This window comes from Rhizobium sp. 32-5/1 (genome assembly GCF_029537235.1).
Taxonomy (GTDB): domain Bacteria; phylum Pseudomonadota; class Alphaproteobacteria; order Rhizobiales; family Rhizobiaceae; genus Pararhizobium.
Genome location: NZ_CP120638.1, coordinates 1605823 through 1663493 on the forward strand (window position 1 = coordinate 1605823; position 57671 = coordinate 1663493).

The window sequence follows — 57671 nt, forward strand, 5'->3', positions numbered from 1 at the left end:
GCGCGGCCGTTCTGGCCGGCGCGGACGCGTTCGAGGATCTTCTTGACATCAGGCACGCCGGAACCTGGCTCCAGCAACTGATTGGCCATATCCGGTGCCATAGCATCGACCGGGTCGATGGACGGCGTGGGCTCGACCGCCTGGCGCGGAGCGGTGGCAGCAACCTTGCTGCCCTTGCCCGAAAAGCGCTTGGCAAGGCCTGCGATCAGGCCGGTCTTGACAGCTGGGGCCGTTGAGCGGCTTTCCGGTTGATATGGTTCGACAATATCCGCCGTGGCCGCCACTGCTTCGGCGACGTCGGCGCGCGAAGGCGCAGCGCGGTCTGCATCGCTTGACGGCGACCGCATCTCGCGTTTCGTCTCTTCGTAATGGCTATCGAAATCGGCTCCGGCGAAAGGATCATCTTCAGCCTCGAAGACCGGCTGCGCAGCTTTCGGCATCGCGGGACGGTTGTCGCGGAACTCGCGCTTGCCGAAAGCCGGCTCAGGCTCCAGTTGCGCATAGGCCTGCGAGACAGGTTCGCGCTCTTCGAGACGTTCCAGTTTTTCAGCGATATGGACAAGCGTTTCATGCAGGGCTTCGAAGGTGCGCGCGGTGCGCTCCTCGCTCGAACGGCTGAGGTTTTCGAGAACCTTGAGGTCTTCGGACAGGGCCGACATGGCTGCCATATCGGCACCGCCGGCAGCCGAATGCCCGGCGCCATTCTTCGAATAGGCATCCATCACGGCTTCGGCAGCCTGGCGAGCAGCCTCGATGATGTATTCGTCGCTGGTTGCCAGATAGTCTTCGAGCGCGCTCATGCGGCCTTCGAATTCGGCCGGAACGGCAGCTCCCGCATAGTCGCGTGGTTGACTGACAAGGCTTGATAGATTGGCTATCTGCGCTTCGAGACTGCGCAAGACCTCGCCGTCGTCATAGGGCGCGGCCTGCGTTTCCTCGAGGCGAAGCGCGATGTCGGCGAGCCGGCCTTCCAGCCGGGCGAACTGCTGCTCGCCGATCTGCGACGTGGCCGGCGTCATGTCCAGTTGATCGATCCGGCGTGCGAGATCGTCGAGACGCTCGGCCAGCGCGTCGTTGACGCTCCCTGGTCGAGGGCGTCGATCTTGGCGGAAATGTCGGCGAGATAGTCCGTGAGATCAGGCTGTGGGGCACTCTTCTGCGAACGCTCCAGCATTGCCGAAAGCTGATCGAGACGCTCCTCAAGACGAACGGCCGCTTCCTCGCTGGCCAGTTCCTCGACGCGGGCGGTCAGCGCCTCGATACGGGCAGCAAGACCGCCATCGACGGGACGCGACAAGGTATCGATCTGGCGCGACAGGTCGGCAAGCCGGCCTTCGACGCGGGCATTGCCGGCTGCGTCAACCGGTGTTGCCGTGCGGCCGCTGGCAACGATGGCGCGGCTGATTTCGTCGAGACGGGCGTCCAGATCCGAAAACTGCGAGGCAAGGCGGCGATCGTCCGGCTGCATATGGCGGCCGAGCATTTCGATCGCCTGGGCGACGGAGATCAGCTTGTCTTCCAGCGCATGAATGGCCGGCGCACTGTCGATGCCACCGATCTGGGATTTGAGTTCATCGAGCCGATAGGCCAGCGCCACGAGTTCGTCGTCGCGGCTCGAATCGAAAATGTTCAGGCGATCCTCGACGCCGGTCCAGCGCTCTTCCATGCGGCGCACGCTGTCTTCGCGGGCAAGGCCGTCAATCATGGCGCGCAGTTCGTCGAATTCGACGCGCAGGGCATCGGCCTGTGCCGGCGAGGCCTGACGGCCGAGCTGGTTGATGCTGTCGGCAAGCTTCTGCAGGTCGCCGCGCATGTCTTCAGCCAGCGTGTGGTCCTGTGCGGCATCCACCGTGATGCCGCGGATTTCGGCCCGCAGGGCGTTCATTTCGCGGGACAGGCCATCGGCTATGTCCTTCTTCAGTTCCTGCCGCAGACCGAGGAGCGCATTGGCGATTTCCGCCATGGCAGGGTCCGGACGGTTGGCCTCCGCCCTGACGGATGCCGGCTGCGACTGGCCCCGCATTGGCTCAGGCGCAAACCGCTTTTCCTCATAGGCCCGCGCGTCCTGATAGGAACGTGCATCGCGCCGTGGCAGCGGTTCCTGGCGGACAGGGCTCTCCTGGCGGTAGACCGGCTCCTGACGGGGAATTGTTTCCTGGCGCGGTGAGACGCGCTCGCGAATGGCGATGCGGTCGCGGCCGGCGCTGAGCGAGCGCTGGCGCTGCATGATCTCTGAAATCGGATCCGGACGCTGCGCCACTTCACGCTCCATCGGATGCTGTCGCGGGTCCCTTGTCGCAACGCCGCCCATCAGCCCTTCGATACGCGCCTCGAGCCCCTCGATCGTGCGATTCAACGCATCGAGCGACGACCGGTCCCCGTAGGACGGGACGCCGAGGCGTGGAGGATTTGATCGCGATCCGTTCATCGTATTCTTCGCCTCGTTTAACGGCCTGGATCGGAGGTGTTGCAAACGAGGGGAAATCTGGTCCAGCTCGTCGCTTCCGCTACCGACTCGGACAAAACTGCAAAAAACGCGAAGACAGGACTGGTTGCAGCATTGACCATCTCAACGCCTACCTTTCACGAAACGTGGTAAATAAGCCGTTAACCAGACTGAAAATTTTTTAACGATTTGCGCGCATGCTGTGTTTCGGGAGAAATCATGCGGCATTTTTGCGCAGACGGCAGATCAAGCGGCAAAGTTTGCCGATCTGCAAACTTTGACGTTTACGCAAACGTCAAAGTTTTGTAGCATGTTGAAAATGACGTGGTGAATCCAAAAACGGTTTGCAGGCGAGGACACGACACATGCCAATCTACAAGGCTCCGGTAGACGATACGCTTTTCATCCTGAACGACGTGCTCGGCATCGAGCGCTACAACAACCTGCCCGGCTTTGCCGATGCGACGCCCGACATGATCGAGGCGATCGTCGGTGAGGCCGCCAAGCTTGCCGAAGAGGTTCTGTTCCCGGTCAATCTTTCCGGCGACCAGGAAGGCTGCAAGCGCAATGACGATGCGACCGTGACGACGCCGAAGGGCTACAAGCAAGCCTTCGACCAGTATCGTGAGGGCGGTTGGCTCGGGCTTTCGGTGCCGGAAGAATTCGGCGGCCAGGGCCTGCCCTATACGCTTCACACCGCGATCGGCGAATATATGTCGTCCGCCAATATGGCGCTGACCATGTATCCGGGCCTGACCCAGGGCGCCATTGCCGCGATCCTGGTGCACGGCACCGACGAGCAGAAGGCGACCTACCTGCCGAAGATGGTCTCCGGCGAGTGGACCGGCACGATGAACCTGACGGAACCGCATTGCGGCACCGACCTCGGCCTGCTGCGGACCAAGGCCGTGCCGCAGGGCGACGGCTCCTACAAGCTGTCCGGCCAGAAGATCTTCATTTCCGCCGGCGAACACGACATGTCGGACAATATCATCCATCTGGTCATCGCCCGCATCGAGGGCGCACCGGAAGGCACCAAAGGCATCTCGCTGTTTATCGTGCCGAAGTTCCACGTCGAGGCCGACGGCTCCGTTGGGGCGCGCAATCCGGTGTCCTGTGGTGCGATCGAGCACAAGATGGGCATTCACGGCAATTCGACCTGCGTCATGAACTATGACGAGGCGATCGGCTATCTCATCGGTGCGGAGAACAAGGGCCTGAACGCCATGTTCGTGATGATGAACGAGGCCCGCCTCGGCGTCGGCCTGCAGGGTCTGTCGATTTCGGAAGTGGCCTACCAGAACGCCGCCAATTATGCCCGCGAGCGCATCCAGGGTCGCTCGCTGTCGGGTGCCAAGGCGCCGGACAAGAAGGCCGATCCGATCATCGTGCATCCGGACGTGCGCCGCACGCTGATGACCATCAAGGCCTTCAACGAGGCCGGCCGCGCCTTCACGCTTTGGACGGCGCTCAAATCCGACATCGCGCATCGCGGCGACAACGACAATGACCGCCAGACCGCAGATGACATTCTCGGCCTGATGACGCCGATCCTGAAAGGTGTCCTGACCGACAAGGGCTTCGACCACGCCGTCATGGCCCAGCAGATGTATGGCGGCCACGGCTATATCGAAGAGCATGGCATGAGCCAGTATGTCCGCGATGCCCGCATCGCGATGATCTACGAAGGTGCCAACGGTGTCCAGGCACTCGATCTCGTCGGCCGCAAGCTGGCGCTGAACGGCGGCCGGGCGATCACCGCGCTGTTCAAGGAAATCGGCGATTTCTGCGAGGAAAACCGCTCGGACGAGAAGCTCGTCGTCTACACCAAGGGCCTGAAGAAGGGCTTGAACGACCTGCAGGCGGCGACCATGTGGTTCATGGGCAATGCAATGGCCAAGCCCGACAATGCCGGTGCCGGCTCCACCGACTACATGCACCTCTTCGGCCTCGTCGTTCTCGGCTACATGTGGGCGAAGATCGCCAAGACCGCCGAAGAGAAGCTTGCCGAAGGCGACACGGCGCGCGAGGACTACCTGAAGAACAAGCTGATCACGGCAAAGTTCTATATGGAGCGCATCATGCCGGAAACGGCGCTGCGCCGCACGCGCATCGAAGCCGGCGCCGACACCACAATGGCACTGGATGCTGCGGCGTTCTGATTGAGCTTGCCTCTTCTCCCCAGCGGGGAGAAGGTGGCCCGAAGGGCCGGATGAGGGGGCGCCGGAGGCGCGCCTTTTGGCCCCGGCCCTGCCGGAGCCTCCTCATCGCCTCGCGTTGCTCGGCACTTCTCCCCACTGGGGAGAAGAGGAAACCAATAATTTCACGGCGCAAAGCCGACAGGGAGATGAAATATGACCGACGTCTTCATTTACGACCATGTGCGCACGCCGCGCGGCCGGGGCAAGAAGGATGGATCGCTGCACGAGGTGCCGACGCCACGCCTTGCCGCAAAGGTGCTGGAAGCGCTGCGCGACCGCAACGGGCTCGACACCTCCACGGTCGACGACATCATCATGGGCTGCGTCGATCCGGTCTATGAGGCCGGCGCCGTGATCCCCAAGGCTGCTGCCTTCGAGGCCGGCTATTCCAGCAAGGCGCCAGGCATGCAGATCTCGCGCTTCTGCGCGTCGGGTCTCGATGCGGTGAATTTCGCAGCAGGCAAGATCGCGCAAGGCTCTGACGACATCGTCATCGCCGGCGGCGTGGAATCGATGTCGCGGGTCGGCATGGGCATGTCGGGCGGCGCCTGGTACATGGACCCGTCCGTCAATTTCCCCGGCTATTTCATGCCGCAGGGCGTCTCGGCTGACCTGATCGCCACGAAATACGGCTTCTCCCGTGATGACGTCGATGCCTATGCCGTCGAAAGCCAGAAGCGCGCCGCCCATTCCTGGGACAATGGCTGGTTCGACAAGTCTGTCATTCCGGTGAAGGACCAGAACGGGATCACCATTCTTGCCCGGGACGAGCACATGCGTCCGACGACGACGATGCAGTCGCTCGCCTCACTCAACCCCTCCTTCCAGATGCCCGGCGAGATGGGCGGCTTCGAGGCCGTTGGCATCCAGGCGCATCCGGAAATCGAAAAGATTACCTACGTCCACCATGCCGGCAATTCGTCGGGTATCGTCGATGGTTCGGCCGCCGTGCTTGTCGGCTCCAAGGCCGGCGGCGAGGCGATGGGACTTAAACCCCGCGCCCGCATCCGGCATTTTGCCAACATCGGCTCCGATCCGGCCCTGATGCTGACCGGTCCGATCGATGTCACCGAGAAGATCCTGAAGCGCTCAGGCATGACGATCGCCGATATCGACCTGTTCGAACTCAACGAGGCGTTTGCCGCCGTCGTTCTGCGCTTCATGCAGGCTTTCGACGTTTCGCACGACAAGATGAACGTTGCAGGCGGCGCGATCGCCATGGGCCATCCACTCGGCGCCACCGGCGCGATGATCCTCGGCACCGTGCTCGACGAACTGGAACGCCGCGATCTGAACACGGCCCTGGTAACGCTCTGCATCGGCGCCGGCATGGGCACCGCAACGATCATCGAACGGGTGTGAGGTCTTCCCCTCCCCTTGTGGGGAGGGTGGCCCGCAAGGTCGGGAGGGGTGTCGCCGTCACGGCAAGAACGCCCCTCCCCAACCCCTCCCCACAAGGGGAGGGGCTTAACCGCCACAGAATTTCAGGGAGAGACCCCATCATGACCTATACCAACTTCACCATCGAAACGGATGCCGACGGTCTGGCGCTTGTTACCTGGGACATGCCGGACAAGTCGATGAATGTGTTCACCGCTGCCGTCCTTGAAGAGCTCAACGCGATCATCGACGCGGTCGTGGCCGATGCCGAAATCAAGGGCGTCGTCTTCACCTCCGGCAAGTCAACCTTCTCCGGCGGTGCCGATCTGTCGATGATCAAGGGCATGTTCACCTTCCAGGCCGAAGAGAAGAAGAAGAACCCGGACACCGCCACCGAGAAACTGTTCGAGCTTTGCGGCCAGATGAACGGCCTCTTCCGCAAGCTTGAAACCTGCGGCAAGCCCTGGGTTTCGGCGATCAACGGCACCTGCATGGGCGGCGCTTTCGAGCTGTCGCTGGCCTGCCACGGTCGCGTCGCCTCCAACGTCAAATCGGTCAAGATCGCGCTTCCGGAAGTCAAGGTCGGCATTTTCCCGGGCGCCGGCGGCACGCAGCGTGTACCGCGTCTGACGAATGCGCAGGACGCCCTGCAGATGATGACCACCGGCTCCTCGCTCACCCCGCAGCGTGCCAAGGCGATGGGCCTCGTGCATGAACTGGCCGATCCCGACAAGCTCATCGACGCCGCAAAAACCATGCTGAAGAACGGCCTCAAACCCGTCCAGCCCTGGGATGAAAAGGGCTTCAAGGTGCCCGGCGGCGGCATCTGGACGCCGGCTGCGGCCCAGCTCTGGCCGGCGGCCTCCGGCATCCTGCGCCGCGAAACCTATGGCAACTATCCCGGCGCGCTCGCCATTCTGAAATGCGTCTATGAAGGCCTGCAGGTGCCGTTCGACACCGGGCTGAAGATCGAGCAGCGTTACTTCACGCAGGTTCTGCAGACCACCGAGGCCTTCTCGATGATCCGCTCGCTGTTCGTCTCGATGCAGGAACTCGGCAAGGGCGCCCGTCGCCCAGCCGGTCCTCCAAAGTCCAAATTCGCCAAGATCGGCGTCGTCGGCGCCGGCTTCATGGGCGCCTCGATCGCCTATGTCACGGCCGCTGCCGGCATTCCCGTCACGCTTGTCGACCGCGACATGGAAGCTGCCAGCAAGGGCAAGGCTCATTCCGAGGGTCTCGTGAAGGACTCGATTGGCAAGGGCCGGATGACGCAGGAACAGGGTGAGGCGCTCTTGGCGCTGATCACCCCGTCCGCCGACTACAACGACCTGGCCGACGTCAAGCTCGTCGTCGAGGCCGTATTCGAGGACCGCCAGGTCAAGAAGGATGTGATCGAAAAGGTCGAGGCCGTTCTGGCCGAAGACGCAATCTTTGCCTCCAACACCTCGACTCTGCCGATCACCGGCCTTGCGAAGAATTCCAAGCGTCCGGCGCAGTTCATCGGCATCCACTTCTTCTCGCCGGTCGAAAAGATGATGCTGACGGAAGTCATCATGGGCAAGGAAACCGGCGACGAGGCTTTGGCCGCAGCGCTCGATTTCGTCGCGGCGATCAAGAAGACGCCGATCGTCGTAAACGACACGCGCGGCTTCTACGTCAACCGCTGCGTCTTCCGCTATATCCACGAAGCCTATGACATGCTGATCGAAGGCGTGCCGGCGGCGATGATCGAGAATGCCGCCAAGATGGCCGGCATGCCGGTCGGGCCGCTGTCGCTCAACGACGAGGTGGCGATCGATCTTTCGCAGAAGATTCTCAAAGCTTCGATTGCCGATCTCGGCGAAGCGGCCGTCGATCCGCAGCACATGACGCTGATCAACAAGCTGGTCGACGACCTCGACCGCCGCGGCCGCAAGAACGGCAAGGGCTTCTACGACTACCCGGCTAAGCCCGCCAAGAAATCGCTCTGGCCGGGCCTGAAGGACCTCTTCCCGCAGAAGTCGGCCGACGCCTTCGACGTCAACGTGCTGAAACAGCGCTTCCTCGCCACGATCGCGCTCGAAGCCGCCCGCACCATGGAAGAGGGCATCGTCACCGACCCCCGCGAAGCCGACGTCGGCTCCATCCTCGGCTTCGGCTTCGCCCCTATACCGGCGGCACGCTGAGCTATATCGACGGCATGGGCGTGAAGGCCTTCGTGGCACTGTGCGAGAAACTGGCCGAGACTTACGGCGAGCATTTCCGGCCGACGGCTCTGCTGCAGGACATGGCAGCGAAGGGCGAGACGTTTTACGGGCGGTTTGATCCGTATGCGAAGAGGGAGGCGGCTTAGGCCGCCTCTACCAGGATCCTCATCCTCATATTGTTTGGTTTTGTTTAGAAGTCATTCCTTGAAGGAGCAATGACCACCCCAGTTCTGTTGTTTATACGTTGACAGTGACATCGCGATTTCTCTAGATACGGCAATTTTAAGTTTAAGAAACATACCTGCCGAAATTAGTGGGTCCTATGAAGAGCCGAATATATCTAATTGTTTTGCTCGCAGCCGCCAGCGCTGCATTCATGCTCATCAACGGAGGCGTCGATAGGTTTGGACCATCAACTTATATAATTCCATCATGTCTAGCTGTAGCGGCCGTCGGTCTGATGTTCCGTTTTCGAAGGCTTTTTCTACCGGAACTTCATCTTGTTATCTGGACCGCCGTAGCACTTTGTCTTATGTTCACATACATTAACCGTGACCATCTTTTTCACCACGGTAACCGGCTCTTGGCCGCGATCCTTCCCGGAAAGGCTATCGCCGTAACAACGAACAACGGGCGATCTGAAGTGCTTGTGCATAAAGCAACCGGAGGTCATTTCGAGACATCAGCGAAGATCAACGGTCGCGAACTGACCATGTTGGTTGACACGGGAGCAAGCCAGATCGTTTTAAGTCATGCGGACGCCCGAAAAATTGGTATCGACATGCAGAAGTTGGAATTCAATGTTCCGGTTTCGACAGCTGGCGGCTTGAGATTGAATGCCCTGACCACCCTGCGCATCGTTTCAATCGGGTCTATTTCACGCCACACAGTTCCGGCATTGGTATCGCAGAAAAACGAGCTTGATCAGAGCTTGCTGGGGATGAGCTTCTTGTCGAGTCTCGCCTCATTCCAAATGAGTGCCGACGAATTGAGACTAACCGATTATTGACGTCTAACCTCCTGATCCGCCGCGACTGTTGCGTTTACCGTTCGCTGTTCGGCAACGTGGTCCAATCACATTCGCAAACTGCTCGAAATTTATTCAATGACACTGCAGCGCGAAGCCTCCGCGGGATCTCCCTACATTTCCTCCCCGGCCACGCCCTTATCCTCCCGTGCTGTCGGCGATGACAGCGCAAACAGGCCCGACGCAATGATAAGCCCAGCCCCGGCAACCGTCGTCAGATAGGGCACCTCGCCGAAGAACAAAAACCCCAGAGCGGGGCCCAGAGCATGCCGGTATATTCGAAGGAGGTGACGACGCTGGCTTTGGCGATGCGGTAGGCGTTGGTGAGGAGCGTCATGGCGACCGCGGCGATAACGCCGCAGGAGGCGATCAAAAGGAAATCATGCGGGTTGGGCCAGACCCAGGGGCGGATCAGGAATTCGATCGACTTGTGGCTTGCCTCGTGGATGCCGGTGGCATGGAAAAACCGGCAATGAGCAGCGCGCCGATGAGATAGACGCCGTTCTGGTAGAAGGACATGACCGAGGCGGAGACATCACTGCCCATCCTGCGCGCCATCAGCATGGCGAGCGCATAAGTTGCCGCCGAAAACAGCGAGAGCAGGGCCGCCGGCTCGAACAGGCCGGCGCCCGGGCGCAGCATCACCATGACGCCGATGAAGCCGACACAGACCGCCGCGATCCTCCGCCAGCCGATCGCCTCACCCAGCAAGGGTGCGGCGAGCGCCAGCATGAACAGCGGCACTGTGAAATAGAGCGCCACGGCATCGGCCAGCGGCAGCGCCGGAAAGGCCATATAATAACTGGTATAGGCGACGAGCAGCAGAAGAGCCCGGCCGGCAAGCGGCCAGACATTGCGGGCGAAGATCGAGCCAAGGCCGGATTCCACATGAACGAAGGCAAGCAGGAGCGGGATCGCGACAACGCCGCGCGTCGCCACCACCTGGGTCAGCGGATAGCTGCCGGACACCGCCTTGATGATCGCGTCCTGTAGCGAAAAGATCAGGATGCCGAGGCACAGATAGGCGATCCCCAAGGCCGCGCGATTCTGCAAGGTTAGCCTCCCCTTCCGAAAGGCCGATGCTGCCCTGCTTTCAAGCCCGGTGCGCTTCGTTTCGCGACATGACCGGCGTTTTCCTGCTTACAGGTCCGGCAGGGCACTTTCAGTGGTTATGCCGTCGTTCAAATCTTCTTTGGCGATGGCCGGGATTGTGCCGCGCGGATCGGAGCCAGAAAATCCAAGGCGGGCCTCTGCGGCAACCGCAGCCTTGTCGGAAAGCGGTGATCCGTCCGGCACCGTCGCCCAGCCGCTCTCCACAAGCCAGGCGGCGGGATCGAGGCCCGCGACGGTGCAGGTGCTGATGACGGTGCCCGTCCATCGGCCCTCCGGCACGCGGCAGACCAGTGCGCGGGCCCGCAGAAAATTGCGCAACGCCGTTCGCGCAACCATGCCGCAAGGCCAGGATTTTCCGCCACTGTCGCAGACGCGCGCGGCGTCCTGGGGCTCGATACCCTCCAACTGCAGGAGCCTATCACCGAAGCGGATCAGCCCCGCCGAAACGGCGACCGGGTTGCGCAGAACAGTGGTGACCGGCTTTACCTCCTTGGCGGTGGGCTCGGACAGCGGCGGGCGGGGCTCGATCCGCTCCAGCGGCGCAGTCAATACCTCCTCGGGCAGCCCGAATTGCAACGGTTCGATGCTGCGCACCGCCAGCGCTTCCCCATCGGAAAGATCCGCCGCATTGTCCTCGTCCAGTCCCGCATCATCGGTCTCGCCGAGATCGGCCATATCAGGCGTTTCCAGCACGAAATCCGACGTCGCAGCACTTTCGCGGCCCCTGATCGTCGCGGAACCGAAAGACAAGAGCATGATGGTCAAGGCAATACCGGCGCAGCCGCCGCCAAGCGTCAGGAGATGCTGCTTCATCAGGAAACATATCCTATGGTCGAGACGTCGCGCATCCTCGCCACGTCTACTGGCTTGCCCAGATGATCCGCGCGATCCACTCGACGTCGCTGACATCGAAGGTCCGGTTCGCATGGTCTGGATTGAGCGAGAGAAGCTCGATGCTGCGCACCGTCTGGCGCACCAGTACCTTGGCCATGACCTCGCCCTCCTTGGTTTTCACGACCACGCGGTCGCCGCGGCGGATCTGCGCGCCGGGCTCGACGATCAGCACGTCGCCGTCGCGATAGAGCGGCAGCATGCTGTCGCCCTGGATTTCCAGTGCGTAGACACCGGCCTTGGTGCCGGGGGCTGCCGGAAAATCGACCACGTCCCAGCCTTGGCCGGCCGGAAAGCCGCCATCGTCGAAAAAGCCGCCGGCACCAGCCTGGGCAAAGCCGAGCAGCGGTATCGAGCCGGCCTGCGGCGGAAACGCGCCGTCCGGAAACTGTCCGTCACGGCCATCTGGACGCAGAAAATCCATGAACTGGACGATCGTGGAACCCGTCGCGTCCAGCACCTTGGCGATCGATTCGGTCGACGGCCAGCGCTCGCGACCGTCCACGGAATGCCGCTTGGATTTGTTGAACGACGTCGGGTCGAGGCCGGCCCTGCGGGCAAGGCCGGACGGAGACAATTGATGACGCTCGGCGAGCGCATCGATGGCTCCCCAAATGCTGTCATGTGAAAACATCGTTGCCATCCTGCGGGCGGACAAGGCGCAAGACAGGCGCCTCTTCTCTCGGCGGCAAGATTACCGAAATGCCGGGCACGAGTAAAGGCGGAGAGGAAAATAATCCTCGCACCGGAGATCTCTCAGAAAGAACACAATATTGAAATGCCGCCCTGGAGGCCTATTCTTGTTCGAACAGAGACAGGCGAGCGGCGGGCGTATTTTTGTATTCCATTCTCAAATCCGAAATCCTGCTGCTGGTGGCGCTTCTGGCGGGCGTGCTCGGTTATATGTTCGAGCACAGCCTGCTCGAAGCCGGGCAAGCCATGGCGCTTGCCGGGGCCGCATTTCTGGTGGGGGCGATCGTGCTGGCCTCAATGCGGGTTGCCCATCATGCCGAGGTGCTGGCGGCCCGGGTCGGTGATCCCTATGGCACGATGATCCTGACCTTGTCGGCTGTGCTCGTCGAGGTCATCATCCTCGCCATCCTCATGACCAAGGAAGCCTCGCCGACGCTGGTGCGCGATACGATTTATGCGGCGGTCATGCTCGACATCAACGGCATTCTCGGGCTGGCGGCGCTTCTCGGCGGCATCAAGCATGGCGAGCAGTCCTATAATGACGATTCCAGCCGCACCTACAGCGTGATGATCCTGACCGCCATGGGCATTTCCATGGTCGTGCCGGAATTTATTCCGCAAGCCAAATGGCATTTCTATTCCGCCTTCACCATCGTCGCCATGGTGACGCTCTATGCGGTTTTCCTGCGCATGCAGGTCGGCGCCCACAGCTACTTCTTCAGCTACAGCTATCCGAAGACGAAGGCGAAAACCGACGAGGCACCGCTGCAGGATACGCCCATCCTCGGTTCGATCTTTATCCTGGTCATCGGCGTCATCATCATCGGTGGACTGGCGGAGGTCATGTCGGTGCTTCTGACCGCAGGGCTCAAGGGGACCGGCGCACCGCCGGTGCTGGCCGCGATCGTGGTTGCGGCCATTTCCGCAGCACCGGAAATCCTGACTGCCCTTCGGGCCGCCCTTGCCAACCGCATGCAGGCGGTGGTCAACATCGCGCTCGGCGCATCGCTATCGACGGTGATCCTGACCGTGCCCGTGATGGAGGCGATCGCGCTTTATACCGGCCAGCCCTTCATCATGGCGATGACCCCGGTGCAGACGGTCATGGTGGCGATCACGCTGATCGTTGCGGCCATCAACCTCAACGACGGCGAAACCAATGCCATCGAGGGCATGACGCATTTCGTGCTGTTTGCCACCTTCCTCATGCTGTCGGTGCTTGGACTGTAGCCGAGGGCAGGCAAGGCGGCAGGGATGGCATGACGGCCCCCATTTTTCACCACATCGCCTCCCCGGGGTGCCCTTTCGCGCAACGCGGCGCCGCGCTATCAGAAAGGCCTGCCCGCATCATCGGACAGAGCGCCCTGGAGCCTTCCCGTGAACCCTTCCGTCCTGTCCGGCATCCTCTTGACGATCTTTTCCTATTTCCTGTTTTCGCTTCAGGATGCCGCGGTCAAATGGCTGGTGGTCGGCCTGCCGGTTTTCCAGATCCTGTTCGTGCGCAGCATCACGATCTTTGCTCTGTGCCTTGTTGTCGGCCGCAGCGCCGTTGTTCGCAAATCGATCGCCTCGCCGGTGCTGAAGCCGATGTTCATCCGCAACCTGCTGCTGCTCGCGGCCTGGCTTTCCTATTATACGGCGGCACGCGACCTCGGGCTCGCGGAACTGACGACGCTCTATTACGCCTCGCCGATCCTGATCACTATTCTCGCCGTGCCGATCCTCAAGGAACACGTCCCGCCGCTGCGCTGGATCGCCGTGGTCGTCGGGTTTGCCGGGGTCATGGTCGCCTGCGATCCGCTGGGCGCGGGCATGACGCTCAACACGCCGGTGCTGCTCGCACTGCAGGCTGCGGTGTTCTGGGCGATCGGCACGGTGCTGTTGCGCAAGACGGCCTTGATGGAGGTGACGCTGGTGCAGATGACGCTGTCGAGCGGCTTCTTCATCCTGTTTACCTGCGTTCCGATGGCGATCTATTGGGTTCAGCCGACGCTTCTCGATCTCGGCCTGATGGCCGGCACGGGCATCATCGCCGGGATCGCCCAATATGCGCTTTTCGAGGGCATGCGCCGGGCACCTGTCTCTGTTCTCGCGCCGTTCGAATATTCCTCGCTGGTCTGGGCGTTCCTGCTGGGTTTCGCCATCTGGGGCGATATTCCGGGCGCGCAGGTCTTTGCAGGTGCCGCGCTGATCATTTCCGCCGGCATGATCATCATTGCCGGCGAGCGCTTTTCCCGCAGGCTGCGCGACAGCTGAGGGTTGTCCGCACTCCAATTCACCTTCGCCTCTCTCGCAAGATTCATCGTTCCGTCATCTGCGCTTCATGGCCCTGTCACCCCAGCGGTCTATCGCCATCGCATGGATCACGGACATGGAGCATTGTCATGCGATGGGCAGCCCCGATCTTTGCAGCTGTTGTTCTCGCCGCCGTCACGGTCAACGGCATCGCCGCCGAGACGACGCGGACCAGCCAGATCCTCAACCGGCTGCAGGATGCCAACCAATGGCGCAGCCACATCATGGTCGTGGCACACCGGGCGGGCTGGAAGGAGAACGGCAGGATACGGATGGCGGAGAACTCGCTGGCCTCGATCCGCTACGCCATCAATCTTGGCGCCGAAATCGTCGAAATGGATATCCGTAAAACCGCAGACGGCCGATTGATCGTCATGCACGACAGCTGGCTCGACCGGACGACGACCTGCAAGGGCGAGGTCGATAAACGCACCCTGACCGACCTGCAGGCCTGTCGGCTGATCGTCGAGGGCACTGGTATCATCACCGACGAACCGATACCGACCCTGGAACAGGCTCTGGCCACCGCGAAAGGCCGCATCCTCGTCAATATCGACAACAAGCTCGGCCCCGACGCCCTGCCCGAGATCGCGGCCACGGCCCGCGCCATGGGCATGGCCGATGGCATCCTGATCAAGGAAGCCGTCTGGAACGCCAAGCGGATCGACGACACCAAGGCGGTGCTCGCGAGCGTCGGCGACGACGTGCCGTTCATGCCGATCCTGGCGGACGATGCCGTGCACGAAGCCCGCTTCATGACGCAGGCAACCCGGGCGTTTTCCGCCTTCGCGGCGGAACTCGTGACCTGGCATGAGACCGGCGCGCCGCTGACGGATCGCGGTGGACCGCTGTTCAGCGCCATGGCACGGGCGGCAGCGATTGCCGGCAACTGGCATCTCTGGGTCAACACCTATCCGATCGTCAACAGACCGGGCGCCATGCTGGCCGGCGGACGCGGCGACGAACTCGCCGTCTTCGGACAGCGGCCGGAGGAGGTCTACGGCTTCTGGGCCGATCGCGGCGCAACCATCATCCAGACGGACGAACCGAAGCTGGCGATCGAATGGCTGGAGGCCAATGGCTACCGGGTGCCGTACGACCTGACGAACTGAGAAAGCCGGCGACAGGTGGTGCCCCAGAGGAGAGCGTTTGCGGCCACTTGAGCCCCGGTTCACGGTTAAGTGCCGGTAAAAGACGCATTTGCCCTTAAATCTGTCAGCCTCAATCTCTATATCCGTGCCTACGGGTCCAAAGGACCCAGGGAGAAGTTTGAGAGGAACGGATTGAATGCAGCGTTTTGGACGGTTTCTTGCCCTTGCGGCGGTGGGTTTGACGGTGATGCTCACCGTGGTCGATGTGGCCGAGGCGCGCCGCTCCAGCAGCGGCTTTGGCAGCCGCGGCACACGCACGTTCCAGACACCCGCAATCACCCGCACGGCGCCGAATACCGCAACGCCGATCGACCGGACGATGACGCAGCCTGGCGCAAACCAGGCGACCGGCCAGCAGGGCCTTGGCCAGGCGGCACGCCCCGGAACGCAAGGTCGCGGCCTGTTCGGCGGTTTCGCCGGCTCCATGCTCGGTGGTCTGGCGCTCGGCGGGCTGATCGGCATGATGATGGGCACCGGTTTTGGCGGCGGCATCGGCTTCCTCGGCCTGCTCTTGCAGATGGCGCTGATTGCGGGCGCCGTCATGCTCGCCATGCGTTTTTCGGCCGCGGCCGGCAGACGGCGTCAGCCGGTTATGCGCCGGGAACGGCCTCCGGGCGCTCCGGTGGATCGGCCTCGCCGCTTTCAGGTTTCGGCCAGGGTTTTGGCTCGCAAGCCAACCGCGAGGCCACCAGCCCCGGCTTCAGCATTCCGCGCATCGGTGGCGGCAACCGTCCCTTGCCCGTGCAGGAGGCAAGTGCCGCGACGGACGAAATCGGCATTGGTCCGGAGGATCTCGACGTGTTCGAGACGATCCTGAAACAAGTGCAGTCCGCCTATGCCGGCGAAGATTATGCGACCTTGCGCAAGCTGACGACGCCGGAGGCCATGTCCTACCTTGCCGAAGAACTGAGCGACAATGCCACCAAGGGCCTGAAAAACGAGGTCAGCGACGTGAGCCTTGTGCAGGGCGATGTCGCCGAATCCTGGCGCGAAGACAATGACGACTATGCCACGGTTGCCATGCGCTACGAGAGCATCGACGTACTGCGGGAACGCGCGACCGGCCGCGTGGTCGAGGAGACCCGGACAGGCTGACGGAAACCGTCGAACTCTGGACGTTCCTGCGCAAGCGCGGCGGCAATTGGCAGGTTTCCGCCATTCAGGGCGCCGCGACCTGATCAGGTCGGAGAGTCTGACAGATCGCTCCATCAGAGGTCCGGTGCACCCGTTGCACCGGGCCTTTTGCTATCGGAAGACCAGATCGCCCATCTCCGCTGCACTGGAAAGTGAGACGGCACCCTTGCAAGCGCGAAGACAAGACCGTACCTCCCACAGATCACGCTGACACAGGCTAGGAACCCATGCTCGATACACTCGGCCACCATGAAGCCCTCATCTACGTCATGGTCATGATGTCGGCCGTCGACAAAGCGATGAGCGACGATGAACTTGAACGGATCGGAGCGCTCTGCCGGCTTCTTCCGATTTTCGAGGATTTCGACGACGAGCGCCTGGTCGATATAGCCCGAGATTGCGCTTCACAGCTTTCAGGCACCGAAGGTCTCGACATCGTTCTCGAGATCATCCGCGAGGCCCTGCCTGCCCGGCTATATGATACGGCCTATGCGCTGGCGGTCGAACTGGCAGCCGCCGATCTTGCCATTCGCCACGAGGAAATCCGTCTGCTTCAGATGCTGCGCGACCGTCTCGGTCTCGACAAGCTGACCTGTGCCGCCATCGAGCGCGGGGCCATGGCTCGCTTCCGCCGATAGACGAAAAAGTCAGAAAATTCCGTTAGGGAAATACCGCAGATAGATTTCGTTGAGCCGGCCATTGCGTGACAGGGCGAGTAGCGCGTGATCGATCGCCTGGGTCAGTGCCGAATCTTCCTTGCGGTTCATGATTGCCAGCCCCTCGCCCAGGAAACGCTGCGAGAAATAGGCACCGTCAAGAAGCGTGCAGCAACCGGCAGCATCCGCTGCAGAAACCCAGAACGACAGTTGCATGCCGTCGGAAAAAACGGCGGGGACAGTGCCCTCCTGGAGCGCTGCCAGCATCTCATTGCGCGTTGGAAAAGTTTTGACTTCGAGTTTGGGAAAAAATGCTTTCAGCATGGCCTCATGCGTCGTGCCAGCGACGACGCCTACGGATTTTCCGGCCAAGGCCTTCACCGTTTCGTCACGCCCAAGCGACCGCATGTTTGCCGCAAAACGCGCCGGTAACTTCATAAATACGCGGGAAAACGCAAAGCGCTGGCGCAATTCCGGACTGATTGCAACCCCAGCGACTATCGCCTCCCCCTGCCCTTCCCGCAGCGCAGATTGCAACTCGTTGAAGGTGACGGCCTGAATTTCGCATTTTTCTCGATGTCGAGAAAGCGGCAGATCTCGCGAACGAGATCGACATGATAGCCGGCGAGTTTTCCGGATTGATCGATAAAGTTGAAGGGCGGAAAATCGACGGTTGTCAGGAAACGTAACCGGACAAGGCCGCTGAGGTCCGGCTTGGCAATCCGTTCACGGCTGTCAAACAACGTGGGCATATCATGCACAGCGCCATCAGCAGCTCGCGCCACAGTGCTAGAAAATACAACCAAAAACACGTTTAACGCGAGTAACCCGTAGAATTTTAGGGATGAATGCACAACACGTCTCATTATGATCGATCGCGGGGACAGTTGCGGGGCATTGCTGCGAAGCAATGGGTTCATGAATGCGCTTCGGAGATTATCCGGACAGTTCCGGGATAGCTACAGCAAATGCACAACCGGAGGCCGTGATCGCCACACCACCGGCCGCGCCCCTTGTGCTGTCTCTCAAGCCGGAGCTTCTGCAGCAGGGGCGAGACCTGTTGCGCATGGGCATCGGCAAGCCGTTGATCGCCCGGATGATGCTGATGGCGCAGGCGCACGGGACCTGCGTCGAGGAAGAGTTGCTGGCGTCCGGCGAAATCGACGAGAACTTGTATTTTGAAGCCTTGGCGAACTCGCTGGGCGTGCCCTTCATGAAGGTTCTGGACGCCTCCCGCATTCTTGACATCGCCGGTCTGGACACCCAGCTTGTCCGCCCGGAAACGCTGCGTCTGCATCATCCCTCCCGTCCGCCGATCACCGTGATCGTCCCCCGTCTCGACCGGCTGGCACAAACCCTTGAGGCGCTGCAGCGCGTTCCGGCCCTCAGAGCCAGCATCGTCGTATCCTCCGCCTCTGAGGTACGCCGCGCCGCATGGCAGGCCGCAGGCCTGCGACGCGTCTCCGAGACTATCGGTGCACTGTTCGAGACGACGCCGCTGCACAGCGCACGCATCACGTTCTGGGGCAGGCAGGGCTTCTACACGGGCGTTCTGCTTTGCGGTCTCCTTGTCTCGGCCGTCACTTTGCCGCTGATCAGCATGCTCCTGGTTCATATTGTCCTGACGTTGTTTTATCTCGCCAATCTGCTTGTCCGCTTCTACGCGCTGTTCTGCGCCTTCCGCCGGGAGCGGCAGGACAGGAATGAGCAAGCTGCCGTGCCGCATGACGGCGATCCCTTGCCCATCTATTCGGTGCTGGTTGCGCTCTACAGGGAAAAGGGAGTGGCGGCGCAACTGGTCCAGGCGCTGGACAGGCTGGATTGGCCGCGCTCACGCCTCGATATAAAATTCGTCTGCGAAGAGGATGACGCAGAAACCATTGCCGCTTTGGAAACGATGCGGCTTGCTCCGGAATACGAAATCGTTCGCGTGCCGGTGCGCCTTCCTCGAACCAAGCCGAAGGCGCTGGCCTATGCGTTGCCGGGCTGCCGCGGATCCCTGGTGGTGGTTTATGACGCAGAGGATCGCCCAGATCCGGGCCAGCTGCGCGAAGCCCATGCCACGTTTGCGAAGGCCCCACCCCATGTCATCTGCCTGCAGGCACCTCTGATCATCACCAATGCCCGGCAGTCGTGGCTGAGCGCGCTGTTCGCGCTCGAATATGCCGGCCTGTTTCGTGGTCTCTTACCGATGCTGTCCGTCTCCGATCTACCATTGCCGCTTGGGGGTACATCCAATCATTTCCGGACCGCCCCCTGAGAGCCATCGGCGGCTGGGATCCATACAATATGACCGAGGACGCAGATCTCGGCATGCGGTTGCATCGCCTCGGTTATCGCGCCCGGGTCATTTCAAAGCCGACCTTCGAGGATGCTCCGGTGACGCTCGGCGTCTGGCTTGGCCAGCGCACCCGCTGGTTCAAGGGCTGGCTGCAGACCTGGCTGGTGCTGATGCGCGAACCAGGGGAACTCGCTGGCGAAATGGGCTGGGCTGGGTTTACCGTCTTTCAGATCCTGATTGCCGGCTTGCTGCTTTCCTCGCTCGGCCATCCGATCATTATCGCCTTTCTCGTCTATCTGATCTGGACGATGCTGCAGCAGAGTGCCCACGCAGCAGACCCCTAACCCTCTGGCTGTTCATCATCGACACCGTCAACATTTTCGGGAGCTACGCCGTCTTCATTGCGCTTGGACGAAACCGCATGAACAACCGGGAGCGTCGGGCGGTCGGCTCGCGCTGGGTTTTCGTGCCGGTCTATTGGCTGGTCATGTCGGCAGCGGCCTGGAAAGCCGTGTTCGAGCTGCGCCAAAAACCTTTCGTCTGGAACAAGACACCGCATGTTCCGGTCGTCAAGGCGGACAATTGAACGGAAGGAATGGAGCGGGTGAAGGGAATCGAACCCTCGTATTCAGCTTGGGAAGCTTCGAGAACAGAGCCGGAAATCAATTGCGTGTTTCAATGACACAATGGCCCGCCGGCATGAGGTCGGCGGGCCATTTGAAACAGTGATCCCCATCCACGACCTTCCCCTTCGATCTGGGAGGGCCGGGACAAAGGCAAAGAATCAAAAGGGTACCGCCGCGGTTGGCACTACGACTTCTCGTTATGTTCCAAAAGAGTGGCTAACTCAGAAAAATACAATCTTTCGTTGCCATTTTCTATTGCTTTCAAAGATTTCCTGCCACGCTGCGTATATCCAACGGGCATGGTAACGCGTCTATTTTCAACAGAGCCGTACGTTTGAGGCAAATTTAGATGGAATCGACCACGGTCAACGAAGACGGACTTGGTATTCAGGAGCCGGAACCGCAAAACCATAGTGATCTTTTCTTAGGGCTTGCCCGTGAGTTGATCCGTGCACGGATGGCGGACGTGCCGGCACCTCCCTCATTGTTTCATTATACTAGTGCTGCCGGTCTGATCGGCGTTCTCGAGAAAAATACTCTGTGGTTTTCGAACTCCATGTTTTTAAACGATGGATCAGAGTCATTTTGGGGAATAAACGTTTTCGAACATGTTTTAGATGAGTTCCTGACGCTGCATGATGCGGACGCCCGTGAGACGGGAGATAAGCTCAAACGATGGGTTCGCGACGCTTTCAACTTTTTCCAACCGATTGTCTTTTGCATGAGTGAGGAAGACAACCTCCTTAATCAATGGCGTGATTATGGGAAAGACGTAACACCTTACTCGATTGAACTCGCGACTGATGGCTTAGAGCAGGACGGATACAATTTTCCGGCCTATCTTTGTGAGGTGATCTACGACATGAATGACCAGCGCGAGATGGCGGCCCGGCTGGTCGAATTGATATACAACAAGTACAGGGAGACTGAAGCCGTAGCGGCTTTTCGTGAAGAGGATGAGGAACCACTTCTGATAGGCGCGGCAAAAGAGATTGTCTGGCTACTCTCTCGGTTTAAAAATACAGCCTTTCAGGCGGAAAAAGAATGGCGTCTTATCTGTCATCGACCCAACCTAGACGGTAAAGTGAAAACACTTTTTCGCGCTGGTTCCCTTGGTGCAGTTCCGTATTACGAATGGTTTCGGCCGACGCTGGAGGGGCGAGGCCCTCTGCCTATTATTCATGTGACGGTCGGCCCGTCGCCTTATTCCGCCGTTTCCGACATTGCTTTGAAGCAACTTCTACACGAGACAGGTTATGGGGACGTTCCGACCCATTATTCGTTAATCCCGATTCGACGAGGGTAGGGATTAGGCGTTGGTAGGACTTCGGTGAGCGGATGACGGTGGATGGTCGAGAAGAAGATTGAGCCGACCGAGAGACAGAGAGCTTTGCTCGAGGCAGAGGACTGGCGCTACTTCGCAATCGACTATGTCGGCACCGGGTTAGGATCGATCGCGACTACCGAGAAAGTGTCTCTTTCAGTTGGCAGGATTGTATCATTCGGTCTTCCGTCCGCGCCTGCACTGTTCCTGGACCTTGCGGCGGCAGCGCACCGTCGGCGAACTGCAATCGATCTGAACAAAGAATTTGTAGTCCATACGGCTCCCCAGGGAGTTTTCCCGGAGAATCAGACCGGCCTTTTCGATTTCCTGCAAGAAATGTCTGCAGAGATCGTGATGTCTTTTTCGGCGATTGAGGCTTTCGCGAACGAGGCAATTCCTAAAGATTTCCCCTTTTCAGTTACGAAACGTGATGGTTCAACCGAATTGCTCTCCGGCGTAGATCTTCAGCGCCAAGTATCTCTCGACGAAAAGATTGCCGTCGTCCTTCCAAGTGCTCTCGGGATCAAAAGCCCAAGAGGAAAGAGACCGTGGGAGAACTATCGAAAGTTAAAGGCGATTCGGGATCGTCTGGTTCACCTAAAGATGATTGATAGGAAGGCGTCGGGACCGGAAGATCAAACGATTTGGGGATCGTTGATTGAGAATCGAAACCAAAACTTTGCTTTGGTCGCTTTATCAATAATCGGTGTATTCTCTGAGGCCCTGCAAAATCGTCGCTGGTACAAACTGGCAGATGGAGCCGTGACCCGACCCTAATCGATGATCCTAACAGCAACCCTATCGGCGATCCCGCCGTCAATCGCCGGATCGTCCTCGCGTCGCAACCCTCAAGTCCCTTCAGGAGATCCCGGCTCCGCCGACTTTTTGGTTGGTCTCTGTAACCGAAATGGAAACCAGGCGGTTGCCTCGCGAAAGCAGTTCTATTTTCCTACTCTCAAGATATAATGTCCTTGCTGATTGTGCCCCATGCCGGAGTACCTGAAGCTTGGTAAAACAAGCGCTTCGAAAAATGTGGGACAAAAAACCGCTCTCCGATTTTATTGCGCTTTATTTTTCGAATGTCCCACATTCTAAGCCAGCTGGGCAGATCTGGTGGCCCCAATCTTGACTCTTCCCCGACCGGAACATAATTAGAACATGCTCGATAGCGAGCAGACTTTTCAACAGAACATTCACACATAGTCCACAGCCTTGCGCACCGGGACGGCTCACCCATGACCGAATACCAGCTCCGCTATAGATGGCGCGTGACCTGGCCCGATGAGGGCGACAGGGACAGCTGGCAAACGGACTTTCGGGGATGGGACGGAGAGAGGCCCGTCGGCCGCATCCGCTTCGAATCGCATGGACCGAAGCGGAACACATGGATGTGGTCAGGCCATGGGGGAAAGGTGCGTGAACGACTTACGCCCCATCAGGGGTACGAGCCTACGGCCCGGCAAGCTGCGGCCAAGGCTGAAGACTATTATGAGCGCCTTATGGCCCACAATGCCATTTAAGCCGAAGCCGCATTCCATGCACCTATGCCTAAGGCGACGCAGCGACGCGCATTCGCTCGAGGCGATCAAGCCGGTCACGCATATCCAGCAAAGCATCCCGCGCACCATAAGTAGCGGCTGAGTTGGCTTTCAGCTCGTCTATCTGCTTTTGCATCTGCGCCCGCTGCTGATCTTCAGATATCCAGACGCGCTCCAGCTCCTGCCGCGGCACCTGGGAGGCGCGAAGATCTGTTACCGCCGCATCCGTCCGCGCCCGATCCTCTGCACCCCTCGCCTGCCGCCAGTCCATTTCTTGCCGCGTCACCATCATCGATGCCAGTGACGATACAGATGATTTCAGATCGGAGGTCGCTTCCCGGATTGGCATGTAGGCGAGACCGCCGAGCATGGCGGCAAAGGTCAGCGCAACACCAAGCGCCTGCCACTGAGGCTTGTTGCGCTCTGCCATGTTGGACGACAGCGATGCGATAGACGCTCGCGTTTCATTTGCGAAACCAGCGAGCGCGTTTTCCATTTGCTTGAAGCCGGAGCGCATCTCCGATTCTAGATCGCTTTGCCGGCGGCCAAGGTTGGTTACCCTCTCCCCCAGCTGCGCCTGCAAAGCATTCTCATAGGCTCTCTCAGTATCGGTATTTGGCACGTCGCCACTCCTGCTCATTTTAAAGCCAACCTATTGCTTGTCACCAGAAACAAAGATGTCTGGCGCATTTCCCGGCGTCTTGATGACAACTGTGGTTTCGGGCGCTAGCTCCTTATCGATAGCCTGTGCAGCCTCCGCCGCCTTGTCGGAGCTGGAGAACTTCAGCGTGCGCAGGATCGATGTCACCGCCGTGACGAGGACGCCGAAAGCGAGGACAAGAGCGGGCGCCTGGCCGGAAAGCACTTCGATCTGTTCTTTGATAGCGGAGACCTGGCCCTCGGAAAGCAGGCCAATGGCGCCAAGGATCGCGACGATCGCCCCCAGGGCGACCAGCACATCGCGAATGACGGTTCCGATCGGCCGAGCCGTCGTGAGCGGAGAAAGAAGTTTGTCGAGCATGGTGATATCCTTTAGGTTTCAAAATCGGGGAGATCGACAGTTTGCCCGGCGAGCTCATGGGTGCAGTCGCCGAGAAATTGGATGCGGCCATCGGCGATGAAGGAGTGACAGACGGCCGGTGGTGCGCCGTCGATCCCGGCGTCACGGCCATTGTAGGTAACCAACACCGAAGGCGTGAACGTCGGTGCATCGGGATTGCCGTTGTAACTCCAGCGAGGACCGGAACCCTCGCCGATGCCGACCTGATGAGCGCCGTCGCAGCCGGGGCACCAGAACAGAATGCGATTGTCCGTGCCGATGCGAAGCTTGGCGGAAAGCGCGCCCATCAGAGACGCGCCGCCTGCACATGCATCCAGTCGAAGTCGCGGGCCTTGCCCAGCGAAAGCCAACCCTCGCTTTCCCAGACCACCCAGAAGTGCACGGCATCGGCATGCGAAAGACGAGCCTGCGGCTTATGAACATGCAGTCCGTTGCGAACGGGGTCGAAGTCGATGGCAATACCCCAGCTATGCATGGAATAGCTGTTGCCGCCGCGCATCTTACGCACGTTTAGCGACCCGCCGAACTGGTCGATGCCGAGGCTTGCCCGTTCCTTGGCATTGTAGATCTGCGCCACCCGCTGCAGCACGCGCTCGGCCGAGGCGGCCACCTTGCGATGCAGTGTCATCCTGCGCAGTCGCGTCGATGGGGACCACGCAAGGAACATGTCGAAGGGAACTTCGATCTGCACCTGGTTCTGCCCGACAGGTCCATAGGCAGCCATGCACTCGGACTGGCGTGGCCAGACCGTTTTCGACGGCTGAAATGTTTCTTTGGCAGGCACGATGTCCCGGTTGGGGATCTCAATCATGATTTTCGGCGGGACGGCGCTGGCCGAGGCCCGCAGGGCCGCCACCACCTTCGGATCAGCAGCCCCGTCAATCGTCAGGCCATTGGCCTTCTCGAAAGCCTTTAGCGCGTCGATCGTCACCGGCCCGATGTGCCCGTCGATCATACCAACCGGATAGCCGTGCGCCGTCAGCCGGCTTTGCAGCCACTGTTCAAATTCCATAGCGATGTCCTTTGAGAGTTAGCGGTTAATCACGCGAAAGCAGCCACCGCTGAATATCCAGCGTGGTTCGCATGTCTTTACCCTTTTCGTTTGAATTTGGCCGAAGCCGCTAGTGCGTCGAGGACTTCTCGACCAGGTCGCCGTCGATTAGCGAACCATCCGTCACAGCGTCTGCGGTCGGAGGCTGGAGTTCCGCCACCTGCTTGAGGGCGCCAGCAAGTCGCTCGCTCAACTCATCGACGGCCTGAGCATGAATGCGAAGTTCCTCGCGAAACATCTCGTTCTGTTTTTCAAGTGACCGGATATACGCGGACATTGTTATTGCCCCTGCCAGTTAACGGCCGCAGCTGTGTCGATTTCAGATTTGGTCGTTGCGATCCCGATCGCCTTCTTCGCGCCGAGACGTTTGGCCTCGATGCCGGCGGAGACCGCTTGCCACGCGTGAAACACGCTGACGATCTCGGTAGCCTTGTCAGCCAACGAAACCCCGTCCATGGCGGCCTCCGCGACGATGTGCGGGATTGTGTCTTCATCGATGTTTGCGTCGGCGAGGAAAGCCTCGGCCTCGGAAAGCTTCTGCTGGTAGGCCATCACCTGGCCAGCGCCGGCGGTGATGAAGTTGAGGCGGTACGCCTCGGCACCTCGGTCGACCTTGATAGCTGCCTCCGCACGCAGCTTGTCGATGTCGATGGGTGCATCGGCTGGTTCCCAACGCGCGAACCAGCTTGCTACATTGTCGGGCGTACCCGGCATCGCCGCTGCAGTGTCAACGTAATGATCCTCGGCCTTGCTGAGCTGGGCAACGATCCCCGCTCGCTCCGCCTCGGGCAGATCTGCCGTGATGCGGGCCGCCACTGCAAACCAGTAGTCGGGCGCATTGGCGATCTGCTGGCGACCCAGCCACCAGGCGGACGCCGCCATCCAGCGGCTCGTCTTGCCCTCGCCAATTGCCTCGACGAGGGCGTCGGCCATGGCTTCGTACATGCTGTCGATCTTGTACATAATTCGTCCTTTTCCGTGGGCCATTTGGTTGGTTGAAGTTCAGATATCATCTGCGCCAGTATAGTATTTTCACATCAATACTAACTGAGCTCGATGTTGCGGTACCGGTGCGCTCAATCACAAGCTTGTAGTTATTAGTTCCAGCGTTGGTAGTGGAATGAATACGGAAGGCGTCTATTCCCCCGGCCGTATTACCGGAGCTATAGCTTATAGAAAACGAGTAGGCTGTCGAACCAGTCGTAGTATTAACAACGCTTACGTTGAAATTCCCCGAGGCGCCGGAACCTGCGGAGATACTATAACTTCCAGTTATTGAGATTAGCGCTGGGCTACCAGCCATCAGTGATGTCAGAGCTACAGTATCCGCGGGATCACCAAGCGCAGTGGCACTCATTGCGGCCGATGCTGTCACTGCATTAGCCGCAATATTTGAAGTGCCAACGGTCAAAGTTCCGATGATTGCATTTGAGATGTTGACCGAACCAAGCGTGGCGGAGATCGCCGAAAGGCTTGTCACGTTCATCTTATCAGCGGTGATCGAATTGGCCGCTATTTTGTCAGCAGTGATACCGCCGTCGACGATAAGATTTCCCCCGTAACGTTTGCGGATAAACACACCACCGAAATAAGCAATTTGCGAGCCTCCTGCTATTCGACGGAAGCGAACTCGTATAGCTCTTTGGCTACCCGAGACCGTGAAGTTAACGCCAACTCGTGTTGAAGATGAAGTATCAGTCTTGTCAGCGATGGTAGTGAAAGTGGCGTCCGAAGTGACAACCCCTGCGGCGTCGATTGTGCCATAGTTGATGTAGGCAATTACTCTACCAGCGCCTACCGCTGTGGTGGCCATGTTGACGGATATCTCAGCATAGTAATCGCCGGACTCGACTGTTATCCATTGTGAATAAGTATTCTGTTCGCTAGCAGAAACGGGAAGCGCCATCGCGTTCTTACCGCGATTTACGTTAGACGTGCCGCTAAAGGTGACAGCGCTACCAGTGTAGAATCCATCCGTAGCGACGAAATCGTAATCAGGATAGACGTTACTGAAATCAGTAAGTGTTAGCTCCCTAGCCGTGATAGCATTCGCTGCAATGTTGTTGGCGCCAATCGTGTCAGCGGCAATCTTGGCTCCTGTGATAGTTGATGCAGCAATATCTGCCGCGACGATAGTTCCTGCGGCAATCTTACCTGCAATGATTGCACCCGCAGCAATCTTTGTAGCGGTGACTGCACTCGTTGCGATTTCGGTGGCAGTGATTGCGTTTGCAGCGATCTTACTTGTGATAACCGCGTCGGCTGCAATCTTGTCCGATGTAATGGCTGAAGCAGCTAACAGACCTGTTGTAATGGCCCCCGCTGCAATCTCGGTTGCGCTAATAGCTCCCGCTGCAATCTTACCTGCAACGACCGAGTTGGCAGCCAATTCGCTTGATGTAATTGCAAGGGCTGCAATTTGGGTAGCGGTAATCGTATTGGATGCTATCTGAGCAGCCGTGATGCTATTCGCTACAATCTTTGCAGCGGTAAGAGTACCATCGACGATCAGTTCTGCGCCTTCGGCTTTTCTAAGAGAGACGCGGTCAACGACGAGGAATCTAGTTCCAGAATTGTTATTATGGTAGATAGAGACTTTACAATATGTCGCCCCAGCGGGAACGGTAGCGATCCCCGAACGCTTAGTCCAGGTCAGAGGTATTGTGTTGTTACTAACCACATCCGTGAAGACTGGGCTTGCAAGAGCTGTTTTGGTTCTATCGTACCAAGTTAGTCTGTAGTAAAGGCCGCTTGTGCCACCAGCGTCTGTGGTTCTGACACTGATATCCCAAGCAAGACTATCACCCGTTGTTACGGGGATGAAGTCCTTTGTTCTAATCCACATTTGGAGGTTAGTTCCTCCAATTATTCCGTTGTCAAGAACGATTGCGCGGCCACCAGTCTGCGCGTCACCGGTCCACATCCACACCTGAGGATCAGTGCCCGCCGCTGGACCAGCATTCCGGATTACGTAATTGCCATCCCAAATATCAGTAGGAATGGATTGATCAAATGCCCCGTCGGGGATGAAGTTCTCAAAGTCGACTAGGACCAATTGCTTGGCCGTAATGGCGTTCGCCGCAATGTTTGAAGCAACGATAGCGTCCGCTGCAACTTTACCGGCGACCACACTGTTGGCAGCCAACTCGTTTGCCGTCACAGCGCTAGCAGCCAGCTTTACGGTTGTGATTGCACCGGAGGCGATTTCAGCGGCAGTAATAGTCCCGGCAACAATCTTTGCAGCGGTTACGCTATCTGAAGCCAGCTCACTTGTCGTAATGGCGTTCGCCGCGATCTCCGCCGCTGTAATGGTGTTGGCTGCGATATGGGCAGCAACAATCGTTCCGTCTACAATTAGTTCGCCTGCATTCTTACGCTGAACTCTGACAGCACCGATTCTATAAGATCCGGTTGTCAAGGCAGTAAGTGTTTGTACATCAACCCATGCGTAGACAGCCCCTGCGGGCACAACAAGCGTTCCTGAAGCCTTAGTGGTGTAACTTGTGTCTGAAGGAGTAAATGTGGCTATATTGACTTGGCCCACATATGTACTTCCATCGGCTTCCATAAATCTTATTCTAAAATTAAGATTACCATCAGGCGATGATATGGCCCTTGCAGTAACCGACCCCATAAATGTAGTTCCTGGCACAACCGGAAACACATTAGCATTCCTAGTCGTCGCAGTAGTTCCTGTGGACAGCGACATGTAGTTATCGCCTATGAAGGCAAGCGAAGGGGCTCCTGTGACAATAGTAGCATTAGCGCCTTTGACCCAAGAGACGTCACCATCAGCAAAAGTAGGGTTCTCTACATAGTTGGTAAAGTCCGCCATTACCAATTTATCTGCAGTGATGGTTTTGGCTGCGATATTACTAGCAACGATCGCATTTGCTGCAATCTTACCGGCAACCACACTATTGGCCGCAAGTTCGTTTGCCGTCACTGCCCCCGCCGCCAGCTTTGCGGTACTAATTGCCCCTGCTGCGATCTCTGTCGCAGTGATAGTACCTGCGACAATCTTAGCGGCGGTCACGCTGCCAGCAGCCAATTCGCTGGTCGTGATGGCGTTAGCAGCAATTTCATTTGCAGTGATTGTATTGGCGGCAATAAGAGCTGCTGTGATAGTATTCGCTGCAATGTGTGCTGCAACAATGGTGCCGTCTACAATTAGCTCAGCCCCTTCCGACTTGCGCAAGTAGACCCGATCAATGATCAAGTAGCGAGTTGTTGCGGGGCTGTGATATATTCTGACTTTGCAATACTTTGCGCCTGTAGGTATCGCAACCTTGCCGCTTCGTTTAGTCCAAGCAGAGGGGATTGGTTGATTAGAAAGTACATCGTTATAAACTGGCGAGGCGAGTGCAACCTTGTCTTTATCATACCACCAAATTCTGTAATAAAGACCTGTAGCAGAAGAGCCGTCATTAGTTTTAATTCCAATTCCCCAGGAAAGGTGGTCGTCTTCTGTTACAGGTATGAAATCCTTAGTCTCTATCCAAAGCTGGATTGCTGTACCGCCACTGACACCATTATCTAGAACTAAAGCCTTACCGCCTGTCTGTGTACTTCCGGTATATGTCCAAATCTTCGGTGCGCTGCCCGCCCCTGCATCATTGTAAACAGTATGACTTCCGTTCCAGATGTCAGCTGGAATAGCCTGCTCAAATTGCCCATCAGGTATGAAGTTTTCAAAGTCGGCAAGGATCAACTGACGAGCACTAATAACATTGGATGCGATATTATTAGCTACGACCGAGTTAGCCTGCAGCTTAGCTGTAGAAATTGAGTTGTCCGCTATCTTGGTCTGGGTAACAGCATTCGAAGCCAGAGCCGCTGCATCAATCGCTAAGGCGGCAACTTTAGCAGAAGTTATGGCATTATCCGCTATTTGAGCGGTAAGAATGGTTCCCGTCAGATCGACGGTTGGAATGCTGGCGACATAAGCAGAGCCGCTCCAACGATATAGCTTCCCGTTCACCGTGACAACTTCAGTAGTCTTTGTAACAGGGACGACCGCTCCCGCGATAACCCCTACGGGCTCAATGCCAGAAGCAAACTTGGCTGTAGATACGGCGGCATCTACAATTTTTGCAGAAGTAATAGCACTATCAGCAATATTTGCTGCTTGAACAGCAAGGTCTGCAAGTTTAGCGTTCGTTATTGCATCATCTGCGATCTGGGCAGTAAGGATGGTTCCAGTCAGATCGACTGTTGGAACACTCGCAACATAGGCGGAACCATTCCAACGATAGAGCTTTCCATTTACCGTGACGACTTCAGTTGTTTTGGTTACTGGAACAACAGCCCCGGCTATGATGCCAACGGGCTCAATACCTGAAGCAAACTTCGTAGTCGTGACAGCCGCATCGGCGATCTTTGCTGCCGTGATTGCACTGTCCGCAATATTGCCAACCTGCACAGCAAGATCGGCTAGTTTCGCGTTTGTGATCGCATCGTCGGCGATCTGTGCAGTGCTGACTGTTCCAACGAAGTCCGTGGTCGGGACGCCGGCAGTGTAAGCGGTGCCATTCCAACGGTATATCTTGCCGTTAACAAGAACCACATCAGTTGTCTTGGTTGTCGGAACGATAGCGCCTGCAATGATGCCGACCGGCTGGATACCAGCGGCGAACTTGGTGGCATCAATGGCGGCTGCCGCCATCTTTGCACCCGTAACGGCAGCATCTGCGATCTTTGCGCTGATGACGGCGCTGTTGGCGATAATGTCGGCAGTGACAGCGGCAACCTGAAGTTTGGCCGTCGTGACAGCCTGATCGGCAAGCTTCAGACTTGTGACAGCCTCGTTCGCGATTTTGGACGCCGTGATTGCGGCATCGGCGATCTTAGTGACCGTGATCGATCCATCGAGGACACTGAGGTTCCCCGTCGATGTCAGCGTCGTGATCCATGCCGTAAATGTTTTGAACCGATCCGGAACGGTCGTGATCGTTGCCCGCGCGGTGTAAGCCTTTCCGGACGCGACGTTCTTCGTCGTGACATAGAAACCCTTCTCAGGGTCCACAGACTGATCTTCATAGACCGTCACGTCTCCGGCCGCCGTATAGAAAAACCGAACCGCCGTGATTGTAGGGTCCTGCGGCGGCGTCCAGGTGAAACGAAGGCAAGGCACTTGCGATCCACTGGCGCCCTGAACCAGTCCGGCCTCTACATTGAAACCGGCAACCGTCGAAAGAAGCGACGGATTGATGGTCGGCGCCGGCGGGATGACGATCGGGCCCGGATCGATATCGCCGTCATCATAGATATCAGCGTTGGTTTCGGCGAGCACGAGAGTAAAGCGAAACTGCTCATCAGCCTGCCATTCTGTAATCAGCCAGGTCACCCCTTGAAACGTGACCCACTCGCCCTCCGAAACTGCCAGACCCACGCGTCGGCTGACCGGCACTGTGGCCGTTCCGCCGCGCCGGTTCTGGCGATAGCGGATGTTCAGCAGGTATTGCGCGATGTCAGGGTCCGTCACCTGCAGGAAGTCGTTGGCGGTCTGCCGCGGACGACCGTCGGCCGCAACGTCCGCATTGACATAGACCGGCGTCAGGCTCTCTTCCGCCCAGTTGCTTTCGATCGACGTGAACTGCCCCGAAATGTAGTTGTAAAGATCGAAAGCCGACTTGCGACGCTGGACCTGCTGGGCCCGATCGACAGGAATGTCGGAAGCAGTAATGTCCAGAACCGGGACCTGCGGCGCCCCGGGGATGATGCCCGACAGGCCTCGACGATTGAGCCCATAGCCCGCCATCGCGTCGTCGAACTCTTTTAGGACCTCGGTATGATCCATGCCACTATCGACATAGATAGCACTCTCGTAAGTCTTCTTCCCCTCGCGAACTGTGTCGCAAACATTCATCGCCACGAAGTAGGTGCTGAGGTCGATCTGCCCGATCGACTTGCCCTCGCCGATAATGGTCCGGCCGGAAATCAATCCCCTGATCCCAAGCTGGTAGTTCAGCCGCTGCAGCGCAGGGCTTTTGGAAAAGACCCATGTCGATGGCGTCGCGAGGCGCTGCGAACCCGACCCGCCGGCAACCGTAGAGTCCTTTCGCGGGTCGTAGAGCCGCAGTCCACGCAAAACCCATTCGAAATCCGGCCGGCCCTTCGGAAACAGATCGGCGCTGTAGGTCCGCTCGACCACGACATAGGCATGCCCGGCGCAAACGCTGGTGGACTTCCAGTTCTGGCCCAGGCTGGCGGTGTCGCTAACCAGCTTTGCATCGACACCCTGCCCTGGACGTCCATCATAGAACCGGATGGACACTGCATCGCCAAAACCGGTAATCCCATAATGGGCATGCTCGTTGCCGATGATCGTGCGCGCAACAAGCTCGTGCTTTTCACCGTAGAAATAGACATACGGTTCCAGCCCGTCGCACCATCCATTCGACAAGAGGAAAACATCGGCATTGACCTTGTTGCCCGATCCCCATTTTGCGTAAAAGAGTCGATGACCGACGACCTTGCCTGTCCCGAACATGGCGCCGGCCGGCACATTCGCCCCGAACTGCACCTCGCCTTGAACGGCCGTGTATTTCTGCTTTTTCGGGCGATTGAGGTAGCTGATGGCAAGCTGTGCACCGAACGCAAGCGCAGATGAGATCAGTGACGTTGCCAGCGCTGCGCCGGCAAAAAGCGCGCCGCTGATAGCGGTCGCAATCGCTGTAAAAATGGCCATGCTGGTCAGCCCACCCGGAACGCGGCGATACAGTCGGCCAGGAGACGATCACTCCGGCCGGCCTCGGTTTTCGTCACGAAGCGTCCGCCAAGGCATATGCCGCAATGCTCCGCGCCATCAGCAAGCAGCAGCACGACCACATCTCCGATACGTGCTTCAGCAGGCGATATCTGCGGCACGTGCTTGGCGAACAGGGAAACGAGGCTTTTGTGCCCACGGCGGCGCAGTGCGCGCTGCGCGCCCGGCAACGTCCGGTAGCTGCCGGCATATTTTGCCACGAGCTGGGACCCCGTCAGGGCGTCGATCATGCTGCATCCAAGATGGAAGCAATCAGCCGAACAATAGGCATAGGGGATCGTTAGCTCCGCGTTCAGCGTCGCTTCGACAACTCGAAATCGGTTCATGGATTACCTCTGGCCCCATTCCTCGGGGACGGTGCCAATCGTGGCGGCATATTCGAAGGCCGTGTCAGTGGCGAGATTGTCGAACTGCTGTTCAGCCTGGCTGCGCTTCACCAGCGTCGATCCGCGCGCCGAACGACCGGGCGGCTGCAGGTTGATGGTCAGCGTCAGGGTACGCTCGCCGCCGCTGATAGCGCCCTTGTTGTAGACGACATCGTCGATCTCGTAGACGCTGGATACCAGCACGCCGAGAACGGTGTCCGTGTCGGGATCACCCGCAAGATGCGCGATGATGACTGGTGCGTTCGGGTAGTTGAACTCTTCGATCCGGGCGATGGCGTCATCCGGATCCGCGACTGGGATATTCGAGAACACAATAGTGCGCGTCGTCACAGCAATACCGAGCGCGCTGGCCATGCTCCCCATCTGCAGGAAACGGTTCGGCTGATAGGTCAGCCCGTTATAAGTGTAGGGCCGGCCGCCACGGTGGTAGCCAACACTCAAGCCCGGCAAATCGAACCGGACAAGATCAAGGCGAACGATCCGCCCCTCTTCCACTGCGGCTTCAACGGCAGGATCAAGCGCTGGCATTGAGGAAATACTCCGTGGCGGTGAAGCTGACACTGTAGTTCGGCCAGCTTTTCGGGAGACCGTAGCTGCCGGGATCAAGTTCCATCACGCAGCTCGGCTTCTCGAAATGGACCGTACATGGCAAAGTGAAGACGCCGGCATCGAGCCCGTACCGAATGGCAAGCGTGACGATGCCGGAACTGTTTGCGGTTGCGGCAGCCATGATCCGGTGTAGGGATCGCACATTGTTCGACTTGCGAACCTCGACATAGTCGCCACGGCCCAATTGAAACCCGTTCGGCAGCCCCGAGACCGTGATCGCGCGGCTGTTGATGATGGTCTGTAGCGTCGCATCGCCATTGAAGGCACCGCCGCCGGCCTTTGTCCCGCTCAGCGGCGCGCTCCCCTGGTACGCGATCGGTCGCGGCCGGTGCACATCGTAGGCAAGTAGATAGGCCCCGTCCTCGAGCTCCATGCGCAGCGCGTCGAATTCAGCAGCCTCTGCTGTGGTCAGTCGTGACGCAGCGTAGGAGGCAGCCCAATACGGCGTTCCGAAAAACTGCGTTTCACTCCGGCGCCCGTCCATCATGCTCGTGTCCCGCGGACGCACGGGATCGAACGAGACCTGCGAATAGACGACGGATGGCAAGGTGATCAGCGTCGCCATCAGTTTCCGCCATTCTGCTTGTAGGTCTGCTGCGCCTGGTTGTTCCGCCGCACGATCTCGATTGATTGCCCCTGCGCTTCCTGCAGAATGGCGGCCTTCAACTCAGGCGAAAGCACGATCTCGACCACAGAGCGTTCACTCACGCCTCCAGATGGGGAATTTCCGGCTGCTTTGCTTGGCGCGATGATCCGGCCATGCGATCCGGGGCTGAAGAATTCCTCTTCATATTCATTGACGCGGTAGATGCGCCCTGGCGATACGTCACCGCCGCCTGCACGCGCGCCGCCAAAGCTGAGCAGGTTTGGCGAGGTGTTCGATGCAAATTTCGGGCTGGCGCCAGAAGAAAAGCCACCGGCGAGCGCGCTGAACAGGCTGCCAAACAGCCCTTTGCCATTGGTGCTCGCACTGATCAGTTCCGTCACCAGCGCCGCGACCGCATCGCGCGCATCGAAAGTCCCGTCAATGATGCGGGACATCTGATCGTCCAGCGTATCCCCGAGGTTCTGCGCAATTTCCTGCGCCCGCTCGCGCTGTTTGGTCAGCGCTTCCTCGGCATCAAGCTCCCGATGCTTCTGCTCGATCAGAACCGAAATCTGCTGTCCTTCCTTGGAAGCAGCTGTGACGCCGGCTTCACGGAGCGTAAGCAGCTTTTCCTTTTCGACCTCGGAAAGGCCGATGACAGCGATCTCTTCGCGAAGCGCATCCACAATGGACTGATAGGCCTTGGCCTCCTTTTCCGCTGCGCTTGCGGCCTTGGATTTTCCGCCACCTTTATCTGCGGTGATGATCGGCTCCCACGGGGTATCCTTAGGGCGATCCTTAGCCTTACCGCGCTCGTTTAGGACGCCGACGATCTTGGCTTCTTCCTCCGCTAGCAGTCGCAACTGTTCGCGATAGGCAGCAATCTCGCCTGTAGAACCTGCCAGGCCGGTATTTTTACTGTCCTCAAAACCAAGGGATTTAGCCACATCGGAAAGCTTTCCAACCTCTTCCCGCTGGTTTTGCTGAGTCTCGAGGATCTTTGTTTCGATATCGAGGCGCTTCATTCCAAGCTCTGCCTGGCGACCTTTCAGGCTACCGTCCATCTGGTCCTGAAAATCGCGGAACCCGTCGATGAAATTCATCAGGCTACTCGCAGCGGAGACGATAGCGCCCTTGAGATGGACGCCTACGGTCGTAGTCACAACATTGAATTGTCGATCGATGTCCTCAGCTGCTTTTAGAAGATCTTCGCTCATCACAAGGCCGAGCTGCCTAGCCTCGTTTCGAGCATCAGAAATCGCCTGAGCCCCGTTTTTGATGAACCCGGCAAACTGCTCAGCTGCGGTCCCGCCGAAGAGTTCATCCATCACGCGGATCTGAGCGGCCTTGTCGAGATCCTTCAATCGTTCGATGACAAGCTGGAACATCTCGGCAGGATCTTTCAAGGCACCAGCAACATCCTTCGCACTAAGCCCTATACGCGCAAAAGACTCTGCTGCAGGGCCGCCGCCAGTCTGGACAAATTCATCGGCCCGAAGCTGTAGTTCCTTCAGACCGTCTGTGAGCGCATCGACACCAACCTTGTTTTGCTGCGCCGCAAACTTCAGTTCCTGAAACGCCTCGAAATCAAGGCCAGCTGTTCGCGCGGCCTTTCCCAGCTCGTTTACCGAGGATACGGCCTCTTGTGTGATGCTGACAAATGCACCGATGCCTAGAGATGCGGCGAGCCCGCCCGGGCCGCCAGCAAGCAGGCCGCCAAGGGCGCTGGCGCCACCACGGATCCTCGCCGTCATGGCCGTAAACGAGGCCGTCAGTGACCGCCCGGTGAGAGCGCCTTCTGCGCGGACACGCTTCATCGCTGCGTCGATAGATTTCGTATGCCCGGTAATAGTGACGGGAATATCGGGACGGCTCATTGGATTGCTTTCGCGGAGGGGTTACCCCGACGACCACGGCGCCAGGGTGACGGGCAAGAGACTGACGGGGCTTGAACGTCGCAGCGATGCGACGGACTTCTTCGCGAGAGATGAATGGCGCTGCTTTGAAGTCTCCAGCCAGCCCCTCCATACCCATCTCAAATTCCGCCGCGGTCGATGACCAGAATGTCGCCGGGGACCATCCAAGGCCCTTGGGTGACACCGCGATGCGGAACAGCATCTTGAGATGGGTAGCGATCAGGAGAGGCTGCCGGGCTTTCCCAAGACGGCATCATCGACCTCGTCAGAAAGAGGCCGATCCGCGCGCAGCCGATGGCCGGCATCAACATGTCCGGCCATTGCAGTCTCGATTGCGGCATGCCACGCCGGCTCGTCCGCCGCCGAAAGGCGGTTGATCGCACGCAAGGCGGTTGCCGCCGCCTCGTCGACGCCCTCATCATGCAGGGTGAAGCAGCGCAGAGCGCAGGATACTGCCCAGGGTTCGAACCCCAGCAGCCTGCGATAGATCTCTTCAAGACTTTCGGCCTTGATCGCCCGGGAAAGCTTGGCAAGCGCGGCAAATTCGATCCCGATTTTCAGATCGACATCACCGATCCGAAGGGGCGCTTCACCCCGCAGGGTATTGGCAAGAGTTTCCATGACGAAATTAGGTCTCCGCCACGAACGTGATCGCGCCGGTCATTGCCAGCCGGATGTCAGCCTGCAATTCGTTGCTCTTGTCACCCGAGAACGTCATCGAAATCAGGCAATCGCCCTCGAATGTTCCAACGCCTGGAACAGTGATTTGCCAGCTCTTCACCAACTGGTTGATTGTATCGAGAGCGACCAACTTCATTGTCGCCGTGCTGACGAATGCGCCCTGCCCGGTCACTCGGATCGACTGGACACCATACATTAGGGCGAGCTGCAGCTTGCTGCCCGGGTCGGTGCAGCTAGGCTTGGTAATGTCGATTTCTTCGTTGTTGATTTCAATGGAACGCTGCTCGGTAATGCAGGCGAGTTCGTATGTATCCGATACGCTGTTGCGAGCAAGCGTAAGTGTCCGGCCGAGTGCCATGGGAAACACCTTTCAAGGGTTGAGACGATTAATTGAGGGCAAGCTTGTCCGTCGCGGTCGTGCCGGCGGCCTTCACGCGCTTGACGAGGCCTGGGAATAGCCGACCGGGGGTTCCTAGAGGGCGGAAATTTCAGGATTGGCCGCAACGGTCTTGTAGGCGACCTGGTAGACGATGCTGCCGGCAAGCAGGGATATGCCGGTGTCACGTCCGACAAAGAATTGCGACGATTGCAGTAGGCATTCGACTGCAAGACCCGGCATCTCGATGAGATCGGCCATGGCCGCTTCGACCGGTACGGCAATCCGGTCGAATTCCTCCTCCGGATCATCGTCCCGCAGGTGCACGATGATCGAAAGCGGCAAGTTCCGGTCATAGCCGTCGCCACCGGCGGCGGTCGCAGACGGCCGAACGGAAGCCGGTTCCGGTCGATCCGCCCAGGTGAGCGTCAATGCTGGCAGGAGTTCCACCGGAATGCGGTCCGTCCGTCCGCGGGCAACCTTGCCAGCGCCGGAAAATTCGGGGATCGTCGCGAGCTTCACCCTGACAGCGGCAAAGATCTGGCTGCGAAGATGTGCCATCGATCAGCCGCCGAGACCGAGATCGCGCAGGATGTGGGTGAGCGTATGAACCTTGTAGCCATCCGCCAGAAGGTCGGCGCGGGTGCGGCCGGACTGCAAAGCCGCCGAGACGTCGTCACGCGCCGCTGATTTCAGCCGCGATGGCAGCTGCTCCCACGGGCGCTGCGACATGCCGGACAAGGTTTCCCGCGCCTGACGTTCGCCTTTCGACAGGTTTTCGATCAGGCTGCGCATCGGATCGACGACCGGCTTTCCTTCGGTCACCTCTGTAGATAGTGTTTTCATCAGATTTCTCCTCGCAGGAAGACGCGCAGCATCGCGTGTGCATCATCCGTGTGGTTGACGATGGGATAGACCGTGCCTTCGAACGTCATCGTGTCCCGCTGGCTGATCAGCCCAGCAACATCGGTTGCCGCGACAGCCAGAGAGTAGGTCCGAGCTTCGAGCCCCTGCCCCTGCTCTTCGCCCTCGTCGAGGTCGCGGCCGTTCCGCAGAATGATCGGGACCGGCAAGCCGACGACGCCATTGATGGTGAAGACGGCTGTAGTATTGCCGAAGGCCCGGCTAAACGCCGAGCCCATTTTTGGAACCGCGTCGCACGCATGTCAGGTCTTAGGAGCCGTCAGTGTGGCGATATCCGCTTCCAGCTTGGAAATGTGACCGGCAAGCGTCCCGTTATCCGTCTCCAGCTGCAGCTTTGCGTCCTGAAGAGCAGACAGTTCGCCGGCCAGGCGGGTATTCTCGGCCTTCAGGCGCTCGACATCGCGCGTGGCTTTGGTATCCCTGCCCCGCTGCGTGATCTCGCCTTCAAGGCGCGCATTCTCGGCCGTGAGCCGGTCCTTCTCACCCTGCAGCTGATCACGTTCCGTGGTGACGCTGTCGATCTGCAATTGCAGCTCGTCCATATCCACGCCGGCCGAGGCAATCGAATTGACGTCCGGGCCGATCCAGTCACCGAAGTTTTCGCGAAGGCGAATAACCTCTTCCTTGCTGATGCCGGCGTCCGTGCCGACCGGCACAGGCTCGCCGGGCTTGTAGGTCTTGTGCGCGGTCTGCACCGTCACGTTGAACCGCTCTGTCGTCTTGCTCATTGTATTCTTCCTTTTGATGGATGAGGGGGCCGTCCGCCCGAAGGCGGACCGGCGACGTCAGCGAACGAGCGCGAACAGGCTGGCGTTGGGATTGGGAGCGATCGGCAGAGGGGCCGACTGCGTCTGGACGATCGTGCGGGACGGATTGCGCTCGTGCCACATGTCAGGGAAGCGCTCCACGGAACGCAGAACCTGATTGTCGAGGATCGCGCCATAGGCGAAATGCCCCATGAAGCCGAAGGGATCGAAAACCCCGACGCCATAGGTCGGCCAGAAGTTGCTCTTCACGCCCGAAACCGTGTAGGGCTGCGAATACTGGACGAACGTCACCTCGCCGATGGAGCCGAGAACCGCGTAATACTTGTTCTCGGCGCCGGTCGAGACAGGGCCAAGCTGCATCACGCCACCATCCTGACGCCGATTGTCGAGCGCGGCCAGGAAGCGCGGCGAGCGCTTCAGCAGTCCGGCCGCACCGCCACCGAGCAGGACTTCGCGGCCGGTAAAGCCATCCGTATCGGTGAGAAGCTGCAGCCATTCTTCGACGTTGTCGAACGGATCGACACCGGTTTCCCCCAGCGCGCCGTGCTGGTAAGAGCGATCGTCAGTGCCGCATCACGGCCATAGGCGATCGTCTGGGCCGGGAAGTCTTCACTGGCGACGACGACCTGTCCCGTCCGCAGCAACTGGCTGCACATGAATTCTTCACGGCGGGTGATGCGCATGTCCTGGTCATCAATCATCGTCGCCAGATTGTAGGCGTAGCGCTGCGCCGGCGTGCTTTCGCCGCCGATGCGCTCACCCGGCATGCGGATCATGTTACCGCGCGGCCGCAGCGTGTTCTGCGGCTTTACATAGGCAGGAGCAAAGCTCGTCACCTTGAAGCCACGGTTGGAGCTGTCTTTGCCGGGGACGTCGGGATGCACGAGGGGCGCAAGCTCACGATCCGGAAGGATGCTGTCGAATGCGACTTCTTCGGCGTCCGAAAGCACAGTTGTTGGAAAATAACGGTCACGGAGAAATGCCTCCGGACGGTCGCGCGGCGGCAGAACGGTCAGAAGTTCCGCCGTATTGAGAAGGATATCAGCCATAGAAATGGTCCTTTGAGTTAGGTGGCGGTTACTTCAGGACGCGCACGTACAGGGGCGCGCCTTCCTTGCGGAATGCAGCCTCAACGGTCACAGCCGTGTGGCCGGTGCCATAAATGAGCTTCGTGCTGTCGAACGCGCCGCCGGCATAGGCGGAAGAAACGAGATCACTACCGCTGGCATTGGCATCGATGGCCAGCACGAGCGCCGGCACCTGACTGCCATCGCTGGCGCCGGCAAGCGACAAGATGTATTTGTCCGACGCCGTGATGTTACCCAGCACGGCGCCGCGCAGCAGGTTCTGGCCGCTGAGGATGGTGATGTTGCGGGTGACGACCGGCACGTCGGAAACGAGCAAGTCGTTCGGCGAAGCAGTTGCAGTGGCCATGATCAGGCTCCTTTTCCGTTGCGGCCGTGCATGGCCTTGATGGCGGCGCCCATATTCGAGAGCACCGTCTGTTTCTCAGTGGATGGCTTTGCCGGCGATCCGGATCCGAGCTTCGGGCTGCGGCCCTGCATGCGGTCGGCAAGGCGACCGCCGCCGGCAGCGGCAGAAGTCAGAAGCGCGCCGGCTTCCTTGGCGGAGTAGCACTTCGCACCAAAGGCCAGTTCGGCCGCCAGCGACGGGTTGGCATCGGCCATCGGGTGCAACAGGATGGACTTGATGCGCGATTGTTCGGCGCGGCGAACCGTTGCGGCAGACGTCTTGGTTTCACCCTCGTCGCCTTCGGCTTCTGCGTCGGGGTCGGTCGCGTCATCCTCGGCCGTCTGTTCCTTGTCGTCGCCTTCGGCTTCGGGATCGGGCTTATCGCCTTCCGCGTCTTCTTCGGTGGCCTGATCGTCATCGACGACCTCGTCTTCCGCCTCCGGCTTGTCGTCTTCCATCCGGTTGCTTTTTGCCTTGCCGCGCACGGCGGCGAGCACGCTCGCGGCGAGCGTGGTACGTGTCAAACTCGACATCGTCGTCTCCAATTTGGTTGTGAGGATCAGCCGGCTGACCGGCCCAGTTCAGCTTCGAAGGCTGCAAGAACCTGCGAAGGCCGTGCGACTGCATCGGCGAGGCCAGCCTCGACCGCTTTGTGACCACGGTAGACACCCGCCTCTGTTGCCAGCGCGGATTTCAGATCGAGCCGGCCGGCGCGAAAGCGCGCGACCGTCGATGCAAATTCGATGCGAAGCTCTTCCAGCTCCGCCAGTTCCCGCTCGAGCACATCCTTGGGGATGGCCTCATACGGGTTGAGATCGGCCTTGTGGGCGCCAGCCTTCAGAATGGTGACGTTGAGCCCGTTCTGTTTCAGCCAGGCACTCATATCGACGTGCATCGAAATCACGCCGATGGAACCACAAATGCCGGTTGCCGGAATGACGATCTGTCGGCATGCCGAAGCGAGCAGATAGCCTGCGGAGCAGGCGTGATCCGTAAGCACCGCAATCGTCGGCTTGACCTGCGACAATTCAAACAGCCGCTCCGCCGCGTCGAATGCGCCGGTCACCTCACCGCCGAAACTATCAACCTCGCAAATCACGCCCCGGATGGACGGATCGTTTTCGACGTTGTTCGCCTGCGAGATTATGCCCTCATAGCTGGTCAGCCCGGAAGATTTTCCGATCCATTTTCCCTTGTTGACCAGCGATCCTTCGATATCGATGAAGGCGACGCCGTTGCGTTCGCGCGGCGCCGCATCGTCACCCCAGTCGCCCATAGGGTCGCCCACAAGGCCCATTGCCTCGCCGCCGTGAACCTGCACGTCGGGAATGCCGAGGATACGAGGGCCGAAGGAACGCGCAATTACATCGCCCTTGGCCGGGTGCAGCATCAGCGGCGTGTTAAACATGCGGCTGGCGATTTCGGGAAAGTTCGTCATGCCGCTGCCTTCCTTCGGATCGAAGGAATGCCCAACTTATGCCGGCGAGCCGACGGCTTACCGTTGACCTCTTCCTCAATCGCGTCATCGGTGCTCTGGTCATCCTGTGCCGACATCTGCTGCACGAGCGTCGCAGGCGTCAGATCGAGGCCGAGCTCCTCATAATACTTCTTCTCCCGCGCCCGCTGCTGCGCATCCATCTTCCAATCGCGGCCCTGCTCGGCAGATTCCTGCTGCATGGTCGTCAGGTGCGAATTCAGCCGTTCGCTGGCGGCCTGCGCTTCCCGCAGCGGATCGATCCAGCCGCGGCCCGGGCCGATCCAGTCGGCATGGCACCAGGCGGCAGGATTGCGGTCGAACGGCACGACATTGGACGGTAGCACGTCGTCAAGCATGCCCTTGTCGAAGATCTCTTCCAGCCATGCCCGATAGATCGGCGCCATGAACTGCGAGGCAAACCCACCCTTCTTTGCCGTGAAGCCGCGCCAGATTTCCAGAAGGGCCGCGCGCGCCGAGGAATAGTTCACATTCGACCAATCCATGGTCAGCTGCTCGTAGGTGAGGCCGATGGCGCTCGCCACCTTGCGCAGCGCCGCATTCACGAACGCCTCAAAATTGGCGTTCGGATGCTCGGGCTTGGTCAGGGTGGCCTTTTCACCAGGCTGAAGCATGTTGATCTTGACGCCCGGCATGTCGATGGGTGCGGCGCCGTAATAGGCCTGCTGCGCTGCGCTCATGTCGCCGTAGAGCTTGGCAACGCCATCCGTACTGACATCGGTCCCCATCGCATCCAAAAACTCTTCCGGGTCGAAGGGCGTCTCGATAAAGGCTGCCATGACGGCATTAAGCATCGCCGCCTGGCTTTCGAAATCCTCATAATCCGTCGATTGCTTTATCGAACGCATGACGGGCGCCCAGTCGGACACGCCACGCGTCATGCCGGCGCGCTTCTGTTCGAAGGCATGGACGACAACGGGTCGGCCCCATTCGGTCGAACGCTCGACATAGTCCCATTGCCAGAGGTTCTGGTTGCCGAGATAGACCTCGCCTGGATGCGACTTGCGGAAGTGATATCCAATCGGCGCGCCATGGCCATCGATCTCGACACCGTCGCGCAGGAACTCCTCATCCATCCGCCCGGAAGGATTGGAGCACCGCGCGGGATCGATGACATGAATACCGGTCTGGAACAGCGGTGAATTCTCGTGCCAGACTATGACGGCAATAGCCTCGCCTTCCGGGCCGAAACGCTGACGGGCGGCAAGACCGAGAATTCCGGCCATCGTCTTCGTCCGCTCCGCGTCGCACCATTTGTCGACATCCTGCGTATAGTCCCGCCACAGGGCCTCGATGCGGTCGGAAACAGCGTCCGCCTGTTCGAACGTCATGTTCAGTGAAGCATAGTTCGGGCGGGCGGCCAGCGTCCAACCGGAGCCGACGATGTTGTCAACGAGGCGAGACGTCCCGGCGGCACCCCAGCCGTCATTGCGGGCCACGTCGTTCAGCCGGTCAACCAGCTCCGTGCGTGACCAGGACAGGGCCGCCTGACCAGACCACGAGCGCGGCTGCCATTTCGCAAAGGACGGATGATCGTGCGATGCGCCCTGATAGGCGGCCGACGACATCATCCGGTTGCGGGCAACCTGCACTTTTGCAGCCGCACGAACATGGGGAGCAAGCGGCTTCGCATCGGGGCCGAGGATCTGAACGCTCATCCGAACACCACCCCACGCGACCGGGCGCGAGCATAAGGGCGCAGCCCCAGCTTGGCCTCGAGACCTCGGATGTAAAGCCGCAGCGACGCGAGATCGGCCGCCGCATAGGTTACGCTCTCGCCGTTGTAGGCGAGGCTCACTTCTGCCTGTCCGATTTCCAGCCGGTGCAGCGCAAGGCGCGCTTCGTCGAGCTGCAGTTGAACCGCAGCGCGTTCGATATCGGTCAATGCCATCAGGCTGTCCTAGCGGTTTCGTTGTTTGGTGCGTTGCGCGCGGGCAAGGGCTGCGGCCACGAGCGATTGCTGCTGGCGGTCCGCGGATGAGGCCGCAGGCATCTCGGTCCGCACCGTCAGGGATGCGATCCGGTCTTCAAGGTCGGCCTGAACCGGTTCCTCGATTTTGCTAATCCTGTCTTCCACGGCGTCCCACTCCTCGTCTGTCCAGTAAGGAACGCCAAAGCGGTACGCGCCAGCCAGGCTCTGGTTGAGCATGTCCAGCACTTCGTTCCGCTTGCCTTCCGGCAGCTTCCAGATGTAGCGGACATGCCCTGTCCGGGTTTTTTCAGAAACGCGACTTTCCGATGTCGCCTGCTGATAGAAGTCATCGCCGAACCCGCGCGCAAACCGGATATAACCGGCCTGTTCCGGATCGACCTTCTTGAAGTCGCGGTATAGCCGCAACTTGAACGCGGCCTGGTTGAAGGTGAAAAACCGTGAAGCCCATTTCTGCTTCTTCGGCTTGCCCTTCTTGTCGTATTCCCGCGTCTGCGCGATCGCTGGTGCGGCATCCGTGTTGCCGCCGCGCACCATGATGACGCGCGATTTCGGGTGTTTGCGAACCCATGCCCAAACATCGTCCGTGTAGGCGTTGCCGTCGATGGCGACACGATCAACGAGGCGCTTGCGCCCCGCTTCATCGGTCCACTTACGCTCCAGCAGTCGGTCCAGTGCAGCGCGGACCTCCGGTTCAGAGATATGGCCGGAATGTTCCCGTAAGCCCGGCAGGTGGCCACCGGCGCGATTGTCGATGACGCCGTGATCGATGACGGCGCGATACCGGTTGCGGCCATAGCCGACAAGAAGCCACTCGACACGATCGCCCTGGACGTCGATGCCGAACACGGTGGCCAGCGCTTCGGCAGGAATGATGCCTCGCGGCAAGGCGCCGTCGCTTTCGGCCCGATCTCTCAGAACCTCCCAGTCGATAGCCTTGTTGTCGGCTTCGAAGGCGAGCCCCAGCCAGTCGTTCCAGAACGTCTGTTCAGCCCCGGACCCCTTGTCGCGGTTTTCAGGGCCGCCGGACTGGACCGTCAGCCATTCGCGCGCCAGATTTTCCCAGCGTTCAAACGGCGAATAGGCCATCCAGATGCGGAAGGAACGATGGCGACGGCCGCGCTCCGGATACTTCGCAACCCATTTTGCGCCGTTGTCCGGATCGACCATCCATGCCCGATGGTGTTCATGGATCTCGCAACCGCAGTGCACGCAGATGAAATGCGCCTTCTCCGGATGGGCGGGATCGATGTGGTCCCGCATGTTCTCCCAGCGCAGCTCCTGCAGATCAAAACAGTGCGGGCACGGAACGTGATAGGTCTCCTGCGTCCCTTCCTGATAGTTCGCCGTGATCTTGCAACCGGGCCAGACCATCGGCGTCGAGATCTTGAAGATCTTGCCGGTGAAGAACGCTTTCGTCCGGCTGTCGGCCTGAACCTCAGGGTCACCGGCATCGTTCATCTGCCACTTGGCCAGATCGTCCTGCACCTGCTTGCGCGGCGAGATCATCGACAGACCGGCCGGCGAGTTGGCACCGGCTGCCTGTATGGCGCCGCGCCCGTCGATACGTTCCTTGTAAAGAACCGAATTGCTGGCATCGCGGCTGTTCTGCGAAAACAGCGCCGCAACTGACGGCATTTCCCGGACCAGCGGCATCAGCTTGGTCTTTGACCAGCGCGAGGCGTTCTCCTCGGTCGGATGGACATAGAGGAAGTCGCCGGGCGCCAGGTCGAGCGACCCGAGCGTGAAGATGTTGGCGCAGATCGTACCGCCGATCTGCGCCGACTTTGCCAGGCTAACGACACTGCAGGGATCGTCAGGCCCGAGCGCTCGTAGGATCTCCGAAAAGAACGGCACGAGCTTTTCATTGTACGGCCCGGGATGGTCCGTGATGCGTTCGGAGAACGTGATGTTCGCCTTCGCCCATTTCAGGTAGTCCACCGGCGGCGGCGGTTCGCAGATCTCGGCGAGAACGTCGAAGATCAGCCGCTCCGGATTGAAGAGCATGGTCACGGCCGAACATCCTCGACCGTCTCGGGCAGCGTCGCGGCGATATCGCGAAAAGCCGCCGCCTGTTTGGCCCGCGTGTCGCGCATGACGCGATGCAGGGCGAGAAGCGCGTCACGCTGCGAAACGCCGAAGTCGGCAGCCATGGTCTTGGCCATCTCCTGTATTGCCTGGTCCATGACCTTGAAGGCCTCGGTCACCGCGCGAGACGTTTCGCGCCGAGCATCGTCCGCCAGCAGGTAGCGGCCGACAGAAAGATCTTCCTCCCGCTGTTCGCGCGCCGTCTTCAGGCGCTGCTGCTTCAGCCTCTCCGCTGCAAGTTCGTCAACGGCCGGATTGATCAGCGTCGGCATCTGGCCAGTGGCTGGCACCGCCGCCGGCGGCGATGGCTGATGAGCCGGCGCGATGGATGCTACCCCGTTTGCACCGAAACGCTGGGCAGGATCGAGCGTCTTGCGAAGCTCCGCCATCGCGATCACGGTTCGGATCCTCGCGGCCCGCCCCTGCCCGTCCAGCGCGGCTCCGGAAATTTTCCCTCGGCGATATACTGCGAAATCCGCCCCGCACTGACGCCGATGTGCACGGCAAAGTCGCCCTTCGACATCGTTTCTGCGACCGTGGACATCTTAAGCGGACTTTAGCTTTCGCATTGGAGTTTAGGCTCCGAGTTTAGGCTTCAAAAAGTGGCTCACACTGGCCATCCCTCGCGGTGCCAAATACCCGCAGGGCGGGTTTTCGCAGGAAGGACCCGCGAGGCCCGGGGGTGCCCCCGCCGTGCCCATCGAGGTTTTCATTGCGATCATCGGGCCGTCCGTACCGCCCTTGCAAAGGCAATGGCAAAGTTTTCGGTGATGTTGGCAGCCACGTGGCGTTCAACCACGTCCCGAAGTTTCAAGCGAACCTTGTAGCTCTGGTTCGGCACGAACAGGATCACTGGCTTGATGCCTTGCGTTGCAGGATCTCGCTGATAAACACCCGGATAAAGGTGCGATCCCTCCGGTGGTACGAAGAACCGCGCCTTCCGATAGTTCTTGTTGCGCTTCAAGGACGTGTCCGTCCGTTTGCGCGTTGCGCCCGCACCTCGGTACTCAATCTGCAGATCGGCCATGATCCGATTGAGGAAACCCTGAGTGATGTTTCCATATCGATCAAGCGGCGCGCTCTTGGCAGGAACGGCGATATTGCGCTTGTCCATCAAGCGCCGCTCGATCAGCTGCCGCTCGAATGCCTTGTGGCTGCGCATGCCACCCTCGATCTGCGGACCGAGGAATGCCGTTGCGGGCAATCCGCCTTTGGTCCGATCGCCCGTTACGACAACAGCAGCCTGCATGTTCTGGCGCGTGGCCCGATCGAACACGACGCCCCGCTTTGCATAGGGCGTCGGCCTGTCGAAGACCCTGTCCATTTCTTTCTGGACTTCAAGTCGGCCACCCTTGGCCGTCTCGTTCAGGGTCAGCATCAGAGCATAGGGCAATTGCTTGCGCTCTATGTCCGTCATGCCTTTCTCGAATTCGCGAAGATCGAACTTGATATGCGCTTCGATCATCCGTTCACCAGCATGGCGCGATTACAGCGCCGGGGTCATGGCCGCCTCCATATCGCTAGAACCGAAAAACCCGCCGGCGTTTCCGCCAGCGGGTTTGATAGGGTGATTTACACCGTGAGCAAAATGTACTTTGAGTGCTGCCGCAGGTCAAGAGGCTAAAGTGAAACTAAAATCGATGTAATTCAGCCACTTACCAACGCGCCTGCAATTTTATCTGGGTAGCCATGGAAAGCGGTCTGGCGCGAACGGCAGCAAATCGATGTCCGTAAGATGCCCTGCCAAACGGCCATACAAGGTTTCCAGTGCCGATTGCCACAGCTGCCACTCCATACGCGAGACAACAGCGGCCCGGATCGGATCAACCAGTCGGAATTCCTGATAGGCGCCCTTCTTCGGCCTCTGCTTCTTTTCGTCGAAACCGTTATCCCGATAGGTAAAGGACTTTCCGGCCCTGTCCTTGGCGGTACGATCAACAAACCAACGCGCCTTGCCATGGTCCATCAGAGGAGCGATGCGCGGCGGCTTTGCCCGCCAGTCCGGCCCGCGGGCCATGATGGCCGCATTGCGCACCAGGTTGACGACATGGCGCCCGTTCAGCCTGCCGCCTCGACCAACCTCTTCTGAGACGATCCGCGCCACCTCGGCCGATATCAAGCCATGCTCGTCCTTCCACTCCGGGAACGGCAGCCATCCCTCTCCGATTTCGAAACCATCGTCGTCCTGAAGCTGAGTGACGAACTGATAGACCGTCACGGCATCCGGATGCGGCTCGCCTTCGGAAAGGAAGCTGGACACGACGCCATATCGGTTTGGCTGTTTGTCGACAATCGTTCCAAGGGTGAGCATATCGCCGATGGCATTCCAGTTGGATGATCCATCACTTGGTCCAGACATGCCGGCGTCTGCTTTCGGCAGTTCATCGCCATAGGTCCAGACCAGAAGCTGTTCGATTGTCATCGTTCTCATAGTCAAACCCCTTTGCGTCCCAAATTCACGATTTCCGTCCCAAACTTCATTTTTCCGTCCCAAATCCAAAAAGGAAAAAGACTGTTTTTATTAGATAATTTCAATCAATAGGGACGCTAGGGACGCTAGGGAGGGTAAATTCCGCCTTATATGATGAGGCTGACTGATTTTCATGCGCAGAGCGCATGCAATCATTTACGACCAATATCTATATGCGCATTACGTAAACCCGGAATTACCCTCCCTAACGTCCCTAGCGTCCTAAGTATTTGAAAATCCGCACCTTTTGATTGGGTCGCAACGCCGCAAGCCTTGCATTTTGCGTCCCTAGCATCCCTGTTTTCGTCCCGAACGATGGGGATGATGCCAAATGCGACGGCTTTTCGGCTGTCGCAAAGGGTCCGGGTTTCGCAAAAATTCGATGATCAACCATAGAATGGCTCATCGCTGGCGAAGCGGCCAGGCGGCGGCGCGTCAGCGCTGCCCTTGAATTCCTCACGAATACGGATGCCGTAGTAGAACGTGGTGCCGCTCTTACCCTTGCGAAATTGGTGCATCATCGCATCCGGCCCTGTCCAGCTTTTTCGCGCCTGATCCGGAAATCGTTTTGTGAAGGTTGCCTGTTTGAACTCCGAGAGACCCTCGCGCTTGGCGTAGCGCATGTAGGCGTTGAAGAGGTCTTCGGGGCTTTCCTTGTCGCCATCCGTGCCAGTGACATGACAGGCGTTCCGAATGAATGCTCCGATAGGGTCGCTTTCTTCGCGATATTCTGCTGTCGCGGCCGTTACACCGGCCGGCACCTGAAGCCCCCGCTGCAGATAGTCGAGGGCGCCCTTCACCATCCATGCAAAAATGCCCGCCTTCTCAGTCCTCAGCTTTCGAGGAAGGTCGCGATCAACGTCTGCTTCAGGAATCTGGATATCCCATGGCACCAGGTGCACGCGCCGCCATATGCCATCGCTGTCGTCATGGATGATCGGCTTGTGGTTGCCGGAAAGGATGATCTTGAACTGAGGTATCAGCTCGAAGAAATCCTGATGCAACCTGCGCACTGCAATTGCCTCACCGCCGGTCAAGGTCTTGATAAGCGCATCCTTCAGCCGCACACCCATTTCCGGCTCTGCCGCAGCCACAAGGCGCGCGCCGGGCAATCTGGCAAGGTCAGGTGTCGCTTCGGCGCCCGCTCGTTTGCTGTCGCCCGCAAAACTGTCAATGGACATCGACACGGCATAATCCGACAGGATTTCGACCATGAGATCAACAAAGGTGGATTTGCCGTTCCGGCCGGCGCCATAGAAAAACAGTAGGCATTGCTCGAGGGTGGATCCGAGAAGGCAGTATCCCATGAAGCGCTGCAGGAATGCCCTGTTGTCTGGGTTCGGCTGAACGCGCTTCAAGAATCGTTGGAACAGCGGCGCATCGGCATGCGGATCGAAATCAACCTCGGCCAGCTTGGAAATCAGGTCGGAAGGTCGATGACGATCGCGCCGCACCTGCCATTTGCCGATGCCGCCCACCTCCGAACAGAAGAACCGCAACGTGCCCGACTTGCAGTTGATCGAATACAGATCCTTGTTGAGGTCGTTCACCATCAGCGAGACGTAAGGGATAGCCTCCCCAAGCATATTGTTGATCTTCGACGTACCGGCTGACGATTTTGCATGATTGTGGCGAGACGATATCCGGCCGCCACGCGCTTCCTGGACAGCGGACATGGCCTCAATCCGCTGTTCAAGGTTGTCCGCTTCGATGGTGTCCTCGACCGTCCAGGCAGCATCGATGTCACCGATCTTGCGACGTTCTTTCTCTGCAGCCTTTCCGGCATCGATCCTTGCGTGCAGCGCGTCGTAACGCTCATGGTCGTCAATCGACCAGCTTTTGAGCGGCTTGCCGACTTTGTCCTTCTCGCGACGGGCTGCCTTGCCATCGTCGATAGTCCCGTCGAGTTCCGCCGCTCGGGCAATGTCGTCCTCGCTCAGCTCTCCGCGTCGCTTCCCCAGTTCCTTGCGCTTTTCGAGCGCATCCCGGCCGGCCGCAATAGCAAGCTGCTCTTCTTCGGAACAATCCAGCTTGATCGCCTCGTCGTCGATGAATTCCGCCGTCTTGTGCGCCATGACGCGCACAACAGCGCCGGACGGATCTTCAAGCCATCGGCGACCATCATAGCCATGCCATCCCACATGCGTAACAAAGCGGATGCGGTCACCGAAGCGAATGATCAGCCGCCTGCAATTGCCGATGTCCGTTTCCGGCTCAAGGGCACACTCCGCCAATATCTCATCGGGCGTCAGGTCAAGGGCCTCAATTTCAGGCTCCGGCTCCGCAACAATCAAGGGGTCCGGGTTTCCCTCATAGGCCTTCCGCTGCGCAGCGGCTTCCTTGAGAATCCGCGCCACATCCTCCGGCATATCGGCCGGGGTTACTGATTTTGTCACGCACTGTCCCCCATGTAGTCAGCCAGCAGTTTGGAAAAATCCAAGCCGGCCGGCGGCCACCAGGTGCGGATCGTGCGTCCCGGCCGCTGCAATCTGTTTTCAGCCCGCGCCATGGCGGCCGCCGTAAACACCGGTTCGCTGTCGCCATCGGCCAGTAAAACCATGTCCTCAACATGATCCGGCACCTGCATCGCATCATCCGCCGTTTGCCCCGCCTTGGGCACTGGCCCAGCAACGCGCACCGGCGAAAGCCGCCCGTTCTTGTCGGCCTTTTTCAGCGTCGGATGATTGAAACTGGATTTGGGATCAGCAGGCCCCGCAAGGTTGCCGAGGTCTCCCGCCGCGAAATAGAAGGTGTCCGCGCGAAAACCCTCGGCGCCGGCGATGGCGAGCCCGTTCTCGATTCCTTCACCGCCGACCCATCGCGATGATGACAGCAGCCCGAAGAGCGGGATGAACCGTCCCTTTTTGGTGCCGCGCATTTTCTTGGCCGGCAGGGGTTCGCCCTTGTCGTCGAGGCCGAGATCGACGCGAAACTTCGGACCGTTGGAAAGATCGATCCATGTCTGATGACAGCCGGTAATCCGCCCCTCGATGGTCACGAAGGGCGCCAACATGCCGAAGCCGACATAGTGCGAGAGCTTGTGCCCGCGCTCATCCTCGCCATTCCAATAGGTCAGCTTTGTCTGATAGCGGATGTTCGAAAAGACCTGTGGCGGCATCTCGAAACCCGTGCGCCGCCTCAGATAGTCGGCCAGGGTTGCATGTCGACCCTCGGCCGCATGCAGATAGAGCCCGCGCGCCTGGTTCATTTCATACTGGCGGAAACTGTCGCCGTCCTTCGCGCTATCGGTCGCAGCCTCTTCGTTGCGCCGCTTCTGGTCCGCGATCCGCTGAAGGCGATCCGCGCGCTCTTCCTCCGTCTCGGCACCACCTTCGGCTGGCACGGCTCGGCCGAGAACGTCGGCGCAAGCTTCCAGAAATCCGGATCGCGTATGAAGGTCATGCTTGAAGGCAAGCGCCACCAGCCCGATCCCATCGCGCCCGCCCTTGCCGCATTGACGGCAATTCCATGCACCGAGGGTCTGGTTGATCGAAAACCTGTCCTTGCCACCGCAATCAGGGCACGGCCCGGCATAATTCATCCGGCGCTTCAGCTTAATGCCGATGATACCGGCCGCATCGATCACGGAAACCCCGCGCGCCTCGTTGATGAATTCATCGATCGCTGCGGTCATCAAAACAGCCTCGGTTGTATTGAGCCGTCCTGATAAACAAGATCCATCGGCGTATCGCCGGTCGGCTCATTCCCATCCCAACCCCGCGGCCATGTCTCGGCCGCGATGAGAGTGCGAATGCGACACTCCTCTTCCGGGTTCAGGATATCGATCGCGGGCCGGCCGAGGCGAAGAGCGGCGTCGTTGCATTCCCCTGTATCGACAAAATTCTGTTCAACCCCATCAGGCGAGCAGTGAAGGTCAATGGCCCCATTCGTTGCGGGTTCTTGGCAAGCGAGCCGTCTTTCAACAGCTCAGCACCGGGTTTTTTCAGCCGATGTTGAGGCTCTCGCAGTTCGCGATAGAGCATCTTCATTCCCCTGAGCGGAGCAAGATAAGCCCAGTGAGGAGCGACAAGGATCGTTTCGAGTGCCCTCTCCTCACTTGCCAAGGGGCAACCGATACAGCCGGTTCGCGCAGCGATCTCTGCAGCCTCATCACCTCCATAAGCGTCAGCGATTTCCGCTGTAGCCCATCCACCGTATTCAGCCATCGGCGCATAAATTCTCAACCAATCCCAGACATTACAGACGCGCCAATGCAGCAAAGGGGCAAGCGTAGCAATCTTGCCGCGAATGCCTTTGGCGTTTGGTAGCATCTGCTGGTACCAACCCTGCCCGCACTCCGCGCCGTCCTTGCCGCAAGACATGGCGATCCGACCATCGCGGATTGCACTCTCGCCCTGGCGAACACCAGTGATCATCAGAATGCTACCATCGAGTTGGTCGATCCGCGCTGCGAGCGCGTCCGTCATAGGGTCAACCTTGATCTGGCGAGTACACCATCTAAGCGTGTTGTTGTTTGGTGGCGGAACGCCACGGCCGAGGATGTAGACCAGGAAGCGCTTATCCATCGGTGCCCGAACGACCTCACATTGAATGCCGCGGGTCTTCAGCTGCTGCATGATGCGGCGAGCGGAAATCTCAAGAGGTGGCAATTCTTGGCGCGTATCAGCATAGAAAACAGTCAAGCTTTTTGGCGCTGCAAGTTTACCGACGTCAATCAGGTGAACAATCAAAGTGAGTGTTGCACTGCTATCCTTGCCTCCGGACCACGCTATGCCCCAATGCTCGTGCTGCGGACCGTAGACTGCCATAGACTGCAATGTCAGCTCGATCGCTTCGTCATAAACCAGACGAGCTTCATTCCCAAAAATTGATGTTTGCACGCTTTTCATGCCGCGCCCGGCTGAGGAACCTGCGAGCTTGGGATCGGCCGCTTTCATTGTGCAGCCTCCTTTGCTTCGTCGAACACGCCAGCCCCCGCATCCTTCAAATCCTTTGGATTGGCGATGCGTAGCCGGCCCATGCCAACAAGGATGTCGAGCGCTCTATCGAGATCGTCGCCGGCCTTGGTGGCGCCCCAGCTTGACCGATCCTGGGCAATGAAGGGCGTGCCGATGCTCCAGCCGCGCAGCTTGTAGGCTTCTGTCACGCTGCGCAGCGTCTCGCTCAGCCCGGGTTCGATCCCGAAGGCTTTGGCCGTCTTGACGCAGGCGTGCAGCGATGGCGCGATGACCAGCAACACCCGCTGCGGCTTGTTCAGTCGAAGGCTCGGTCGCATCGTCTTTCCCCTCAAATCCAGCGCTGCGTCAGTGGCATGTTGGCAAGCTCGGGTTCCGGCCGCACCAACGGCACGGCGGGTTTGCCCGTGACCTGATCCCGGCGGTCAAACCAGTCGAGGATCCGCTCCTCGTCTTCGGTGGAAATGAAATCGAGGCCGCCCATGAAGCGGCGTTCGCGCCAGGCGCGTTCCGTCAGGGTCCGGCCGCGCGCCGAATACCATTGCGCCCGGCATTTGCTGCCGTTCGGCAGCGCAAGGATTTCCGTGGGATCATCGGTCACCCGGATCCACCGCGGAAACCGCGATGGCGTGGACGCGAAAAGGTCGAGCATCGCGACAACTGGATCATCGGTGATGATATGAAACTTGATATCGCCGCTCATTCCGCAGCCTCCAGCCCCAGAAGGTCGAAGAGCGACGGCATCGACTTTTCGCGCGCGATGGCCTCGACATATTTGCATCCGTCGAGAAAATAGCCGGGGTTCAGTTCGACTGCCGCGCCGCGCCGGCCGTGCTTGATGGCCCGGTAGGGCACAGTCATCAGGCCGCCAAAGGGATCGAAGACCAGGTCGTTCGGTTCGGTATATTGCTGGATGGCCCGATCGACGATGTCGAACTGCAGCGGGCAGAGATGCAGCTCACGGCCCGCCTGCGCCTGCAATGTATTCATCGACAGCATGCGCGTGACATCCGTCCAGACGTCATCATTCTTCGAATGCGGCGGCAAGAGCATGAAGGTCGAGGGCAGCATGCCCTTTTCCTCGAGCGCTTCGGCAATCCTCACATGGTGCTCGAAATCGTAGATCGTTTCGAGCGAGTGCTTTTTCCAGAGCTTGTAGATCTGGCTGGCGTCCAGCGCCTGCAGCTCGGATGGTGCCAGCTGACGATCACCGGACGACGGCTCGTAACCATGGGCATCCAGCTGCCAGCGCGCTCGGGAATAGCCATCCGTGTTCGACCAGCCGGCATTCGGCCCGCTGCCTTCCCACATCCGCTTTTTCTTGCCGACGGGATGGTCGGCATAGCCATTCGAGCTGTCGGATGGCGGCTTGCGGAAGATAAGCAGATATTCCGGAAGGCCGTTGCCCATCCGGGTGCCATCCTTGCACTGCTCGCTCCAGCCCAGACGATAGGTCTGGTTGTTTTCCCGCACCACATCGGTGGTGATCGTCTTGCGCGACAGAAAGGCAAAGCCCGCCTTGCGAAACGCCGTCGTACAATCGTCGGCGAAGGGATAGACGGTCTGGAACCCGAGGCCAGTCATACCGCCTGGCACAATCCTGTCCTTGACATGGATCGCGGCGATCCGGCCCGGCTTCAGGATGCGAAACAGCTGCGGGATTAGGTAATCCATCTGCTGCCAAAAATGCTGGTTGTCGTCGGTATGGCCAAAATCGGCATAGTTCGGCGAATATTCATACTGCGTCGAAAACGGGATCGACGTGACGATCAGGTCAATGCTGTCGGGCTCCATCGCCGCGCATTCGATGACACAGTCATTGTTGACGAGCCGATATCCCTCGCCGGAGACCTCGATCCGCTCGACACCCATCGCCCGTTGCAGCGTATGCGCCATGGCAGCAGCCGAAAGGCCGTATTCCTTGATGATGCCGGTCATGATGGCCATCTGCTCCTCGTGGCGTCGCCATTTCCCCTCCAGGTTGGCGCGCACCGGCCGTTCCGCCTCGGTGTAGATCAGGTCGAGGCGAACGGGGTGCACCTGCAGGAATCGCTGGATGCGGTGAATGGCCTGGATGAAATCGTTGAACTTGAAGCCGATGCCTAGAAACACGGCCCACCAGCAGTGCCGCTGAAAATTGCAGCCCGAACCGGCAATGGAGGGTTTGGCCGAAAGCTCGGCAAAGAGACCGTTGGAAAAGTCGATGATCGCCTGTTCGCGCGCATCGAGGTCCTGGTTGCCGTAGACGGAAACCGCAGCAGGGATCGCCTTCTCCAGCGCCATCCGCTCGGCTTCCAGATCATGCCAGATGATCCGGTGTGCCGATGGATCTTCCTCCCGGATGGCCATCAGTCTTTCGATCCGCGCCGGCAGGCTGTCGCGCTTCTCGCGTGCCGCATCCGAAAGCGAGGCAGTCGTGTCCTTCAGAAGGCGCCCCTGCCCGCGCTTGTCGTAACCGGCCTCTTTGTGATCCGCCGGCAGCTCGTGCCAGTTGACCGTGATCGGCGGCAGGTCATAGCCCTCGTCGGAAAAACCGAGATCGGACGGCCGCTGCACGAACAGGCCCCAGCTTGCCACCCACAGCCAGAATTCGCGTTCCTTGTGCGGGTGGATGGTCAGCGTGTCGGCCTTCTCGCTGTTGCGCTTGAAGAACCGCGTCTTCGCCTGGCCGATATCCATCACCTCGAGGAATGCCGAATAGGCCAGAAGCTCGATAAACTGGTTTGGTGAAGGCGTGGCGGTGGCCACGAACTTGAACCGCACCCCGTCAAACAGCCGCATGAATTCGCGGAATGTTTTCGACCCGCCGAACCCGCGCAGGCAGGACGCCTCGTCGAGGCTGGCCGCGGCAAAATCTTTCGGATCAATCTTGCCGTCACGCACCGTCTCGTAATTGGTCATGTAGAGACCGGCCTCACCAGCCTCGGTCACGGACCGGATGAAGCGGATCGATGGCAGCCGCTCCGGATGGCCATCTTGCCAGATGGCAAGGGCGGCGCGCTGCGCATCAGTGACGCGCGGGTGAATGCCGTCGCAGAGAAAATCGACGTCCCGCTTGAATTCCTGCCGCACGCCGAGCGGCAAGACGATCAGGCCGCGCCCGCCGAAACGCACGGTGATGATCCTGAGGATCTCGATCTGCACGACGCTCTTGCCGAGCCCAAACGAGGCGAAGATCGCGCGCCGGCCTCCGGCGCATCCCCATTTGACCATCAGCCGCTGATGCGGCTGCAGCAGCGGGTTGATTTCGTCGTCGGAAACATCGAAGCCGGCAACCGGTGCCATCTGGATCTTGGCGTTGAGGAACGAGACATAATCCATCAGGACCGCTCCGATCTCTTCGCCCGCTTCCCCGGCCGAAATCCGATGATGTGCTCTTCCGTTGACCATCGGCCGTCGCATTTGATGCACACGCGGCGACGGCGGATGGTGCCGGGATGCTCCCGGCTATCGATCACGCGACTGCTGTTCGAGCCACAGGCGGGGCAAAGCACGCCACGCAGTGTCCATGCGGTTCCGTTGCGACGCTGGCTCATTCGACCCTCGCCAGCGCAAAGAGATAACCGCGCCCCTTGGCGGTCGGCGTGATCTCGCCGCGCGGAAGCGTGCTTTCGATTGCGTATCCATTGGCAAGCACCGGCTCAATCGCGATGCGATCGGCCAGGCTGGCGATCTGCACCGATCCGTCGCGCACAGCCGTGTGCAGCAGATGCCGGCCACGGCCGCAGAGTGCCGGCGTCAGCGGAATGGCACGGCGGACGATATTCTCAGGATCGATGGACCGGAAATAGACATTGCTGGTCATGCGCTGACCCTTTGCTGCAGATGCCGCGCGAGCTTCAAAAGCTCTTCCAGTTCGCGCATCACGTCGCGCCTCTCGGCTGCGTCAAGATGGTTGTCGGAGACGGCGGCATTGATCACCTTCACGGCATCCATCGCCTCGCTCATCAGCTGGATGGCATCGCGTGCGGCCAGCGCATCGGCGACATGAGATCCTGTCTCGACCGGAACCAGCTGGTAGCCCAGCATTTCGGCCATCATGGCCGTGATAACAGGCGTTCCGGCGAGCATGTCGATCTCGACGGCGACATCGATGGCGGTGAAGGTCTTTTCGTGATCGTCGGACCCGGAGGCCTGCTTCGACAGCGTCTTTTCGTTGATGCGCGTCGAATGCTGCACAACAGCCCCGCCGCCCGCCATGGTCAGGCCGCGCAGCATGGCGCCCTTGAGCAT

At 59.4% G+C, this 57671-nt stretch carries 52 protein-coding genes and 4 pseudogenes (2 of these 56 only partly in view); 14 read left to right on the forward strand and 42 right to left on the reverse strand.

Annotated elements, in window-relative coordinates; genetic code table 11:
• A pseudogene (locus P6U16_RS08235) lies at window positions 1-2428 on the reverse strand (peptidoglycan-binding protein) (it extends 1467 nt beyond the left edge of the window).
• Between the two features lie 383 nt (window positions 2429-2811).
• Here P6U16_RS08235 and P6U16_RS08240 point away from each other — a divergent pair.
• The 4 genes and pseudogenes from P6U16_RS08240 (at window position 2812) to P6U16_RS08255 (ending at window position 9222) form a co-directional block, all read left to right on the forward strand.
• Entirely contained in the window at window positions 2812-4608 is a 1797-nt protein-coding gene (locus P6U16_RS08240; protein ID WP_277703325.1) for an acyl-CoA dehydrogenase C-terminal domain-containing protein, read from the forward strand.
• 192 nt (window positions 4609-4800) lie between these two features.
• Window positions 4801-6009, forward strand: a complete 1209-nt coding sequence (locus P6U16_RS08245) for an acetyl-CoA C-acetyltransferase (RefSeq protein WP_277703326.1) — start codon at window positions 4801-4803, stop codon at window positions 6007-6009.
• Window positions 6010-6149: 140 nt separating this feature from the next.
• Window positions 6150-8359: pseudogene (locus P6U16_RS08250) on the forward strand (FAD-dependent oxidoreductase).
• A 437-nt stretch (window positions 8360-8796) separates the two neighbouring features.
• Window positions 8797-9222: a TIGR02281 family clan AA aspartic protease gene (locus P6U16_RS08255; protein WP_277703327.1), complete on the forward strand. Its 426-nt coding sequence runs from the start codon at window positions 8797-8799 to the stop codon at window positions 9220-9222.
• 232 nt (window positions 9223-9454) lie between these two features.
• Here P6U16_RS08255 and P6U16_RS28335 read toward each other — a convergent pair whose 3' ends face one another.
• The 4 genes from P6U16_RS28335 to P6U16_RS08270 all read right to left on the reverse strand — a co-directional run bounded on the left by P6U16_RS28335 (window position 9455) and on the right by P6U16_RS08270 (window position 11878).
• The gene (locus P6U16_RS28335; RefSeq protein WP_349017678.1) at window positions 9455-9613 is read right to left on the reverse strand and encodes a hypothetical protein; all 159 of its coding nucleotides are present in this window, start codon (window positions 9611-9613) and stop codon (window positions 9455-9457) included.
• Between the two features lie 38 nt (window positions 9614-9651).
• A complete protein-coding gene (locus tag P6U16_RS08260; RefSeq protein ID WP_349017679.1) occupies window positions 9652-10293 on the reverse strand; it encodes a DMT family transporter in 642 nt (213 codons plus the stop codon).
• 87 nt (window positions 10294-10380) lie between these two features.
• The gene (locus P6U16_RS08265) at window positions 10381-11166 is read right to left on the reverse strand and encodes a thermonuclease family protein (RefSeq protein ID WP_277703328.1); all 786 of its coding nucleotides are present in this window, start codon (window positions 11164-11166) and stop codon (window positions 10381-10383) included.
• Between the two features lie 46 nt (window positions 11167-11212).
• Complete coding sequence (locus P6U16_RS08270; RefSeq protein ID WP_277703329.1) at window positions 11213-11878, reverse strand: helix-turn-helix transcriptional regulator; 666 nt, start codon at window positions 11876-11878, stop codon at window positions 11213-11215.
• A gap of 203 nt (window positions 11879-12081) precedes the next feature.
• On the opposite strand from P6U16_RS08270, the gene P6U16_RS08275 reads away from it, so the two are divergent.
• The 5 genes and pseudogenes from P6U16_RS08275 to P6U16_RS08295 all read left to right on the forward strand — a co-directional run bounded on the left by P6U16_RS08275 (window position 12082) and on the right by P6U16_RS08295 (window position 17155).
• Window positions 12082-13167, forward strand: coding sequence for a calcium:proton antiporter (locus P6U16_RS08275; RefSeq protein WP_277703330.1), 1086 nt, complete (start codon window positions 12082-12084; stop codon window positions 13165-13167).
• A 147-nt stretch (window positions 13168-13314) separates the two neighbouring features.
• Entirely contained in the window at window positions 13315-14193 is an 879-nt protein-coding gene (locus P6U16_RS08280) for a DMT family transporter (protein ID WP_277703331.1), read from the forward strand.
• A 128-nt stretch (window positions 14194-14321) separates the two neighbouring features.
• On the forward strand, window positions 14322-15344 hold the full coding sequence (locus P6U16_RS08285; RefSeq protein WP_277703332.1) for a glycerophosphodiester phosphodiesterase family protein: 1023 nt from the start codon (window positions 14322-14324) through the stop codon (window positions 15342-15344).
• A gap of 175 nt (window positions 15345-15519) precedes the next feature.
• Window positions 15520-16561 (forward strand): annotated as a pseudogene (locus tag P6U16_RS08290) (Tim44 domain-containing protein).
• Between the two features lie 183 nt (window positions 16562-16744).
• The gene (locus P6U16_RS08295) at window positions 16745-17155 is read left to right on the forward strand and encodes a tellurite resistance TerB family protein (RefSeq protein ID WP_277703333.1); all 411 of its coding nucleotides are present in this window, start codon (window positions 16745-16747) and stop codon (window positions 17153-17155) included.
• A gap of 9 nt (window positions 17156-17164) precedes the next feature.
• Here P6U16_RS08295 and P6U16_RS08300 read toward each other — a convergent pair.
• Window positions 17165-18039: pseudogene (locus tag P6U16_RS08300) on the reverse strand (transporter substrate-binding domain-containing protein).
• Window positions 18040-18158: 119 nt separating this feature from the next.
• Between P6U16_RS08300 and P6U16_RS08305 the strand changes: the two are divergent.
• From P6U16_RS08305 to P6U16_RS08325, 5 genes are all read left to right on the forward strand, one after another.
• A complete protein-coding gene (locus P6U16_RS08305; protein WP_277703334.1) occupies window positions 18159-19433 on the forward strand; it encodes a glycosyltransferase in 1275 nt (424 codons plus the stop codon).
• Window positions 19430-19798, forward strand: a complete 369-nt coding sequence (locus tag P6U16_RS08310; protein WP_277703790.1) for a glycosyltransferase family 2 protein — start codon at window positions 19430-19432, stop codon at window positions 19796-19798. Before P6U16_RS08305 ends, P6U16_RS08310 begins: the two co-directional genes overlap by 4 nt.
• A gap of 77 nt (window positions 19799-19875) precedes the next feature.
• A complete protein-coding gene (locus tag P6U16_RS08315) occupies window positions 19876-20040 on the forward strand; it encodes a hypothetical protein (protein WP_277703335.1) in 165 nt (54 codons plus the stop codon).
• A gap of 389 nt (window positions 20041-20429) precedes the next feature.
• Complete coding sequence (locus P6U16_RS08320) at window positions 20430-21386, forward strand: DUF2971 domain-containing protein (protein ID WP_277703336.1); 957 nt, start codon at window positions 20430-20432, stop codon at window positions 21384-21386.
• Between the two features lie 42 nt (window positions 21387-21428).
• Window positions 21429-22181 (forward strand): hypothetical protein, encoded by a 753-nt coding sequence (locus P6U16_RS08325; RefSeq protein ID WP_277703337.1) that lies wholly within the window; start codon window positions 21429-21431, stop codon window positions 22179-22181.
• A 771-nt stretch (window positions 22182-22952) separates the two neighbouring features.
• Here the strand turns inward: P6U16_RS08325 and P6U16_RS08330 are convergent.
• The 36 genes from P6U16_RS08330 to P6U16_RS08505 form a co-directional block, all read right to left on the reverse strand.
• Entirely contained in the window at window positions 22953-23564 is a 612-nt protein-coding gene (locus tag P6U16_RS08330) for a hypothetical protein (protein WP_277703338.1), read from the reverse strand.
• A gap of 30 nt (window positions 23565-23594) precedes the next feature.
• The gene (locus P6U16_RS08335) at window positions 23595-23963 is read right to left on the reverse strand and encodes a hypothetical protein (protein WP_277703339.1); all 369 of its coding nucleotides are present in this window, start codon (window positions 23961-23963) and stop codon (window positions 23595-23597) included.
• An 11-nt stretch (window positions 23964-23974) separates the two neighbouring features.
• Window positions 23975-24289 (reverse strand): DUF6527 family protein, encoded by a 315-nt coding sequence (locus tag P6U16_RS08340; protein ID WP_277703340.1) that lies wholly within the window; start codon window positions 24287-24289, stop codon window positions 23975-23977.
• Window positions 24289-25014, reverse strand: a complete 726-nt coding sequence (locus P6U16_RS08345; protein ID WP_277703341.1) for a peptidoglycan-binding protein — start codon at window positions 25012-25014, stop codon at window positions 24289-24291. The genes P6U16_RS08340 and P6U16_RS08345 overlap by 1 nt, the downstream gene beginning before the upstream one ends.
• A gap of 109 nt (window positions 25015-25123) precedes the next feature.
• Window positions 25124-25330 (reverse strand): hypothetical protein, encoded by a 207-nt coding sequence (locus P6U16_RS08350; RefSeq protein ID WP_277703342.1) that lies wholly within the window; start codon window positions 25328-25330, stop codon window positions 25124-25126.
• 2 nt (window positions 25331-25332) lie between these two features.
• Window positions 25333-26016 (reverse strand): hypothetical protein, encoded by a 684-nt coding sequence (locus P6U16_RS08355; RefSeq protein ID WP_277703343.1) that lies wholly within the window; start codon window positions 26014-26016, stop codon window positions 25333-25335.
• A 46-nt stretch (window positions 26017-26062) separates the two neighbouring features.
• A complete protein-coding gene (locus P6U16_RS08360) occupies window positions 26063-32743 on the reverse strand; it encodes a hypothetical protein (protein WP_277703344.1) in 6681 nt (2226 codons plus the stop codon).
• Window positions 32744-32748: 5 nt separating this feature from the next.
• Window positions 32749-33051, reverse strand: a complete 303-nt coding sequence (locus tag P6U16_RS08365; RefSeq protein WP_277703345.1) for a hypothetical protein — start codon at window positions 33049-33051, stop codon at window positions 32749-32751.
• A gap of 99 nt (window positions 33052-33150) precedes the next feature.
• Window positions 33151-33735: a DUF2163 domain-containing protein gene (locus P6U16_RS08370; RefSeq protein ID WP_277703346.1), complete on the reverse strand. Its 585-nt coding sequence runs from the start codon at window positions 33733-33735 to the stop codon at window positions 33151-33153.
• Window positions 33722-34381: a hypothetical protein gene (locus tag P6U16_RS08375; protein WP_277703347.1), complete on the reverse strand. Its 660-nt coding sequence runs from the start codon at window positions 34379-34381 to the stop codon at window positions 33722-33724. The genes P6U16_RS08370 and P6U16_RS08375 overlap by 14 nt, the downstream gene beginning before the upstream one ends.
• Window positions 34381-36279: a phage tail tape measure protein gene (locus P6U16_RS08380; protein WP_277703348.1), complete on the reverse strand. Its 1899-nt coding sequence runs from the start codon at window positions 36277-36279 to the stop codon at window positions 34381-34383. The genes P6U16_RS08375 and P6U16_RS08380 overlap by 1 nt, the downstream gene beginning before the upstream one ends.
• A gap of 258 nt (window positions 36280-36537) precedes the next feature.
• Entirely contained in the window at window positions 36538-36939 is a 402-nt protein-coding gene (locus tag P6U16_RS08385) for a hypothetical protein (RefSeq protein ID WP_277703349.1), read from the reverse strand.
• A 7-nt stretch (window positions 36940-36946) separates the two neighbouring features.
• Window positions 36947-37357, reverse strand: coding sequence for a phage tail tube protein (locus P6U16_RS08390; RefSeq protein WP_277703350.1), 411 nt, complete (start codon window positions 37355-37357; stop codon window positions 36947-36949).
• A gap of 114 nt (window positions 37358-37471) precedes the next feature.
• The gene (locus tag P6U16_RS08395; protein ID WP_277703351.1) at window positions 37472-37936 is read right to left on the reverse strand and encodes a hypothetical protein; all 465 of its coding nucleotides are present in this window, start codon (window positions 37934-37936) and stop codon (window positions 37472-37474) included.
• 3 nt (window positions 37937-37939) lie between these two features.
• A complete protein-coding gene (locus P6U16_RS08400; protein ID WP_277703352.1) occupies window positions 37940-38221 on the reverse strand; it encodes a hypothetical protein in 282 nt (93 codons plus the stop codon).
• A complete protein-coding gene (locus tag P6U16_RS08405) occupies window positions 38221-38517 on the reverse strand; it encodes a hypothetical protein (RefSeq protein ID WP_277703353.1) in 297 nt (98 codons plus the stop codon). Before P6U16_RS08405 ends, P6U16_RS08400 begins: the two co-directional genes overlap by 1 nt.
• A gap of 24 nt (window positions 38518-38541) precedes the next feature.
• Window positions 38542-39027, reverse strand: a complete 486-nt coding sequence (locus P6U16_RS08410; RefSeq protein ID WP_277703354.1) for a hypothetical protein — start codon at window positions 39025-39027, stop codon at window positions 38542-38544.
• 57 nt (window positions 39028-39084) lie between these two features.
• On the reverse strand, window positions 39085-39558 hold the full coding sequence (locus P6U16_RS08415) for a major capsid protein (RefSeq protein ID WP_277703791.1): 474 nt from the start codon (window positions 39556-39558) through the stop codon (window positions 39085-39087).
• Entirely contained in the window at window positions 39483-40115 is a 633-nt protein-coding gene (locus tag P6U16_RS08420) for a major capsid protein (protein ID WP_277703355.1), read from the reverse strand. The genes P6U16_RS08415 and P6U16_RS08420 overlap by 76 nt, the downstream gene beginning before the upstream one ends.
• Window positions 40116-40143: 28 nt before the next feature.
• The gene (locus P6U16_RS08425; RefSeq protein ID WP_277703356.1) at window positions 40144-40500 is read right to left on the reverse strand and encodes a head decoration protein; all 357 of its coding nucleotides are present in this window, start codon (window positions 40498-40500) and stop codon (window positions 40144-40146) included.
• Between the two features lie 2 nt (window positions 40501-40502).
• Window positions 40503-41072 (reverse strand): hypothetical protein, encoded by a 570-nt coding sequence (locus P6U16_RS08430; RefSeq protein WP_277703357.1) that lies wholly within the window; start codon window positions 41070-41072, stop codon window positions 40503-40505.
• Between the two features lie 26 nt (window positions 41073-41098).
• Window positions 41099-41977 carry a S49 family peptidase gene (locus P6U16_RS08435; protein ID WP_277703358.1) on the reverse strand — a complete coding sequence of 293 codons (879 nt, stop codon included), beginning with the start codon at window positions 41975-41977 and terminating at the stop codon, window positions 41099-41101.
• Window positions 41974-43692, reverse strand: a complete 1719-nt coding sequence (locus P6U16_RS08440) for a phage portal protein (RefSeq protein WP_277703359.1) — start codon at window positions 43690-43692, stop codon at window positions 41974-41976. The genes P6U16_RS08435 and P6U16_RS08440 overlap by 4 nt, the downstream gene beginning before the upstream one ends.
• On the reverse strand, window positions 43689-43925 hold the full coding sequence (gpW, locus tag P6U16_RS08445; RefSeq protein WP_277703360.1) for a gpW family head-tail joining protein: 237 nt from the start codon (window positions 43923-43925) through the stop codon (window positions 43689-43691). The genes P6U16_RS08440 and gpW overlap by 4 nt, the downstream gene beginning before the upstream one ends.
• A 9-nt stretch (window positions 43926-43934) precedes the next feature.
• Window positions 43935-45977: a terminase gpA endonuclease subunit gene (locus P6U16_RS08450; RefSeq protein WP_349017680.1), complete on the reverse strand. Its 2043-nt coding sequence runs from the start codon at window positions 45975-45977 to the stop codon at window positions 43935-43937.
• Complete coding sequence (locus P6U16_RS08455; protein WP_277703361.1) at window positions 45974-46450, reverse strand: hypothetical protein; 477 nt, start codon at window positions 46448-46450, stop codon at window positions 45974-45976. The genes P6U16_RS08450 and P6U16_RS08455 overlap by 4 nt, the downstream gene beginning before the upstream one ends.
• Window positions 46451-46770: 320 nt before the next feature.
• Window positions 46771-47517, reverse strand: a complete 747-nt coding sequence (locus P6U16_RS08460; protein WP_277703362.1) for a hypothetical protein — start codon at window positions 47515-47517, stop codon at window positions 46771-46773.
• A gap of 210 nt (window positions 47518-47727) precedes the next feature.
• Window positions 47728-48483 (reverse strand): hypothetical protein, encoded by a 756-nt coding sequence (locus tag P6U16_RS08465; RefSeq protein WP_277703363.1) that lies wholly within the window; start codon window positions 48481-48483, stop codon window positions 47728-47730.
• Window positions 48484-48908: 425 nt separating this feature from the next.
• On the reverse strand, window positions 48909-50918 hold the full coding sequence (locus P6U16_RS08470) for a phage/plasmid primase, P4 family (RefSeq protein WP_277703364.1): 2010 nt from the start codon (window positions 50916-50918) through the stop codon (window positions 48909-48911).
• On the reverse strand, window positions 50915-52156 hold the full coding sequence (locus P6U16_RS08475) for a primase-helicase zinc-binding domain-containing protein (protein ID WP_277703365.1): 1242 nt from the start codon (window positions 52154-52156) through the stop codon (window positions 50915-50917). Before P6U16_RS08475 ends, P6U16_RS08470 begins: the two co-directional genes overlap by 4 nt.
• Window positions 52157-52295: 139 nt before the next feature.
• A complete protein-coding gene (locus tag P6U16_RS08480) occupies window positions 52296-53420 on the reverse strand; it encodes a phosphoadenosine phosphosulfate reductase family protein (RefSeq protein ID WP_277703366.1) in 1125 nt (374 codons plus the stop codon).
• Window positions 53417-53758: a hypothetical protein gene (locus tag P6U16_RS08485; protein ID WP_277703367.1), complete on the reverse strand. Its 342-nt coding sequence runs from the start codon at window positions 53756-53758 to the stop codon at window positions 53417-53419. The genes P6U16_RS08480 and P6U16_RS08485 overlap by 4 nt, the downstream gene beginning before the upstream one ends.
• Before the next feature lie 11 nt (window positions 53759-53769).
• Entirely contained in the window at window positions 53770-54141 is a 372-nt protein-coding gene (locus tag P6U16_RS08490) for a hypothetical protein (RefSeq protein WP_277703368.1), read from the reverse strand.
• Window positions 54138-56759 carry a DNA methyltransferase gene (locus P6U16_RS08495; protein WP_277703369.1) on the reverse strand — a complete coding sequence of 874 codons (2622 nt, stop codon included), beginning with the start codon at window positions 56757-56759 and terminating at the stop codon, window positions 54138-54140. Before P6U16_RS08495 ends, P6U16_RS08490 begins: the two co-directional genes overlap by 4 nt.
• 211 nt (window positions 56760-56970) lie before the next feature.
• A complete protein-coding gene (locus P6U16_RS08500; RefSeq protein WP_277703370.1) occupies window positions 56971-57243 on the reverse strand; it encodes a hypothetical protein in 273 nt (90 codons plus the stop codon).
• Window positions 57240-57671 carry the 3' portion of a phage regulatory CII family protein gene (locus P6U16_RS08505; protein WP_277703371.1) on the reverse strand. Its footprint extends 30 nt past the window's final position, so the window shows 432 of its 462 coding nt (coding positions 31-462); its start codon lies beyond the right edge, outside the window; it ends in the stop codon at window positions 57240-57242. Before P6U16_RS08505 ends, P6U16_RS08500 begins: the two co-directional genes overlap by 4 nt.

What these genes read in the sequence shown, in the direction of transcription:
- P6U16_RS08240 (WP_277703325.1), top strand. Translation starts at nt 2,812, where the DNA reads ATGCCAATCTACAAGGCTCCGGTAGACGATACGCTTTTCATCCTGAAC.
- P6U16_RS08245 (WP_277703326.1), top strand. Translation starts at nt 4,801, where the DNA reads ATGACCGACGTCTTCATTTACGACCATGTGCGCACGCCGCGCGGCCGG.
- P6U16_RS08265 (WP_277703328.1), bottom strand. Translation starts at nt 11,166, where the DNA reads ATGAAGCAGCATCTCCTGACGCTTGGCGGCGGCTGCGCCGGTATTGCC.
- P6U16_RS08335 (WP_277703339.1), bottom strand. Translation starts at nt 23,963, where the DNA reads ATGCTCGACAAACTTCTTTCTCCGCTCACGACGGCTCGGCCGATCGGA.
- P6U16_RS08490 (WP_277703368.1), bottom strand. Translation starts at nt 54,141, where the DNA reads ATGAGCGGCGATATCAAGTTTCATATCATCACCGATGATCCAGTTGTC.
- P6U16_RS08420 (WP_277703355.1), bottom strand. Translation starts at nt 40,115, where the DNA reads ATGGCTGATATCCTTCTCAATACGGCGGAACTTCTGACCGTTCTGCCG.
- P6U16_RS08315 (WP_277703335.1), top strand. Translation starts at nt 19,876, where the DNA reads ATGAACAACCGGGAGCGTCGGGCGGTCGGCTCGCGCTGGGTTTTCGTG.
- P6U16_RS08500 (WP_277703370.1), bottom strand. Translation starts at nt 57,243, where the DNA reads ATGACCAGCAATGTCTATTTCCGGTCCATCGATCCTGAGAATATCGTC.
- P6U16_RS08340 (WP_277703340.1), bottom strand. Translation starts at nt 24,289, where the DNA reads ATGGGCGCGCTTTCCGCCAAGCTTCGCATCGGCACGGACAATCGCATT.
- P6U16_RS08355 (WP_277703343.1), bottom strand. Translation starts at nt 26,016, where the DNA reads ATGTACAAGATCGACAGCATGTACGAAGCCATGGCCGACGCCCTCGTC.
- P6U16_RS08295 (WP_277703333.1), top strand. Translation starts at nt 16,745, where the DNA reads ATGCTCGATACACTCGGCCACCATGAAGCCCTCATCTACGTCATGGTC.
- P6U16_RS08380 (WP_277703348.1), bottom strand. Translation starts at nt 36,279, where the DNA reads ATGAGCCGTCCCGATATTCCCGTCACTATTACCGGGCATACGAAATCT.
- P6U16_RS08435 (WP_277703358.1), bottom strand. Translation starts at nt 41,977, where the DNA reads ATGACGAACTTTCCCGAAATCGCCAGCCGCATGTTTAACACGCCGCTG.
- P6U16_RS08375 (WP_277703347.1), bottom strand. Translation starts at nt 34,381, where the DNA reads ATGGCGACGCTGATCACCTTGCCATCCGTCGTCTATTCGCAGGTCTCG.
- P6U16_RS08475 (WP_277703365.1), bottom strand. Translation starts at nt 52,156, where the DNA reads ATGACCGCAGCGATCGATGAATTCATCAACGAGGCGCGCGGGGTTTCC.
- P6U16_RS08405 (WP_277703353.1), bottom strand. Translation starts at nt 38,517, where the DNA reads ATGGGCTCGGCGTTTAGCCGGGCCTTCGGCAATACTACAGCCGTCTTC.
- P6U16_RS08320 (WP_277703336.1), top strand. Translation starts at nt 20,430, where the DNA reads ATGGAATCGACCACGGTCAACGAAGACGGACTTGGTATTCAGGAGCCG.
- P6U16_RS08395 (WP_277703351.1), bottom strand. Translation starts at nt 37,936, where the DNA reads ATGGCACATCTTCGCAGCCAGATCTTTGCCGCTGTCAGGGTGAAGCTC.
- P6U16_RS08345 (WP_277703341.1), bottom strand. Translation starts at nt 25,014, where the DNA reads ATGGAATTTGAACAGTGGCTGCAAAGCCGGCTGACGGCGCACGGCTAT.
- P6U16_RS08495 (WP_277703369.1), bottom strand. Translation starts at nt 56,759, where the DNA reads ATGGATTATGTCTCGTTCCTCAACGCCAAGATCCAGATGGCACCGGTT.
- P6U16_RS08465 (WP_277703363.1), bottom strand. Translation starts at nt 48,483, where the DNA reads ATGAGAACGATGACAATCGAACAGCTTCTGGTCTGGACCTATGGCGAT.
- P6U16_RS08425 (WP_277703356.1), bottom strand. Translation starts at nt 40,500, where the DNA reads ATGGCCACTGCAACTGCTTCGCCGAACGACTTGCTCGTTTCCGACGTG.
- P6U16_RS08460 (WP_277703362.1), bottom strand. Translation starts at nt 47,517, where the DNA reads ATGATCGAAGCGCATATCAAGTTCGATCTTCGCGAATTCGAGAAAGGC.
- P6U16_RS08365 (WP_277703345.1), bottom strand. Translation starts at nt 33,051, where the DNA reads ATGATCGACGCCCTGACGGGGTCCCAGCTCGTGGCAAAATATGCCGGC.
- P6U16_RS08360 (WP_277703344.1), bottom strand. Translation starts at nt 32,743, where the DNA reads ATGGCCATTTTTACAGCGATTGCGACCGCTATCAGCGGCGCGCTTTTT.
- P6U16_RS08430 (WP_277703357.1), bottom strand. Translation starts at nt 41,072, where the DNA reads ATGTCGAGTTTGACACGTACCACGCTCGCCGCGAGCGTGCTCGCCGCC.
- P6U16_RS08410 (WP_277703354.1), bottom strand. Translation starts at nt 39,027, where the DNA reads ATGAGCAAGACGACAGAGCGGTTCAACGTGACGGTGCAGACCGCGCAC.
- P6U16_RS08485 (WP_277703367.1), bottom strand. Translation starts at nt 53,758, where the DNA reads ATGCGACCGAGCCTTCGACTGAACAAGCCGCAGCGGGTGTTGCTGGTC.
- P6U16_RS08385 (WP_277703349.1), bottom strand. Translation starts at nt 36,939, where the DNA reads ATGGAAACTCTTGCCAATACCCTGCGGGGTGAAGCGCCCCTTCGGATC.
- P6U16_RS08325 (WP_277703337.1), top strand. Translation starts at nt 21,429, where the DNA reads ATGGTCGAGAAGAAGATTGAGCCGACCGAGAGACAGAGAGCTTTGCTC.
- gpW (WP_277703360.1), bottom strand. Translation starts at nt 43,925, where the DNA reads ATGGCATTGACCGATATCGAACGCGCTGCGGTTCAACTGCAGCTCGAC.
- P6U16_RS08350 (WP_277703342.1), bottom strand. Translation starts at nt 25,330, where the DNA reads ATGTCCGCGTATATCCGGTCACTTGAAAAACAGAACGAGATGTTTCGC.
- P6U16_RS08390 (WP_277703350.1), bottom strand. Translation starts at nt 37,357, where the DNA reads ATGGCACTCGGCCGGACACTTACGCTTGCTCGCAACAGCGTATCGGAT.
- P6U16_RS08480 (WP_277703366.1), bottom strand. Translation starts at nt 53,420, where the DNA reads ATGAAAGCGGCCGATCCCAAGCTCGCAGGTTCCTCAGCCGGGCGCGGC.
- P6U16_RS08285 (WP_277703332.1), top strand. Translation starts at nt 14,322, where the DNA reads ATGCGATGGGCAGCCCCGATCTTTGCAGCTGTTGTTCTCGCCGCCGTC.
- P6U16_RS08440 (WP_277703359.1), bottom strand. Translation starts at nt 43,692, where the DNA reads ATGAGCGTTCAGATCCTCGGCCCCGATGCGAAGCCGCTTGCTCCCCAT.
- P6U16_RS08400 (WP_277703352.1), bottom strand. Translation starts at nt 38,221, where the DNA reads ATGAAAACACTATCTACAGAGGTGACCGAAGGAAAGCCGGTCGTCGAT.
- P6U16_RS08270 (WP_277703329.1), bottom strand. Translation starts at nt 11,878, where the DNA reads ATGTTTTCACATGACAGCATTTGGGGAGCCATCGATGCGCTCGCCGAG.
- P6U16_RS08370 (WP_277703346.1), bottom strand. Translation starts at nt 33,735, where the DNA reads ATGCCAGCGCTTGATCCTGCCGTTGAAGCCGCAGTGGAAGAGGGGCGG.